General features: G+C 57.6%; 33 protein-coding genes, 1 tRNA gene and 1 rRNA gene. 12 read left to right on the forward strand and 23 right to left on the reverse strand.

Features of this window, described 5'->3' with window-relative positions:
* Positions 1-202: 202 nt before the first annotated feature.
* From QMG40_RS14500 to QMG40_RS14515, 4 genes are read right to left on the reverse strand one after another with little or no spacing between them, the layout of a single operon-like run.
* Positions 203-2,800, reverse strand: a complete 2,598-nt coding sequence (locus tag QMG40_RS14500; RefSeq protein WP_283531812.1) for a DEAD/DEAH box helicase — start codon at positions 2,798-2,800, stop codon at positions 203-205.
* On the reverse strand, positions 2,797-4,938 hold the full coding sequence (locus QMG40_RS14505; protein WP_283531813.1) for a site-specific DNA-methyltransferase: 2,142 nt from the start codon (positions 4,936-4,938) through the stop codon (positions 2,797-2,799). The genes QMG40_RS14500 and QMG40_RS14505 overlap by 4 nt, the downstream gene beginning before the upstream one ends.
* A 54-nt stretch (positions 4,939-4,992) precedes the next feature.
* The gene (locus QMG40_RS14510) at positions 4,993-6,513 is read right to left on the reverse strand and encodes an AAA family ATPase (protein WP_283531814.1); all 1,521 of its coding nucleotides are present in this window, start codon (positions 6,511-6,513) and stop codon (positions 4,993-4,995) included.
* A 2-nt stretch (positions 6,514-6,515) separates the two neighbouring features.
* Complete coding sequence (locus QMG40_RS14515; RefSeq protein WP_283531815.1) at positions 6,516-9,068, reverse strand: hypothetical protein; 2,553 nt, start codon at positions 9,066-9,068, stop codon at positions 6,516-6,518.
* Positions 9,069-9,877: 809 nt separating this feature from the next.
* On the opposite strand from QMG40_RS14515, the gene QMG40_RS14520 reads away from it, so the two are divergent.
* From QMG40_RS14520 to QMG40_RS14530, 3 genes are read left to right on the forward strand one after another with little or no spacing between them, the layout of a single operon-like run.
* On the forward strand, positions 9,878-10,435 hold the full coding sequence (locus QMG40_RS14520) for a hypothetical protein (protein WP_283531816.1): 558 nt from the start codon (positions 9,878-9,880) through the stop codon (positions 10,433-10,435).
* 8 nt (positions 10,436-10,443) lie between these two features.
* On the forward strand, positions 10,444-13,983 hold the full coding sequence (gene mobF / locus QMG40_RS14525) for a MobF family relaxase (protein ID WP_283531817.1): 3,540 nt from the start codon (positions 10,444-10,446) through the stop codon (positions 13,981-13,983).
* Positions 13,984-14,012: 29 nt separating this feature from the next.
* Entirely contained in the window at positions 14,013-14,528 is a 516-nt protein-coding gene (locus QMG40_RS14530) for a hypothetical protein (protein ID WP_283531818.1), read from the forward strand.
* 113 nt (positions 14,529-14,641) lie between these two features.
* On the opposite strand, the gene QMG40_RS14535 is transcribed toward QMG40_RS14530, so the two are convergent.
* The 10 genes from QMG40_RS14535 to QMG40_RS14580 form a co-directional block, all read right to left on the reverse strand.
* Complete coding sequence (locus QMG40_RS14535) at positions 14,642-15,490, reverse strand: hypothetical protein (protein WP_283531819.1); 849 nt, start codon at positions 15,488-15,490, stop codon at positions 14,642-14,644.
* A gap of 172 nt (positions 15,491-15,662) precedes the next feature.
* Positions 15,663-16,991, reverse strand: a complete 1,329-nt coding sequence (locus QMG40_RS14540; RefSeq protein WP_283531820.1) for a phospholipase D-like domain-containing protein — start codon at positions 16,989-16,991, stop codon at positions 15,663-15,665.
* Positions 16,984-20,382 (reverse strand): serine/threonine-protein kinase, encoded by a 3,399-nt coding sequence (locus QMG40_RS14545; protein ID WP_283531821.1) that lies wholly within the window; start codon positions 20,380-20,382, stop codon positions 16,984-16,986. Before QMG40_RS14545 ends, QMG40_RS14540 begins: the two co-directional genes overlap by 8 nt.
* Before the next feature lie 262 nt (positions 20,383-20,644).
* Positions 20,645-21,808, reverse strand: a complete 1,164-nt coding sequence (locus QMG40_RS14550) for an ArdC-like ssDNA-binding domain-containing protein (protein ID WP_283531822.1) — start codon at positions 21,806-21,808, stop codon at positions 20,645-20,647.
* A 91-nt stretch (positions 21,809-21,899) separates the two neighbouring features.
* A complete protein-coding gene (locus QMG40_RS14555; RefSeq protein ID WP_283531823.1) occupies positions 21,900-22,382 on the reverse strand; it encodes a hypothetical protein in 483 nt (160 codons plus the stop codon).
* Positions 22,383-22,394: 12 nt separating this feature from the next.
* The gene (locus QMG40_RS14560; RefSeq protein ID WP_283531824.1) at positions 22,395-24,206 is read right to left on the reverse strand and encodes a type IV secretory system conjugative DNA transfer family protein; all 1,812 of its coding nucleotides are present in this window, start codon (positions 24,204-24,206) and stop codon (positions 22,395-22,397) included.
* Positions 24,203-25,660, reverse strand: coding sequence for an ATP-binding protein (locus tag QMG40_RS14565; protein WP_283531825.1), 1,458 nt, complete (start codon positions 25,658-25,660; stop codon positions 24,203-24,205). The genes QMG40_RS14560 and QMG40_RS14565 overlap by 4 nt, the downstream gene beginning before the upstream one ends.
* Complete coding sequence (locus QMG40_RS14570) at positions 25,657-27,120, reverse strand: SCO6880 family protein (protein ID WP_283531826.1); 1,464 nt, start codon at positions 27,118-27,120, stop codon at positions 25,657-25,659. The genes QMG40_RS14565 and QMG40_RS14570 overlap by 4 nt, the downstream gene beginning before the upstream one ends.
* Positions 27,113-28,624, reverse strand: a complete 1,512-nt coding sequence (locus QMG40_RS14575; RefSeq protein ID WP_283531827.1) for a type IV secretion system protein — start codon at positions 28,622-28,624, stop codon at positions 27,113-27,115. Before QMG40_RS14575 ends, QMG40_RS14570 begins: the two co-directional genes overlap by 8 nt.
* Positions 28,625-28,633: 9 nt before the next feature.
* Positions 28,634-28,924, reverse strand: coding sequence for a hypothetical protein (locus QMG40_RS14580; protein WP_038466388.1), 291 nt, complete (start codon positions 28,922-28,924; stop codon positions 28,634-28,636).
* A 226-nt stretch (positions 28,925-29,150) separates the two neighbouring features.
* On the opposite strand from QMG40_RS14580, the gene QMG40_RS14585 reads away from it, so the two are divergent.
* Positions 29,151-30,170, forward strand: a complete 1,020-nt coding sequence (locus tag QMG40_RS14585) for a hypothetical protein (RefSeq protein ID WP_283531828.1) — start codon at positions 29,151-29,153, stop codon at positions 30,168-30,170.
* Positions 30,171-30,399: 229 nt separating this feature from the next.
* Here QMG40_RS14585 and QMG40_RS14590 read toward each other — a convergent pair whose 3' ends face one another.
* Genes QMG40_RS14590 through QMG40_RS14600 form a run of 3 tightly spaced genes read right to left on the reverse strand, consistent with a single transcriptional unit; the run spans position 30,400 to position 33,210 of the window.
* Positions 30,400-31,533 carry a C40 family peptidase gene (locus QMG40_RS14590; RefSeq protein ID WP_283531829.1) on the reverse strand — a complete coding sequence of 378 codons (1,134 nt, stop codon included), beginning with the start codon at positions 31,531-31,533 and terminating at the stop codon, positions 30,400-30,402.
* Positions 31,533-32,243 carry a hypothetical protein gene (locus QMG40_RS14595; RefSeq protein WP_283531830.1) on the reverse strand — a complete coding sequence of 237 codons (711 nt, stop codon included), beginning with the start codon at positions 32,241-32,243 and terminating at the stop codon, positions 31,533-31,535. The genes QMG40_RS14590 and QMG40_RS14595 overlap by 1 nt, the downstream gene beginning before the upstream one ends.
* A 40-nt stretch (positions 32,244-32,283) precedes the next feature.
* Positions 32,284-33,210, reverse strand: coding sequence for a sigma factor (locus QMG40_RS14600; protein WP_283531831.1), 927 nt, complete (start codon positions 33,208-33,210; stop codon positions 32,284-32,286).
* Positions 33,211-33,459: 249 nt separating this feature from the next.
* Here QMG40_RS14600 and QMG40_RS14605 point away from each other — a divergent pair, with 249 nt between their 5' ends.
* Positions 33,460-33,783, forward strand: a complete 324-nt coding sequence (locus tag QMG40_RS14605; RefSeq protein WP_283531832.1) for an ArsR/SmtB family transcription factor — start codon at positions 33,460-33,462, stop codon at positions 33,781-33,783.
* On the opposite strand, the gene QMG40_RS14610 is transcribed toward QMG40_RS14605, so the two are convergent.
* Positions 33,737-34,237, reverse strand: coding sequence for a hypothetical protein (locus QMG40_RS14610; RefSeq protein ID WP_283531834.1), 501 nt, complete (start codon positions 34,235-34,237; stop codon positions 33,737-33,739). The two genes, QMG40_RS14605 and QMG40_RS14610, sit on opposite strands and share 47 nt — an antisense overlap.
* 16 nt (positions 34,238-34,253) lie before the next feature.
* Positions 34,254-34,610: a hypothetical protein gene (locus QMG40_RS14615; protein ID WP_283531835.1), complete on the reverse strand. Its 357-nt coding sequence runs from the start codon at positions 34,608-34,610 to the stop codon at positions 34,254-34,256.
* A gap of 555 nt (positions 34,611-35,165) precedes the next feature.
* On the opposite strand from QMG40_RS14615, the gene QMG40_RS14620 reads away from it, so the two are divergent.
* From QMG40_RS14620 to QMG40_RS14630, 3 genes are all read left to right on the forward strand, one after another.
* Positions 35,166-35,414 (forward strand): helix-turn-helix domain-containing protein, encoded by a 249-nt coding sequence (locus tag QMG40_RS14620; RefSeq protein WP_283531836.1) that lies wholly within the window; start codon positions 35,166-35,168, stop codon positions 35,412-35,414.
* Between the two features lie 1,252 nt (positions 35,415-36,666).
* Positions 36,667-36,852, forward strand: a complete 186-nt coding sequence (locus QMG40_RS14625; protein WP_283531853.1) for a helix-turn-helix domain-containing protein — start codon at positions 36,667-36,669, stop codon at positions 36,850-36,852.
* Positions 36,853-37,108: 256 nt separating this feature from the next.
* On the forward strand, positions 37,109-38,176 hold the full coding sequence (locus QMG40_RS14630) for a site-specific integrase (protein WP_349361626.1): 1,068 nt from the start codon (positions 37,109-37,111) through the stop codon (positions 38,174-38,176).
* Between the two features lie 80 nt (positions 38,177-38,256).
* On the opposite strand, the gene QMG40_RS14635 is transcribed toward QMG40_RS14630, so the two are convergent.
* Both QMG40_RS14635 and QMG40_RS14640 read right to left on the reverse strand, forming a co-directional pair.
* A tRNA-Thr gene (locus QMG40_RS14635) sits at positions 38,257-38,330 on the reverse strand.
* A 209-nt stretch (positions 38,331-38,539) separates the two neighbouring features.
* Positions 38,540-39,445 carry a DsbA family protein gene (locus tag QMG40_RS14640; RefSeq protein ID WP_283531838.1) on the reverse strand — a complete coding sequence of 302 codons (906 nt, stop codon included), beginning with the start codon at positions 39,443-39,445 and terminating at the stop codon, positions 38,540-38,542.
* A gap of 234 nt (positions 39,446-39,679) precedes the next feature.
* Between QMG40_RS14640 and QMG40_RS14645 the strand changes: the two genes are divergently transcribed.
* The 4 genes from QMG40_RS14645 to QMG40_RS14660 all read left to right on the forward strand — a co-directional run bounded on the left by QMG40_RS14645 (position 39,680) and on the right by QMG40_RS14660 (position 44,708).
* Positions 39,680-41,131: an alpha,alpha-trehalose-phosphate synthase (UDP-forming) gene (locus QMG40_RS14645; RefSeq protein ID WP_283531839.1), complete on the forward strand. Its 1,452-nt coding sequence runs from the start codon at positions 39,680-39,682 to the stop codon at positions 41,129-41,131.
* Positions 41,128-41,970 carry a trehalose-phosphatase gene (gene otsB, locus QMG40_RS14650; RefSeq protein ID WP_283531840.1) on the forward strand — a complete coding sequence of 281 codons (843 nt, stop codon included), beginning with the start codon at positions 41,128-41,130 and terminating at the stop codon, positions 41,968-41,970. The genes QMG40_RS14645 and otsB overlap by 4 nt, the downstream gene beginning before the upstream one ends.
* A gap of 166 nt (positions 41,971-42,136) precedes the next feature.
* Positions 42,137-43,240, forward strand: a complete 1,104-nt coding sequence (locus tag QMG40_RS14655; RefSeq protein ID WP_283531841.1) for an ABC transporter ATP-binding protein — start codon at positions 42,137-42,139, stop codon at positions 43,238-43,240.
* A gap of 100 nt (positions 43,241-43,340) precedes the next feature.
* On the forward strand, positions 43,341-44,708 hold the full coding sequence (locus QMG40_RS14660; protein ID WP_283531842.1) for a DUF4032 domain-containing protein: 1,368 nt from the start codon (positions 43,341-43,343) through the stop codon (positions 44,706-44,708).
* Between the two features lie 148 nt (positions 44,709-44,856).
* Here the strand turns inward: QMG40_RS14660 and QMG40_RS14665 are convergent, their stop codons facing one another.
* Entirely contained in the window at positions 44,857-46,242 is a 1,386-nt protein-coding gene (locus QMG40_RS14665; RefSeq protein ID WP_283531844.1) for an FAD-binding oxidoreductase, read from the reverse strand.
* Positions 46,243-46,388: 146 nt separating this feature from the next.
* A 5S ribosomal RNA gene (rrf, locus tag QMG40_RS17430) occupies positions 46,389-46,464 on the reverse strand; the annotation flags it as partial.

Genomic DNA, 46,464 nt, shown 5'->3' on the forward strand with positions numbered 1-46,464 from the left:
GGGCACAAAGGCTTTGAGTTCGATTTCGTCTTAATTGCTATCCCACCGGCCGATAAACAAATCATCGCTACGATCCACAGCCTCCGCCGCGGCTTTTTCGATCCGATGCCGGGCCGCCGCATGGGCCGCGTGTGCGAGGTGGGGCTTATGTGCGGGGCACCACCAACGTCGTGCCGTGGGGGTGTGGCCGCCTCGCCACGACTTAATGGAACCCTTCGAATTCGACGGCAAAGTCCGATCTGTAAAATTCCATGGCAGGCTTGTCCTCGTAGAGCACTCCGTCACGGACAGCGGGAATCGTCATGTCTAGAACCCGCATCGAGCTCCCCGCCATGGCGACAGCCTCAATCCGGTGAAATGCATCGCCGAAATCCTTCGCGAACTCTGCGAGGGCCTTCAGTTTGATTACCGCATCGTCGAGATGCGTTCCGTGTGGGTCTACGATCGATGCCTTCACCTCTCCGCGGACCTCGTGGAAGAACACGAAGTCGGGGTGCATGCTACGCCAGTTACCTTGTGGGTCACGGTAGGCAATTCCGAGCGAATCTACCGCCGAACGCGGAGGGTTTCTGTACCAGGCAAGGGCCCCTGGCCGCTTGAGCTCGACGTCCACCACTTTCCGTTCCCACGCATTGAGGGACGACAATGGAAACAACCCCTCTTCGTCCGACATTAGGTGAAGGGTTGCAAGAGGCGCCAAAGCGATTTGGTCATCAGAATCGAGTGTCTGATAATCCTCCATTCGAGAACGAGGCCTCCCCAATTCGCCCTTCTGAGGCAGAATTGTCATGGCTCGGATCTCTTCATAGTCCTGCTGGCGTACGTCGGGCAGGGACTTGATCGATACACGATGCTGCGCAAACCATCGGTCGACCAGCTGGCTGGCCTCAATATCGACTTTCTCGCGGATCTCTTTGATCATGCTTAGCGCCGCGGTCTTGACGTATGCGTCCCGCAATCCGTCGTCGTCCGTCTCGTCAGTGCCCGCAAGGTGATTAACATATGACTGGGCGATATCGGCACCGAACGCCTTCTTAGCCTCCTCAAAGGCCGAGCGAATAGCTCGGTCGTCGGCGCGCATCGAGAAGTCACGATAACTAAGCTTGGTAGACCCTGAGGTGCCCGAGATCTGCTGCACGTTGACTCGCCACACGTCGTCGATCTGCTTGTCGAGTAGTTGTTGGTATCGAGCAGAATAGCCGTCGAGCACTGAGTGCATCTCCTCCTCCGCGTCAGCTAAGGCACGGTGTTGAACACCGTCCATCGCCAAGGCTTGCGCGAGAGCGACCATTCGCTTCACTGGGCGAGCACCGCGCTTCGGAAGCGTCTGCGTCGGCAGGGTGTCCCAGACCTCCCAGACAGCCTCCGGGATATCTTGGTTCGGTCGCAGCTCTCGCCCGTCGAGCAAGATCTTCTTGCCTCCGACACCGCCGGGCATCTCCTCGAGTTGTCCCGTCAGGTACCGAACAACTTGGCCGGCGGTCGTGCGGTCGAAGAACGGGAGGATGCATTCCACTGAGTTGAGTGCCTCGTCTCCAGGCACACGACGGGCCAGCGGGCTTCGCACCATTCTGCCTAGGAGCTGCGTGATGTGAGTACTGTCTTTCGCTGGACGGAACGACACCATCACCTCTGCACGGGGGCAGTCCCACCCAGTCGAAATCGCGTCTTTCGCGATAAGCACACGGATGGAAGACGTATCCTGTACGCGCTGCGGCTCGATCCATTCAACGTCCCAGCCTCCGAAGTGTTGACGGGTGTGCTCGCCAAACACGTGGGAGACGTTGCCGCTATATAGGTCGGGCATGACTTCAGCTATGGTATCGAGCGCCCGACCGATCGCTTCATGGTCAGGAGTATTCGGTGTCTGAAGTACGAGCAACGGAATGACTCTTTCGGTGAGGCCCTGAGCCTGCGCATAGTCGGCCCACCGATCGGCTGAAGCAACTAACTTCTGTGCCGCAAGCTTCACGAGCGTTGTGTCGAAATTTCCTGCTTCGTTGGGGATGTCAAGACTGACAACGTCTTTGACGAGCCCAGACTCCTGCACTCGGACTGGATCCACCATGACTGCGGGGAAAGCACGCCGATCCTTGGAAGCGTCAGCTTCCCCCATTGCCCTGTTGAAGCGCTCGATGGTCGCCGAAATTCCCCACACGATAGGGACAGATGGATAGCCTGAATGCCCCTGAACGAGGCGACGCACGAGGGTAGTCTTGTCACGACTGGTAGTGGTATTGAACCCACGATGCGCCTCATCGAGCACGAGATAGAGGGTGAGATCATCGTCCTGGATTGTGTTGGAGATCGTTTCCCAGAGCGTGTAACCCTGCAGATCTGGAACTCCGACCGCCGAGATATCAGTTTGATTCTCATCTGTAACAATGTGGCCGCGTGTGAGCTTCGAAGTCTTCGACAATTTTTGCGTGTTGAGGAAGTACACGCGGCCTGGATCCAACTTAGGCTTGGAGAACGGCGGCTCGATGGTAACGAGGTCGGAGGAGGTGAACTTCTCCGATGCGTCCATTAGCCGCATTCTGGTCTGGTCGTTCAGGTTCGGGTCGTCCGAAAACCAAATGACCACGGCTCCTTCGTCTTGCTCGATGTTGAACTTTTCAGATCCATAAAACAGGGCCTCAATCACCGCGGCCGCTATTACGGTCTTGCCCGCACCTGTTGGAGCAGTAAGCGCCAACGACGTTTCGATTCCGTCACGCTGCCAAGAGGTACGCGCTCGTTCGAGGGAGGTCAGCAAGTCATCAACGGCGTCTTCTTGATAATCTTTTAGGGTAAATTTCACAGCGCGCTCCTGCTGGTCTCGATCTCGAAGTTTTGCAGGTAAGCCTCATACATTCGCACCGGTTCGACGCCATCAGGCAGTTCGCGCACCACTGATTCAAACAAACGATCCTCGTCCGTCACGATAAAGGCAATCCGGATCCCCTCCAGTTTTGCGATGGCCTGGAGGAATGCTCCCGCCTGGTTTAAATCGACAATGACGCCATAGGTATCTGTGACTTCCCATCCGGAGGAGATGTCGTCGATGCGACGACCTTCGGCGCCCGCCCTCAACCAGAGCAGAGGTGCGATTTTCGCGAACTCGCGATTGGAGGAAACACGTAGCGGCGCCTCGTATGTAAGAGTGAAGAACTCGACGTTTTCTTCGAATCCGTCAGCCATCGGGAACTCGTCCGTGAATGTGTAGTCACCTTGGATCGGATTCCCAGACGGAGTCGTGCCCGTGACTGCGGCAGCGACTCGGGGTTTTGTTATGTAATCGCAGATACCCCACTGTTCCCACTCATCGTCACCGGGCCGAAATCCTTCACGCCGGAGCCGTAGCTCTTCACTCTCACTTGCCTCATTGTTTGTGATACTAATAGAACGCCTCCTGCCACTATCCTGCCGGTTAAGACGCGCGACCGCGTGCGCCGTCGTCCCGGAACCTGCGAAGAAGTCGACGACAATTGCGTCGGGCTTGTCTCCCACGTACAAACGCAAGGCATCTTCAACTGCGTACAATGACTTCGCAAAATCGAATGCGACTCCGGGGAGCAACTTGGCAAGAATCCCGGTGCCATGTTCACTCGCACTGTGAGCTGCACGGTGCCACAATGTGCGGGGGGCTGATTTCTTGTTGGTAGCGTCTGACCATTCAACAATCATTGCCCCCTGCGAATCCCGCCCAGTCTCAACAATTTCACCATTCTTGAGCTTTTCTAACATCGGTTCGGTGAGATACCAGAGAGGGAACTCTCCCCGTTCAATTCTTACCCGTCCAGTCTTGACGGCACCTTGTGAAAATAGTTCGTCAAACGATTCTTTGATAACTGACCAGCGGCCGGGCGTTCCGTTGGGGCGAGGAGTCGGCCAAACGGCGACAGTGCCGGCCGGAGCAACAATGTCAAGCCCGTCGTCACCGTCAGGAGGAACTTCACCCGAACTATGAATACTTCCGTCAGCTGTACTTATGAATATCGGATAGTACGCTCCGGGCGACTTTGAACGAACGCCGTTTGCCCCCGTTCGAGTCAAGCCTCTCCAACGCACACGAACGCTATCGGTCGCAGGAGGCTCACCAAGCATCGGATCAAATACACGCGCGGGCGCGGCATCACCAAATGCGACGAAGATGAGGTATTCATCAACTCTCGCGAACCCATTTTCCGGAGTTCCTTTTGGATTAATCGACACAGAAATCGTCGATATTCGACCTTCCGGGAAGAGCTGTTCTATTAATAACAAGAGCCTAGGGAACTCGTTCTCGTCGATCGCAACTATCAACACAGAATCGAGGGGGTTCAGAAGCCCTTTTGCCAGATGCAGCCGCCGCTCCATGAACGCCAACCATCGAGAATGGCGGTATAGATCCTCACTGTCAACGTAGTCGTTGTTATACTTCCAGTCCTTCGCTCCTGTGTTGTATGGCGGGTCGATATAGATTGCGTCAACCTTTGCACGATGAGTAAAGAGAAGTGTCTGGAGAGCATGGTAGTTCTCAGCATTAATGACAACCTGGTAGGGCTTGTTTCCGCCTCGCTCCACCTTGCCAGTCGAGACGAGGCCTGGATAGATGGGATCCCGAAATTCTGCGACCACTACCAGATCCTCAACTAGTTCTTCTTTGAGTTCCGCTGTGCCGTCAATCGATTGGAGAGACGCAGTGCGGAGGTCCCCGCCATCTTTCAAGATTGCAAGGACACGCCACAACGTACCGTCGCCCGAACTCGCCTTCGATCCGCGTGGAGGGAGGATGCGCACCTTGTCGCCGCGCCGTACGGGTCGTCCTGGGAGTTGAACAGCTTCTGGCACATGGCGCTCGAAATTCAGTCCAAACGCGCGTCGCCCGGCGAGGGCGTCTACCTCGCGCTTCAAATCTTTTGCGAGGGCGGGGTCGCTGTTTTCGAGCCGCCTCAGCAGATCATTTAGCCGGGACACGGCTCTCCTTCATCGGGAACGGATTTGGTTTTAATTCTTCCAGCTGGAGGCCTATCACTCGTCATCCGACACATCAATTGTGCTACGCGCAAATGTCGCGAGGATACGTGCGTGAGTCTGCCGCGGCAGTTGCCTAGTGCCCGGCTCGCCGAAAGGTGTACCCGGACGCGCGGGCGCCGCGGCCAGCAATTGATCGAGCCCCGGTCGTGTCACTATCAACAGCCCATGTGTGGCCCTCGTACACGTTACGGCGAGGCGCCCGAAGGCCGAGTTGAAAGCATCTAGGTCAGTCGCGCCGTTGAGGGGGTGAATTGCGACAGTGATGCCGTTCGTCTGGCCCTGCCAAGAGTCGACCGTCGATGCGACGATGTCCCGGTCGGTCAGATCGTATTTTTTCTGGAGACGCTCGACTGCCTCAATAGCATCGTCTACCGATTGGTTCCGCGTCGCCAGGATCGTGACCATCGGGTCCATGTGCTCCCCACGGGGGCGTGTGGTCTCCCATGTTCCAGTCGAACGCCCGGAGACATCGTTGTCGTAAACAGCCGATATAAGCGATGCTTCAGCCGCAAAGAACTCCTCCAGCAGAGCCTCCACGAGACCCATCAACGGAAGGTCGATGTCGGCGGCTTCTGGTTGGGGCAGTCCATCGACTTCGAGCAGGGTCGGCACGCCTGTGCCCACCTGCTGCCATATCGCGGCTGGGTCTTCGTCCATCGAGCCGATGTCAATCGATCGATCGCCCGGTCCCGCGACGCAGTCGAGCGACTCCCATTCCGGGTAGAAGGCCCTCCATAACGCGAGATGTCCGACCGCTGGGCGCCATACGGCCGGCAGTTCCTTGGACCAAGTACGCGGATCTTTGTTGTAGTCGGTGGGCCAGGCGCGATATGGGTTGTACCCGGGGTCGCCACGCCAGGGATTTTCGCCGATTTCGAGTGGAGGCAGCTGTCCGACGTCGCCCACACCCACCCAAAGCGGCGCAAGCTTCGTTACCTTGTCGAAGAGATGGTGTGCGATCTGCCAGGCCTCGTCAACGAACAACAAGCCAAAGGGATTGGCTCCGTACGTTGCCGCGCCAAAGTGGTCACGCAAGCGTTTGATCTCTCCCATCGCGCCAAAGCGCGCAACAGTAGCAATCACAACCTTCACAGTATTTGGCAAGTCCTTTGTGGAGGTCACTACTGTTGCGGATTCGAGCACCTCAGCCGGCATTTCATCGTATGCAGCTTTACTTGCCAAGAGAGCCACCGCGTTCTTGCCTAGCGACTCCCCCAGTGAGATAGCGAGCGGCCGCACTTGTTTGTTCGTGAACGCCGTGACCGCGATGCGTTCATCTCGCGGATGCTGTGCTGCCTCGACCACCAGTCGCTTGAGCGCATACGACTTGCCAGCGCCGGCCGCTGCCTTGAGCAGCATGCGTTCCATCGGCGATACGCCCGACAGCATGTCTGCCAATTCGACACTAGCTTCATCGGCAACACGGCTGTTGAGGACCGCGGCTTCTTCGTGGTGCACGCTGCTGTTAGCGACAACTAGCGGGTCAGCGAAGTGGCTCGCCTCTTTATGTTCCACAGTCACTCCAAGTCGTCAATCGTCAGGTCAATTGGCACAGGGAGCGGGCCCAGTTCGAATGGGTTTCCGGCCGCGTCGCCGTCCGACGAGACCTCGAACCCGTCGTCGTCTCGTACCGGTGGCCACGTCTCGGGATTAAGTTCACCCCGTGCCCGTCTGTCGGCGAGCAGATCTGCGAACTCGGCCTCACGGTCCTCATGCGGACGACAACACCACAGGTGCGCCTGAGGTTCGTCGCCGTAAGATTCCGGTAGACAATCGCCCTTCGGCGCCGCCGTCATGTCTGGCAGCGGTTTTTGCACAGAAAGCCACCTGTTTCCCTTCAACGCGGAAAACCACGCAAAGTCTGCAACCACCAATTCATCGCCCCTCGCCACCACGGGAACGACTTGCGGATCCCAGCACAGTCGCTTCGGGAAGTTATCGTCGATTAATTCAAGCGGCCCTATCGCAAGACCATCAATCTTGAAGGTTCCACGCCCTTTCGAATCGACTGAAATGCCGGGCATTTCAGCGCACGCCTCGCCATTGTGGGCAAGTAGCACCACACGTGATTCGGCAGTGATGCGACGTGAATCTACGTCGATCACCAGCGGGTTGACAGACACAACCTTTGCAAAGGAAACGAAGCGGTTGCCAGCGTCGGACGCGAGGTCGCGTGCCGCTTGTGGATTCGACAGCGCAAATAGCTGAGAGGCGCAGGTTCCGTCGCTCTCGATCATCGGCACGAGAGAGTTGCGCCAGGGTCGATATGTACGGCCAAAGCGCACTAGATCAGACGCATGCAGCGTAAGACGCCGCCGCCACACCACCTGCGCATCGGACTCAATCGCACGGTATACCGCGCGCAACGTGGACGATTGAAACCCCTCGAGAGAGTCCAGTGCCCGTTCAAGGATCTGTGCCTTGTACTCCAGTTCCTCGGTTACAAGGTCCTTGTACCGCACGGGATAAGCGGCGGGTGCGTCGTTCGACTTGCCAGAACGACCCACGAGCGCGTTGTGGATCGCATCGGACGCCGCGGTCGTCAACCTGCCTCCTGCAGTGTGCACAGACTCCTCGATCTCATCAGCGAAAGACCGATGTTCAATCGGCGCCTCTCCCCGAGCCTCGGCCCAACCGACGAGATAGTCGAGGCGACCCGAGTTCATACTCGGCCCGCCGGCGACGATTCGATGTGCGAGGACCTTTCGCAGATCGATGACAGTCGATCGCAGCTGGAACGCACGGGCACGGTCTTCTTCGAGCAGCAATGCGATGGCAGTACGCTCTACTTCGGAAATCGCACGCGGGACCGTTGCTGGATCGCCATCGTAGGTCAAGACCGGACGTCCCTGTTCCTTGTCGCGTTGCCATCGTAGGCGGCTCAGTTCAATGCCCGCGAGGTTGTCCGCTATGGATACAAGTACGTCCGCCGTGTCACTGTCAGGCACTAAGAGGTGCACAGAATCGGGTATTCCGTTCCCTGCAGCCTTACGCTGATCACGCATGGAGTGGTTCAGCGCGTTACCGACGCGCCTCACGATCAATCGGCGCGCTTCGAGCGACTGAGGGTTATCGAAGATCGTGTATTCCCACTCTCCTCGTCCATCGTCTGAGACGCGCTGCACGCCGATACCGTGAACATCGAGCGGTGCAGAATCTGATTTGACGATCACGACGTTGACTGTTCCCGGCATCCCGGCCTGGTCGACGCGTCGTTGTCCCGTCAAGTGCGCCACGCCTGTTAGGGTTGCTGCAATATTCGCTGCCGTGGATGCCGGAACGCGACCAACCTCGGTGACACCGTCGATGAGACCCAACGCCTGGCCACGCATGTCGCGGCCGACGCCAATCTCAATCAACAGGTCTGAGGGGTTTTGCGAGCTGCGCAATTCATTGCGACAGTAGGAGAATAGCGTGCAGCTCGTACACGAAGCTGGGTCGAATGTCGCCTCGAGATGTTCAACAAGCGACCGTACGTCCTGGCCAGGTTCGTGACCGGATTCATTAGCTTCGCGGCGACGTTCCTCGATGCGCAACCTTACTTCTTCTTGGTAGTCGTGCAGGTTTTCTACTACCGGTTCAGGCTGGAAGAACGCATTTTTAGGCACTACGAGAACACCGAAAGTGTGCACCCCCATGCCTTTGGGAAGGCGCGACCACACTCGGGCTGACTCCGCTCCAACTGCGACCTGTAGGAATCCTTTGAGCATGCGCTCGTCATTGATGCGTGACCGTATACGTTCATAGTCTTTTGCATCGCCCATCACTAGCCAAGATGAGGTCTTGTCACCTAGCGCTGGTGCAACGATTGCGAAGTCGGGCATCACATCAGTTGCTCGCGTCCCTTCGAACCCGACGAACGGCACCGCCAGCTGGAATACGAGAGTGGCTGCGCCAGTCTTGATGGCACGGTCGTGCGCTGCTTCGAGCACTCGTGCCGTCCGGTCAACTTGTGAGTTGGCGTCCACGGTGACGACCTCAGTCGGGCGGTCGAGAGACAGTGCGCCTACGGTACGTGTTGCAATCTGCCCGGCAAATTTTTCATTGCGAACCATCCGTTCGAACGTCATCGCACGCATCCATCGCGCCTGTGGAATCGTTCCCATAGTATCTGCGACGCCCACCGACTTCGCAAGCTTACGACGAGTCATCCCGGTAACTAGTGGATCGGTGCCACGAAACCGTCCACACGCCGCATGAGTTGATGACGCAACAGCGCCAGAGCCACCTCCCACAACTTCGAGCGCCATCCCCAACCTTTCGCTCACGGCGCCAAGCGGCCGCCACTGATTCTTTGGTGTTTCCTCAACATCAAGTGAAACAGTCCTCTGATTATGCGGGCGTGGCTTAGAGAAGCAAAATCCACGGCTGACCTTTCACGGCGACCAATTACGCCACAGTCGCCGGAGGGGCTTGGATCCCCCAATGAGAGGTAGCGGTCCACGGCATACCTGCCGTCTACCACTCCAACGCAACCGCACTCCGAAGACTGCACGGTTGGAGGCTCCTGTCAGCAGACAGTCACAGTATCCACCACGAATAGGGCCCGAATCCATTGACCACCATAATCGGTCAGGATTCAACTCCAACGAAACGAAGTGGATTCGGATCGTCATCCGATGAATCATCCCCAACAGGAGTTCCCGCACCGCATGAGAACTTCATGCAGCACTCCCCTACGCCACCACCATCTCCCTTTCCCAACACCGCTACAGCCATATGCCATCAATGCCAGTCCTCTCAGTAAATTCGCTCAAACTACCCTAATGCTGTCGAAACCAAAATATCCTTCACACGTCTGGCATCCAAGGTCCTGGCCGTCGGTTTTCGGCACGACGGTCAAGCACGTCGTTGATCCCCTTTTGCCCCATGAACTGGCATGGAAACTACAACTTGCAGGCTCTGCGGAATCGCCTTTGAGCCGCGTCGCACAACTCAGAAATACTGTTCACCCACTTGCTCACGCCGGCACCGAGATCGAGAGTGGCGAAACCGGCACCACGCCGACACTACCCAGACACTGCGAGCGCAGCTTGAATCTGCAGTCATCGAGAACCGCGTCATCCTGGAAGTAACGATGGCCAAGTTTCAGATGCAGCTGGATGCGGCAGAACGGAAGGCTCGGGACCGACTCACATTTCAGGCCAACCGGAATGAGCGTGAGACCGATGTTCTACGCACCCGATTGCGCGACCTTGCGTCAATCAATGTCGAAATCGCCTGTGAAGTCCCGGAACTGAAGGCCCAGATCACCGAGCTGCAGCTGGAGAATGCTCGCCTGATCCATGGCCAGCGCGCCGACTTTCAGGAGCTCACGCAGATTGCAGGTCGGCTGATGGAGCTGTGCTCGCGGCTGGGTCTCCCTCTGGACAAGGCTACGAAGGAGATCTTTCAGCGTCGTGGTTGGCAGACCAGCATTCTGGTACCCGAGCAATGACTGTCTCCATGTCGCGACTTACGGCAGCTGCTGGGCTGAAGTATCTGTTGAAGACGACTATGCAGGACGACCTGGTCAAGCCACTCAATGACGCCACCAGCTATTACGTCAAAGCTGGGACACCGCCAGGCAAATGGCTCGGGCAGGGTCTAGCTGGCATCGATCGCAGTCCGCATCAAGTTGTGACTGGAGCTGATGCCAAAGCGGTGTTCTCACTCGCGGAGCATCCCGACAGACAAGTGGTACTTGGCCGCGCCCATGGCCAAACCACGGTCGCCTACCGGAATGGCGAAGAACAACAGCGCCATGCCGTGGCTGGGTTTGACCTGACGTTCAGCGTCCCCAAATCTGTCTCTGTTTTATGGGCTCTCGCGGACAAGGATATCAAGCAGCAAGTCGTAGCTGCGCACCACCGTGCGGTGGAGTCCGTGCTTGCCTGGCTTGAGAATGAGGTCATCCACACAAGGACTGGGCGGAACGGGGTGGCTCACGTTGGTACAACAGGTGCCGTTGCTGCGGCATTCGATCATTGGGAGTCCCGGGCTGGCGATCCACAACTTCACACTCATCTTGTCATTGCCAATCGCGTTCAACGCAGTACTGACGGTGCATGGACTACCGTCGACTCCCGAACGCTCTATAAGGCGGTCGTCGCAGCAAGCGAACACTACAACGGACTGCTTCTGGACGAACTCCAGCGGGTTCTGGGCACAGTGACAGACTTTCGCTCCCCCACTAACGTAGAGCGCAATTCGGGTCTCGAATTGACCGGAATCGATCGTGAGCTCATCAAGGAGTTTTCCAACCGGAGCAGACTCATCGATGCTGAAACAGACAGGCTCACACTGCTCTGGACTGCCGATCACGGCAAACGACCCAGCTCCACCACCGTCGTCAGGCTCCGCCAAATTGCCACGTTGACGACACGACAACCTAAGGACGAATCCCCACGACCGTTGACAGAACTTCGCGCAAGCTGGCAACAGCGTGCCATCGCCACAGGAAAAACTCCCAGGGCCGTCGTCGAGAATACGATTCAACGCTCCAGACAACGGCCTGTCAGATATTCAGACGTCTCTTTGGAATGGAATGATGCGGTCGCGACCATGGTCAGGGCTGGAGTCGCCCAGCGTCGGGCCACGTGGAACCGCTGGAATCTCCTCGCAGAATCCGAGCGTGTCTGCGCCGGCATCCGTTGCCAGTCCCCCGCCGACCGCCGGCTCCTGATCGACTCAGTCACTACTGCTGCAGAATCCCAATCAGTACCACTCAACAACACCCGTTACGGCCTTCCTGTGACTGCTGCAGATGATCTGAAATACGCTGGTCACTCCGTCTTTGACTTCCCCGGAGCTCGTCTCTACACGGATGCCAGCACCCTAGCCAGTGAGCAATTTGTCGTGGAAGCCCGGAGCACACCAGATGGGCCTACTGTCCGTGTTGCTGCAGCATGCGATCAACTCCTCAACTACCGCCACACGGCCGGCTACGGGTTAGCCCCAGACCAACTCGCCGCTGCGGAAAACGTGCTGTGTAGCGGCAACAAGCTTGACGCCATTGTGGGCCCTGCCGGATCCGGGAAAACCACCACTATGGCTGCCATCAAGGTCGTGTGGGAAAACACCCATGGTGAGGGCAGCGTCGTCGGACTTGCCCCAGCCGCAGCCAGCGCCGAAGTTCTTGGCAAAGAGCTCGGCATTGCGGCAGAAAACGTCGCCAAGTGGCTCTATGAAAGCGCAGGACAAGGAGCAAACAACCGTGCCGACCGGTTCCACGCTCTGGAATCAATGCCACGAACCAGCCATACAGCTGTTGCAGCACAACTGGCAGCGTTGTCACTCCAACAGTCCATCTGGGGCTTCAGGAAGGACCAGCTCGTCATCATCGACGAAGCGTCCATGATCTCCACTATCCAACTCGCCGGTCTGGTCCACCAAGCCCAAGATGCAGGTGCCAAACTCCTACTAGTAGGCGATCCCGCTCAGCTCGACGCAATTGACGCCGGTGGAATGCTCGGGTGGTTGCACCGTGACGGCAAAGCCGTGGAACTCACCACCATTCACCGCTTCACCCACAGCTGGGAGGGCCCGGCGTCGCTTCAACTGCGCGAAGGTAACATCGACGCCGTCGACCTTTACTCTGCTCACGAGCGCATCCGGTACGGCGATTACACGGACATGGTTGAAAATGCCTACCGGAGCTGGTCTGCCGATCTGGGCTCGGGTAGTTCTTCCATCCTGATCGCCCCGGACAACGATACCGTTACCACCCTGAACGAGCGCGCTCACGCCGAGCTCGTTGAATCGGGTCGCGTCGATGCCGAGCACACCGTCGCCCTCGCCGATGGTCTAGCTGCAGGCCGCGGCGACACCATCATCGCCCGAAAAAACAACCGCACGTTGATTGACAGCCACGGCGAATATCTCCGCAATGGCACTCTCCTGCGGATCACCAAGCGTCCATGCAGGGACGGAACCGTCGCCGCCCGGCGTACGGACACCGGCGCCAAGATCATGCTCAGCTCCGTGTATCTCGGCACCTCCGCCGAGCTCGGCTACGCAACCACCGCCCACCGCTCCCAGGGCATCACCGTGGACACCAGCCACATCGTCCTGACACAAGGCTGCCTCACCCGCGAGCTGTTCTACGTCGGGATGACTCGCGGCCGCAACAGCAACACCGTCTACGTATGCGAGTCCGACCCCGCCCTCGACGAACCACAGCCGGGTGGCCCAACCGCCAGTTGGCGACAGATCCTCGGCGAAGTCCTAGCCGCTGAGGGAGCCGAGCGTTCTGCGCACGAAGTTCAAGCTACGGAAATTGCCAAGGGCGACACCCTCCAGCGACTTGCGGCCGAGTACGACTACCTTGCCCAGCTAGCCGCCGCCGAAAACCTGACCCTGGCTATCTCAAAGGTGATGCCCGGCGTCGTCACTCACATTCAGGAATCGCCGTCTTGGGGCGCTGGGGTAGCCGCCTGGCGACGAGCAATGTCTATCAATCCAGCTGCTGCTCAAAGAGTTCTGGAACGTGCCCTGAGGCATCCTAGCGATGCTCAGGATCAAATGGCAGTCCTTCATGCACGCCTTCGCCAGACAGCCAGCAATAGCCCCTCGGAAGCTTCTCCGGATGTCCTTGACGAGCCGCTATTCACCGAGCGCGCGGACCTTGCAGACTTGATCGGCCAGGTACGCGCCCGCACGATCAAACGCCGTGACCGAGTGGCTAGGGAAGCACTCAGCGTTGGATTTCCGTGGGTCCACGCGCTGGAAACAATTCTCGGAACTACGGTAAACCCGGAGCATCGGGCTGAGACTGTCAGTGAGGTTGCGGCATTCCGCGACCGCTGGGAGATTGCCACCTCCACAGATCCGCTTGGTGCAGTTCCCGCCAACTATGAGTGGGAACAGTCAGCCCAGCGAGAGTCCCTGCAGCGGCGGATTCAATCGCTGAACGAACACGCACCTCGTTCGTTGGGGCAACGTGCGGCCGGACTGCCAGCACCGATTGTGCACCAACCCTTTATCCCTGTCGGACCCACGCTCTAAACTGGAAGTCGAAAGGAAGTCGTGCGGTCATGAACCCAATGATCAGACCAACAGTTCCCTCGACGTCACTCGTCATGTGGAGCGTCGCCATTGGCCTGTGCACGCTCTACTTGGTGCCAGCAACACTCGCGAACTGGCCAGCACCACCATGGCTGATAACCATCACCACGTTGCTTGCAGGTTTCTCGGTGGCGCTGGCACTTCGCTGGGCGCTCAAAGTACGCCGTGCCCGGGCTTGGGATGTGAGTGCTCAGTTGCTTTGGCAGCAGTTTGAGGCTGCCCGTCTTGCCGGCGGAACGACAACCGAGGTCACAGTCCTCAGCGTCCAAGAAGTCCAGCCCACTGGTGCTTGGGTGACCATAAACTGGGACCAGTTCGGATATACACAGCCAGCATGGATTGAAGGGAGGGGCGGAACATACTGGCCCGGCTCAGTCGTTCTCATTACCCCCGACCCAATGCAGGTGCACGTCGGCCAGCCCTGGCCACCGACGTATAGAATCGCCGAAAACGACTGCCGCGCTATAGCCCCTTTGTTGAGATAACTGCCGAATTTCTCAGAGTCTCGGACGGCTCGATAAGAACCTATCGATCCAGTACGGCCACCGCTTCGAAGCACTCGCCTGCTTCGATAGAAGCGAACATGTGGAGTCGTGGATCATTCCTTCACAGTTGCGGCAGGAGGCTCGTCAAAACTAGCCTCCTCAAGTAACCAAAAGGGACTCTCGTCGAAGTCGCACTCGCATGAAAGCAGTTGACCGCTACAACGAGGGCACTCTTCCTTGTCGCAGCTCGGTCCATGAAACTCGCCGATGGCTGCGGCGCAATCAGGGCAGTAGTCAAGCGGGGAATCGTGCTCCATCCACGTAGACCAATGTATCTCCGCGCTCCAACAAAGCCGTGAGAAATCGGAATTCTGATACTCGAACTTCGTAGTTGACTGGGCGGCAATCAAACGCCCCGGCCATCTCCGATGCATTCGACGCCCGCGGAACTCAATGAATTCCTTCTTGAAGGATTCAACCAGCGCCATCGCAGTCTTCACGTGGGCATCACTGATTCGTTCGGAAAGCGATCCGTCGAAATGCTGATCGTGGAAGCTATCGAGAAACTCAAAAATGAGGAGGTAGTTCTGTCTTACCTCTTCGGCGATGAGATCTACTTCATAGTGGGTTATGTTATTCCGCCATCGAATCGCAGTCTTGATGGCGTCCATTTCCCACTGCTGAACACCCACCCGTATGTTGGACAAACGGGTGAGTGCCGTGTCCAGCGAAGCAGTCTTGCCCGGCCGATCAACGTTCTCCCAAATTAACAGGTCGTGCTCATCGCGCAGGCGCTGCTTGATCACCAACTCCACCGCGTGAACGAGATTGAGGACAGCAAACTTCCATCTTTTGGGGTCTGCCGATGCGGCCTCTACATAGGCTAAGGACTCATTAAGGGAATCATAAGCATTCTCAATCAGGGACAAACGGAGTTGTGCCCGCTCACGGCTGTCGTTCATGGCAACTTTCTAGTAGGACTGGTGCAGTGAAGAAGCCCCTATTAACGATTGGGACAACGGCCGATCCCTGTCGGAACAATTTTGGATCGAGAAAGAAATCTACTCTTTTAACACTCGTAGTGGAATTTCCCCAAAGTAGCACACCGTGATTCCGGGCTAAACTGTGCACATGTTAGGAGGAACGCTGAGCATCGATAAGTTCAAGATATCGCTTGTACTCTTTCTCGACACGATCGGGGATACCCACAAGTGTCCCCTCCTCCATGCGATATGTCCGTCCTGAATCTCCCCGGAAGGACAGCCAATTGAAACTAGTACTGACCCAGATATCATCGAATATGAGTATTTTGGCGTGGGTGTTTCTAACGCGCACAAATGTAAATTTTTCATATCTGCCTGCCAGATTGGTTAACCTCTTGAGGGCAAATTCGTCAGAGCCACTGTCATCGTCACCATATCCGTGTGCAATAGTCACCGTTACTCCAGCGCGGAGCCGTTGCTCTAGTTTCGCGACGAAATCGGTGTTGACCACAGCTTGACGTACCCATGGCGCAATTAATAGGATCCGCTGCTTGGCTGTCGATAGAGCATCGGCCAGCAGATCGGCGTGCTCGAAGACGCTAACACTCCTAACGAGGGCGGTGGGCGAGCTATCGATGCCTGTACGATCCATGCCAAGCAGTTCTTCTTGGGTGCCGTTGTTGCTAGGTTCAGTTCTCAGGGCCTCCAACTCTGGCTCCAACATTGGCCGTTCGGCCGGCTGTCCAAACGACAAACCCAGCCTTTCAACGGCACCGATACTGTCAAGGGCTAGTCCGTGGGCAGTCGCCAAGTCGTCTTCGATGCAAATCGCGAGTTCAAGTTCTTGACGGTTTTCATCCGCATAAACCAGCATCTTTACGGGGAGGTATCGATGCTTCTTTGCTGCCACCTTGTGAATCCTGAGTACTTGAAGTCGGTCGCCCTTGAAGAGTGCATTAAAACTTGAAGGACTCACATCGTCGATTCCAATGTGAGCGTTTCTAGCCGCTGGAAGGATTGTCATGCCCTTCTCCTGGGCGTCTTTTTTCTCGATCAAGTCGCGTTCTTGGTAATCAGCAAGAGTCCAAGACAAACGATCGAATGCAACTGGCAGCTGCTTCAAGACGGGCTGGGTTGCAGCCAGCTCACGGACAACGTCAGCTCCAATTGGCGTCAACGCCAGCCGCCCGTCTCTGTCTCGCCGCCGCAGATGGCCTTCACCTAGCTGCGCAGCAGCTGCTTCTAGGACGTGTATAGTTTCCAATCCCAGATATGCGGCTATGTCATCTGGGTTGTCGACACCCAATTTAACGAACCGCATAGTAAATGCTTCTGTTATGAGTAGCTCCTTCTTCTCCTGCGCAAGTACGTCGGATCGCAGAACAGTGACTGGAATGGCGGCATTCTCGACAGCAATGAGCTGCAAGCCTGGCCTCGCGTCACCAAATCGACGTTGAAGTATTTGAAATTGTCTAGTCACGGTCGGCCGCCCTTACTATGCAGTCAGCGGGGTGCTTCTCGATATACTCCAAAACAGTGCGCAAGGCACCGCTGGTTCCTCTGATGAACTCAGCATCACCGATGATTGTTAGACCGTATCGGGCGCGAGATAGTGCAACGTTTATGCGGCGCCAGTAGTCGGCACCAAGAAATCCAAGTTTCCCATTTTGATTACTACGGGTAAGCGACAGGAGCACTAGATCGGCTTCACGTCCTTGGACGGCATCGACTGACATGACTGCAGTCGTTAAGTATTTGAATGTCTTGGGAGCCAGCCTGCGCCTTAATTCTTCGACCTGCCGTTTATATGGAGCGATAACAAGCACCTCGAGTTGCCCTTGATCCGGCGGTTTAATAAGTCCGAAGTCCACGGCCTTGTCGATTGCTTCCAATTGTGAAACGAGGAGCTGCGCTTCTGCTCGGTTTGCAAAACTTTCTGTGCCACTCTCATGCCTATGCGTTCCGAGAGTGCCGGTGTCAATCCAAGTTACTGGTCGACCGACCACCTCTTCATATCCAGGCAGACCTTCCGTCTTCGGTGATCGGAGACGACCGTCATAGAAGCAGGTTGAAATGAGATCACCGATTGGTCGCACCATGCGGTATTGCTCTTCGAGCATGACTTGGGAATGTTTGGGTAGATAATCGACCAGTCGCTGGAATAGCGTTTCAGTAACGTCATCTTTTGAGAGTTCGTGTTCCGTGAGCAGTTTTGAGGACCGAAGAAGGTCCTCATCAGTTGGGGGAAGCTGGCGAGTATCGCCAACCAGAATCCACCTCTTTGCTCGCGACATCGGGACCAGCACCTCGGTTAGGGTCGCCTTTGAGGCCTCGTCGACGATACAAAGATCAAATTCGAGCTGGCCCACAGCTTTGTTACGCAGGAATCCCGTGCATGTCCCTGCAACGACTGACGTTCCTGAAAGGAAAATGGAGGTCAGGCTATCCTCGGCACCGATGGCTTCAAGCCAAGCTGCTTGGAGCTTCAATCGATCTAGCAATTCGAAGGCTCGCGGACTCTTTCCTAGGAGTGCATCAATGGCATTTTGTGCCTCTGCGCTCTTGATATTGTTCGGAATCGTTAAGTCGCCAGCCAGATCGGCTTGGGCGGTTGCAACAAGCTCTGTTCGCCTATCGTTAAGCTGATCGAGTCTTGCTTGAAGCCGGTCAGTTGGGTTTTCGTCCTCAATGGCCGTGGCAAGGTCTGAAGCGTTTCTTGATTGAGACGCTATGAGATCGGCGACGTGCTGCTCCACGGTTTCAAGTTCTCTCGAAACGGCTGCCAACTGCTCCAAGGTCAGTGCGGCGCGCAGGTGATTAGCATCAATGCCCAGCTCATGGGCGCGATTGGAAATATTCTTTTCGGCTCTTGAACGGACATCTTCGACCCACCGGCGCGTCTGGGTATCTAGAAGTAGTTCTCTGACGCCTGGTTCAACGACCGAATCATCGACTCCAGCCAGTCGGACCAGCCCTCGCACACCGGCATTATGAAGTCGTTCTACGGCATTGTCGACGGCCACGTGAGTCTGCGAGGCGATGAGAACTCGGGCGTCTGGCTGATGCCTCAGGAACTGAGTCACCGTTTCCGTGATGAAACGAGTTTTTCCCGTTCCTGGTGGGCCCTGGATTGCAAGAATTTCTTTCGTACCGAGTGCCAGCTGCACGGCGTGCTTCTTGATGGGGTCCAACTCGCTGGCCCATTCGGTGATGTCTGGGACTGATGGTTCAGCATTTGAAGTTGGGTCGATAAGTATGTTGCGCAAGTCGGGGCTCGGTGTTGTCCCACTCTTTACAGCGAGTACGGCATTTCGCTGGCGGTTTATTGAAATGGCGGATGGCCGGTCGTAAGGAACTAGAGTAGCAAACGAAGGAAGACCACTAAGTGTACGAAGCGATAATACGGTCAATTGATCCGCGTTTTGATCGATTATTTCACCGTGCCCGAATTTCCTGCCCGAGTGTTGGTCTACAATTTCCCAATCGGTACCGACTAGTTCCTTTTCATGAGGTTCAGCCAATGTAAAGTAAGTGCGGCGTCCATCGGAACGAAATTTCTTGTAGGTTAGTGGCTTATGCTCGCCTCGTGCTAAGTCTTCTCTCGCATCGAGAATACGTAGCCATAGATCAAAAAGCTCATCACCAGCTTGTTGAGATGGTTCGTTGTGTGACGCATCTTTACGGTCATAGAAGTCCTCTATCAGTTGGATGAGGGATTGGCTGGCGTGGTCGCTCAGAGAACGGTTTACAGGTTGGCGAACCGTCCAACTGAAGATTGGTGGCAGGCTGAGGCTGTGACGCCGACCGCCTTCGAGCACCTCAAGCTCCAATGCCGGAGCTGCTGTGACCTTATAGCAATTTCTAGAATAATCACGGCGAACCGTATATCGATGTTCCGAGCCAAATATAAAGATGATGTTTCGGTCGCGTTTCCCAGTTTCCCTGTCCAGCCCGAACGAAGCGAACACTTCACCAGAAAGATCCCTCTGGAGTTGTTCAGCAGCCCTTTCCCTGTCGACCGGTTCGCCAGCTAGTTGCTCTTGAGCCGAACGGGTCAAGTCGAGCCAGATTGGATTCCGGGGCTTTTCTTGCTGAGCAATACGCTGTCCGGCCAGTTTTCGAAATTCTGAGGCTAACTCGCTACCGTTCGCAGGCCGTTCGGTCGGGTCAGGACTAACACACAATTCAAGAAGTGCACGAATCTCCATTGGTACATCGATGGACTCAAGCGCCGTCTTGACATCCGGAAAGTCGCGAATCAGCGATTCACTCAAACACTGAATTAGAACTACGCCAAGACTGTAGACATCACGAACATAGGGGACAGTAGCTTCTAGCTCCGGTGGCGCATAGGGCCCAGACCGGAAGTGCTGGACGGTTAGTTCACTGTGGAGTTGGTCGCCACGAATTTTGGCTATGCCGAAGTCGGCGAGTAGCGGAGCGCCGCTGGCATCAATCAAGATATTTGCTGGCTTTATGTCGCGATGTTCGAATTGTTTCAGATGGGCGTATGCGAGCGCATCAATGAGCGGCCGCCCAATTGTTGCATATAGCTCATCCCAGCCTTGCCAAGGTCGCTCCTTTAGCAAGTCAGCAAGATTGCGGTCGACCCAATCCAACACGAGATAATAGGTACCCGTGTCGTCTATTCCGGCTTCGCGGAACTTGACGATATTGATGTGGCTGAGGTTTCGCAGGGCTCGAGTTTCACGCTCAAAAACCTTCTTTGAGAGTTCGTCATTCGGACCGCTGACAAACTTTACGGCGACGAGCGAAGCGTCTCTCGTATCGAAGCCACGGCGGACCGTTGATAGTCCTCCCACGCGCTGCTCGCCATTGACCAACACAAAATGTTTGCCTACTTGTTCCACTCGGTCCCCTGTCGCGATGGTGCCAGTTGTGATCGGACCCTACCCACAGTCATTCGTGAATTGAGTCACCAAAGAGCTTACGCTGGCGTCACCCCGCGCAGTACCAACGCGCATCAAGTCACTGTGTGCGAATCACCGCCCATGTCGAATGCCTCAGCGCGGCTAATCCGCCTCATTCGAGTGTAGCCATAGAGGCACCATTGGCTGCCTGAGCGACACGAAGAGAGCTGCAATTGGAGTGCCGAAGCCGCGTTTCAGCTGGTCAGCCCAAAGCAGGTCGATGTTGGAATGTCCATTCCAACGATCTCACCGGTGAAACGTACTTCTCTCCATTTCTGATTAGAAAATTCGTAGTGAGAGCCGGCAACCGTCCACCAACAGCGGAATCGTCCAAGTGGTCCAGAATATTCCTACAAGTGGTTGCTACGCGTGCCAGTACGGACTTGGCGATGTCGGTCCGGGACAACAGCTTGCAGCCAGCTGTTGGCGAAACTATGGAGTCGGCTTCAGCTGCGATGACGGCATCTGCCCACCCCGCAAGATAACTTGAGGACTGCGGCCCACGGTCAATGCCGTGGGCGTTCAGCACGGTGTACGCAACCGATTCGGCTTCGACTTCCGCCAGGCCTCGGTGTTCAGCGCTGCTGCCGTAGAGCTGACCGAGAGCGTCATCAGGACCGTGGAGCATGACATGGCCAAGTTCGTGAGCAAGCACGGCAAGTCTGTCGTCGGCATCGAGCCATTCCCCAATGCTGATCTGGTGCGAAGTGAAGTTCGTGTAACCGCTGGCCAGAGAATGTTGGCTGTCAGAAAGGTCCACGGCAAATCCGCGGCCGCTTGCGATATCAACCAATGATGCCCACAGCGCATCGTGGGCGATATTCGCCTCTGCCGTAGGTTCGGCATTGTCACGTGGAACCAGCAGTGGTTCACCCTCAGTTTGCGAAACGTCGAAGACGGACTGCCCCCTCCATCCAACAATGCGGGTCCGGCTGTGGCCCGCCAGGTCATCTGGCGCGTTGAAGGTTTGCTTCATTGCCACCTCACCTTCTTCGTTTGAGTCTGCACGGGCAGTCATTGGCGCAATCACCCAGAGCGCATGCTCACCCTTGAGCACGTATCGACCGTGCCGTTGCCATTCTTTGTAGCCGGCAACCAATGTGGGCGGCTCCTTGCCACGTTCCTGCATCTGCGCCATGAGCATGGCTGCGTTTCCGCCGGAGTATCGCCACAAGGTGGCTGAGTTGTCGAGAAGCTTTTGCCATCGCCATGGCTCATTGACGGCTTGGTCCAGCAGGTCAACGAGCCCCTGTGTCAGCGCTTCAACTCGTTCTGCCGGTGCCATATGACTTGGTGGTGGCGCTATATGGGGCTCCACAACTGCATTTCCAAGCTCAGGAATGGATTCCAACGATTCTGCACTCATTGCCACTACCTCCACAATCACACCCTTAAGGCGTTAACACCGGATACTTGTTCATGGTGATCTGAGCGCTTAACGGCATGTTGAATCCTCATCAGTCCGATTCAGGAGCCCAGCTGGGATTTCCAGGGCCATCCGGCGGCAATGTCCTGCGCGCAGGCACCCTGTGGGCTTGCAGACCCACGCACCCTGCAGTCCGGGTATGTTCACGCATTCGCTCAATACCGGACGTCAGCCGTTCGTGGAATGTGATGGGGCCGAAGCCACCGTCGTCCTCGGTGTAGGAGGCCTGCTCCGCGCGTTGAAGTCCGTAGAGTTCGGCAACCATGTCACTGTGCTTCCACCAGCAGTCTGGAACCACCGAGGTTGGCAGGTGATATGTGTCATTGAGCCATTGGACCCACTGGCCAAGATGCTTCCAAACGGCTTCGGCAGTGCGCGGATCCATGTCACGCCAGCGGTACGTCACGGGGATTCGGTTGGAGCGCCTGCCTTCGGTGGAACCGAACAGCATCGCAGCAAACTCATCCTCTGCTCCTCCACCCACCGTGTATTCAAAAGACTCTTCCTCGTCCATGGTTTTCTCCTCTCAACTTTCTTCTTCGGTGTTCACGCTTGCTGACTGCCTCAGCCGGTGACCGGCCGCGAGCTCACGTTCTGTTTCTTCCTTCGAGGCGCCCAACTGAGCAGCGTCCTTACGCTTATGCCATTCCGTTAGATCCAGCAGAATTGGGCGGGTGCGCCTCCCCAGCATGATCGCCGTTCCGGCAGGAAGCCTTCGGATCTCGTGTAGAGGGATGACCGGCGATTCTCTGATTTGTTCGCCGTCCTGCCGTCCTTGAGATGACCATGACCGGGTGTTGACAGTGGTGCTTCGTTCACCAATTAGGCCGGCCAAGGCACGCAGGTCTCGTTCGTCGGATCCGCCGCCGAAGATCACTTTGATGATGGCGGCATCCCATATGGTTGCGGCCTCATCGATCGACCACCCAGAACGTGCCTGGGACAGTGACTGGAGCACCACAATGGTGGAGATGCCAATCCCACCACCGTCAGAAAGCACCACAGGTAGTCCGGGCCACGGCGACAGGTTCGCAATCTCATCCAGAATCAGCGACAGCGGTGGATCCAGCCGGCCTCCTGCCGCGACGAAGGCCATCTCCCTTGCTGCATAGTCGATGTCATCAATCAATGCCGAAAGGTACGGTCCAGCCGCCGCGGCGCCTGATTTCGTGCCAATCAGGTATAGAGTTCCCCGTTGGCGGATGAACTCCTTGGGCTCAAACTGCTCTGCTTCACCGTGCGGGTCAAGTGCCGCCAAAACCTTCGGAGACGACAGCGGCGCGACGGCGGCGCTGACGCCGATCCACGAGTTGGAAGTATTGCGGGGGTCGTCGTCGATGATGCCCAAGAGGTCGGCTTGCCAGCCAAGCGCGGCCTCAGGCCGTTCCAGGAATGCAAGCGCTTCCTTCGCCAGAATCGGGCTAGACGACCACCGGCGAAAAGCCCTCACACCGTCACCCGACAGGGCGGCGGCATGCAGGAGGCATTGCAGGACAATCACAGCTCGTTTCTGCCACGCGGCGTTTTCACCCTTGAATTCCGTGTCGGCCGTGATCACCAGTGCCCGCCGGGTGGCAATATCGGGGTCTTCGCAGCCCCGAACTGGAGACCATCTGAGCGTTGTTGGGAGCCCCGACATTCCTTGTGGATCAAACACCGTCACTGGTCGGCCGCCAGAAGCTCGTGCCTTCATGGTCACCACCAAGTTGTCTGCCCTCGTCGACGTTGTGACGACCGCCCCTGGAGCGTCCAAAATGGCATTGATGATCACGTACAGGCCCTTGCCGGAACGTGGCGCCCCCTGAATGACCATGGATTCCTCAGCGGATACATGGACCGTCACACCCCGGGACCGACCAACTGTCCAGGAAACTTCGTCCACACGTGGTTTTGCCAGCCCAGGGCGAGTGTATTTCCCTCTTTTCACGACAGCCCGCGCACCAAAGTCTCGGACCACCTCCGCCCGCCGGGCAACACCGTCACGGCTGAGAATGTCCTTTCGCAGCCAAGCCCCGGACTGCCGCCAAACACGCCACAGGAAATACCCGGCTACCAAAAGAATCAGCAAGACTGCGAGCGCGGGACCAACTATCCACCACACAGCCCCGGTACCAATGGCGCATTGAGCGGGTGAGGCAACGATCCATCTCATCTGCCCTGCGAACAACCCCACGCCAGCGGAGGGACTGAATGTCCAGGATGCCGCCATGTGGCAGCCCCAACCGACAACTGCAGCTGCGGCTAGCTGAACGAAGAAGCAGAATCCCAAATACGCGGCAACGGCAATCAACGCGGCGTTCAGCAGAGGGTTTCCATCATCGAATCGGCGAGACATCATCGCATCCCCTCGTCAGTGCCGAAGACGGCCATCTCATCTGTGGTGATGCGGTTGGCGACAATGAACGAACGGTTGCCCACCTTCCACAGCCCCATGCCCTTGGGCAGGTTCTCGACGTGCTCGCACTCGGCCTCGGTGAGACCCAAGGCTTCCTTGGTCAGGCGCATGGCGTCGTGCTTTTGTCGGTAGATGATACGGGTGTCTGCCTCCGTCAGTAGGCCCAGCGCCTTTTGCCGCAGTCCACTGTTGCCATCACCAATCTCATTGAGGTCTGCAACCTTGTGCATGATCAGCAGGTTGGCGATCCCATAAGTGCGCGCCAGCCGCCATTGCTCGCTCATTTTGGCGAGCATGTACGGGTCCGAGAGCATCCGCCAACCCTCGTCATAGACGACGATCCGTTTGGCGCCGTCGGGGTTCGTCACGGCCGCTTCCAGCCATGTGGCTCCGCAGGCAGCGGCTAGGGATAGTGCCTGTTCGGAGGCGCCGATCAGGGCTGAGGTGTCCATGACCATGATGGGTGCATCCGCGTCAAAGGCAACGGTTGAGGGTGCATCGAACATCCCTTCAAGGTCGCCCGCCACGGTGCGCCGCAGTGAATGTCCGACGCCGGTCCCGCCGTCGCGTCCGACCAGCGCCACTGTTTCCGGGGTTGGGTCGAGCAAGTACTTCAGTACCATGGGCAACGTTGGTGTGCTGTTGGCGGCCACTGCATCGGTGAGCGCCATGTCCAGCGCGGTATGTTCCACCGGGCTCATCGGCTGGCCTTGACGCATTAGTGACACCAAAGCGACCAATAGGTGCCGGCGTCGCTGCCGGACAACCGCCAGCCACTGCTCATCCGAGAGCAGGAGTGACCTCGGACCGGCATCAAGCGGATTGACTCTGGCTGGCTTCCCCGGGCCCACTGAAATGACCTTGCCACCAAGCGCTTCAGCAAGCGGAACCCACTCCCCTTTGGGGTCGGAGGCCACGGCCGCTTTGCGGCCAAGTGTCACTGACCGGGCCACCAGAGACTTGCCGCACATGGACTTCCCCGTGCCAACAGTCCCAATCACCACGATGGAGGGCCCGCTGATCACACCCTTTTCGTAGAGAATCCAAGGATCGTAGGAAAACGCGCCGGAACCGAACACATCCGTGCCGATGTACGTACCCTCGTGTCCCAATCCGGACTCCGTCAGGAACGGATAGGCAGCAGCAAAGGTCATGGTCGACGCTCTGTGCGGTGCGAGCCGCAACCGATGCGGTCCACGCATCGACGCAGGATCGTGGCTCCCCCAGTCACCCTGCGAGCGCTTCTGTGAACCATCTCCTGCCGGATGTGCGAACCGGTCCCACAGTGAAGCGCGTGGCGAGTTGGACAGCGAACGTTCGTTCCGCCGTCGTGCTTCCCTCTCAAAACGGGATTCACCCGCCGGAACGAAGCTGACATGCTGATCGTGCTTGCTCATTTCAATCCCCTTCCCAGCGGCAGCGCCCCGGCGACGAACGCCGGCCACTGCTGCCCGGCCAGTAATCGCAGCTCAACAAATGCGCCGGCCGCCGCCGATTCAAGTTCTTGACGATAGCGAGCAAGGTCATCGAGAGTGTCCGCGGTGATGGTGATGTAGGCAGCGGGGCGCACATCGCCATGACCAGCAACGATCTCGTCCTCACGCTCGGCCACCTCTTCTTCCTCGGCGCGTTGCTCGCGCGTGAGTGGCCGGTCGAAGCGGGCGTTGATACGACGGCGAGTGTCGTGGGCTTCGTGCGCCGAACGGATGTCGCGCAATGCCTGGTCGCTGGGGATTGCTCGGATGACTTCCGTGACTGTGTGCCGGAAGTTGCCCACATAGACCACGGGGTGAAGAAACCCGGGAAAAACCTGCTGCCGCGGCCACTCGGCGATCCAGAATGTCTGGTGAAAACCGGAGTCTGTGCGCAGGTAAGACCAGTGTTCCTCCACGGCCATGGGGCCAGCAGTCAACGGCGCAGCCTCGGTGCCTTGCTCCAAAGCGGCAAGTCGGGTGACAGCTTCAGGGTCAAAGGCGCCCCGCATGACGGCTGTTAGCTTGGTGCCGGGCAACCATTCATCCACGGTGACGCCATGTGACTTCAGCCCTGTGGTGAGTGCTTCCACTTCCGAGGCAACCACATGCTCCATCCCCACCAACGATCCACCGGCATCCCGTATGCGCCGCCGTGCCTTGGCCGTGTCGATGACCAGACAGACGAAGAGCTCGTGGATCATGGTCGAACCAGCAGCCGCTATCAAGTCCAGATAGGACTTGTCACCCCACCGCACGTCTTCGATGCGCGTCGGAGCTTTCGCCCGGTCATAGAATTCACGAAGCGCGGTGGACGGATATGGGACCGTGTAGTCCTGGATCGCCAACCGTGCGACGGCGGGCCGCTGTGCCATTGCTGTTTGCACCCGGGACCATGCCTGTACTGCATAGGCCTTGTCGTCATCGTCGAGCAGGGCAAACGACGTTGTAGTGCACCGCAGGACAGCTATTGCTTCGTGGCCCTGGCGGTCGACGACGAATGCGGCACCTTCCTGGGTCTGCCGGAGTTCAAGACTGCCCAGTCCTCCGGGGAGGGCCAAGTGTCCGGCTGGCCGTGGCTGTTCTGGTTTAGCCAGGAATTTGGTTTGACCCAGTTGTTGGCGCAACAGAAAGATGGTTGCTGCGGAGGCCCAAACGGGATAGGGAATCCTTTGGTACTGCAGCACACCAAAGAGGATGAGCCCCAGCCATATGGGCATCGTCAATATCAGTGCGGGAGGTCCACCCGTTGCGGAGGCAATGGTTCCTGCCAGAACACCGATAGCTACGAGCCCCAGTTGGTACCACTGAAATCCCATGAACAATCCATGCCGTTCATACCGGGGGAACTTCACCGGCTGCAATGTGCGCGTATTCTCAGACATCTTTCTCCCTTTCCGGGTTGATTCTTGGTGGCCGCGGGGCCGGGGGCGCTTGTGGTGCGCTTAGTGGCGCTGCAGGCGGGTGTGGCTTGGGTGCCTCGGCTGCCGTAGATGCCGGTGCCACAGGTCTTGGGACTGGTGTACCTGCCCGTTGTCCGCCTGCGGCAACACCGTTCTGTTTCGACGGGGAAGGCTCCGAGACGGCGCTTACTGGCGTTGTCAGTGGCCCGGAATCAGACCTGGGCTGCCTGCTTGGAGTCGGTGTAGTGGGGTCCCGATGCGGTGTGCCAGCGCGTTTGATGTACGGCTGCCCGTAGGTCTTGGTTTCCGACCCCGGCGGTTGGCTACCTCCGCTGGGAACTGGCTGGCCGCCGTCGTTCTTCATATTCTGTTGGCCGCTCACCTTCCCCACTTTCTGGAGCTGTTTCAGGTTCGGTTCTGCACCGGACTTGACCGTGGGTTCGGCACTGGATGGGACAAGGGTCGGTTTCTGGGACCCCAGGCTAGACAGCGAGAGCTTGCCCCCGGCTTGCCTGCTGATTTGCCGGGCGGCGAAACTTCCGCTGCGCGATAAGACATGGCCACCGCCAGCAACTTGAGCGGCTCCTGCGAGCTCGCCTCCGGCAAAACTGACGAGCCGCAACGCCATCAGCGGCGCCGCCCAGGCCAGAAGCATGCCCACCGCGCCGGAAGCTAGACCCGCGAACGATGTCGAGTTGGCAAACAGTTTGACCGCCACCGCAAGCACTGTGGCAGCCAAGGGTTTGGCGATCAGCAGCGCCACGACGGTTTCGCACCAGCGCCGCGTCCACGACATCGTGTGTTCCCACGGCATGAGCATGAGGGCGACAGGTGCTGTAGCGGCTAGAACAAGAAGCGCGAAGGAGCGGAAGATCATTGAGCACATAAGAACGAACGCGAGCACCCAAACCAGGGCCACTGCTACCACCGTCACAATAATCGGTCCTGTGGGGCCGGACGTTCCCGGGCTGGTCATGGAAATGAGGTCCCATTCGTGTCCGCTGCCTGCCGGCGCCCGAGTGAACCCAAAGAGCCGCATGAACACGACGTATGGATCTGATCCCAGCGTCTGCAGGACTGCACTGGAAGCAGAATCAGTGAACTGGGTGAGCTTCTGCATGAGGCTCACAGCACCAATGACGACGGGGACGGCAATTCCGCCAGCAATAACGGCGCGTACGATCCGGCGAGGCTGCTGGCTGATCATTCCACTCAAGAGCTGCAAGATCATAACCACCACGAGCGGGGTCATCATCACCACGATCCACCAGTTGGTCACACCGCTCACGGCTGTCCAGTCAGATGGCCCGAGGTCGGAGACACCAAATGCACCTGAGATGAACGACCACATCCACGACGCCATGCTCTCCAGAATGCCAGCGAACATGTTCGTAATGGTTTGGGTTGCAGCGTCTTGGGTTTGGGAGATGAGTCCGCATCCGGGCGGCCACCACCCATTGGCCTGGCATTTGATCATGGGCAACATGGTGCATGCCTAAAAGCCGAGATGAAAGGCCGTCTGGGACCAAAGGATGTAACCGTTGATGCCGCCGAGGATGGCGGCCACGGGGCCTGTCCAGAGCAAGATCATGCCGCCGCCTGAGGCCAGCCTGGAGGACTGGCTCAACTTGCCGGCGAGCAACATTGCTGCACCAAGAATGGCAACGATAGCAATGATGATGAAGGCACCAACAAGGATGCCGCCGCCGATCTCCTTCAGCGATTCAAGGAACGGGAAGGTTGTGTTTGGTGTAATGCCGGGATCCACCGGCGCTGCTAGGAACATCGTGATCTCCTATCGAGACCTTCCATCGTTTGAAGGAAGGGTTCACGATGTTCATGGTGGATGGAGAGTTACACGACGTGGGGAGATACACCCTGCCAGTTGCGAGAGTTCGGGTAACAGTCACGATAGTGGTCGCAGAGCCTCGAACAGGCCGCCTGAGTACTCGTCGGCGAGTCAGCACCCACTCGAAGGTGGGACAGTGCAAACTAAAGTATGGAGCTTGGATATGAATGACGATTCCTCGGAAGATTCAGCATCGTCGACAACCGGTGGACTCGCGGCTTTCATTGTCCGTATTCTCGAACAACTTAGTCTCAGCGCGTGGCTTCCTGCGGGCCTGCTGTCAGCATCAGTGACTCTACTTGTCTGCTTTCGTCAGGAAAGGAGCATTAATTTAGTTGCCGCCATCGGCAGAATCACAGACAATCCTTGGGGAATAGTCTTGCTTGCCGTCCCACTTCTCTTGGTTGCAACGATGATCACTCAAGCGTTCTCCTACATTGCGATCCGAGTATTAGAAGGCTACTGGAGCCGGGGAGGTCTCGTTTCGGTTTGTCGTTCTCTACTCATTCGTTGTCAACTGAGAAGGCGATCAACGCTCATGAAACAACGAAAGAAGGCCGTCGAGAATGCATTTGGACTTGCTCGACCTAAAATGCTGGAAGCCGGTTGGACGAGACTCGTGGTAATGAGATTTGAACAAATTGCATTAGGAATCGATCCAGATGCAACCGGAGAGCGGAGCATCGAGGAAGATCAACTTTCAGACGAAGAACTGCGGATCCTGAAACATGCCAGTTGGCGAACTTTCTGCGAACCTTGGAGACTGGCGCGAATTGACTCTTTAGGAAACGAGTATCTTCGCTACCCGGAGCCGTTACGAATGATGCCCACTAGGCTTGGAAATGTGCTTCGCGCATCAGAAGACACCCTTGAAATGACTGAAGGCAACCTCCAAAGCTTCGTAATGAGGAATAAGCAGCTTCTACCTCTTAGGCTTCAGCATGACCACGATCACTACAGAACTCGACTAGACATGTATGCGATGTTCGTATTCATTGGCGCGTTCCTTGCCGTATTATCACCACTGATGCTCGCAGGGAAAGTCTGTGACTCGTGGGCCATTGCAACAATTTCAGGGTTCTTCATTGCACTTTGTATAGCGGGTTATCAGGCGGCCATTGCAAGCGCCGAGGCCTACTGTGGCATCTTGAAAGAACTTGACAGGATCGTCAAGTCTTCCTAGTTCAGACTACCTTCCAGGGACACTTACCATCTTGATATGATCTCTTGGGCAATTCGGCGCCCCGGTCTCGGAACCTAGTCGCCTGCCACAAATTGGACATTCAAATGCTCTCTGCTGGGGTTTATCGTTACCCGGAACTCTATCGTCGCCCATGTTCAACACTGTCCGCCTTTCACCATCGCGAGTCAAGAGGAGGTCGGCTGATTTCTGGCAGATGGTCCCTTGGCCGCTACACGCCCCTAGAAATCAACGTGAAGTACTCCGTCCTAACGTTCCAAGCAACTGGATGCAGCAACGTCCCAGCCGTCGGGTTCAGCGCACTGTACATCATGCCGTTTCCTGCGTAGATCCCGACATGTCCCCAGTGGTTGGGTCCGTCGGGGTTTTGCACAACCAAGTCGCCAGGCTGCGGCGTCGACGTCAGTTTGCCGGCAATCCACTGCTCTGTCCGCGGCAGGTTAATCCCAACCTGTGCGTAGATCCATTGCACGTAGCCGGAACAGTCCCACGCCTTGAACGCGGTTCCACCCCAAATGTAGGTGCCCCCGACGCCTTCCTGCGCATAGTGGATGATGTCGCGTCTCAGCTCGCTAAGATTGGCGGGCACGTCCGGTGCGCTAGTGACTCCGGGATCTGGAGAACATGCATCCACGGCTGAGCCTGATTTCAGCGCTGCAACGATCGACGTGGCTTCCTCTTCCCACTGGTCATAGAGCTCAGGGAAAGCAGATACTTGGACGGCCTGCGCTGCCTCACCCTTGCTCATAGACGCCCAGCCGGGTACATCCAGCAGTCCGCGTGGCGATCCGTGATTTGGCCCGGTTGTGCCACCAAAGAATGCCTGGGCATCGTACCCAGGATTCATCAGCTCTTCCACACTCCCCCATCCAGCTGATGCTCGTTGTTGGGCGGAGCCAACCGAATCGTGATCCGAGCCGACACCGTCGTGGGCAAAGGCCATCGATGATGGCACCGAGCTGTTGGCCAGCATGCGAAGCCCAGACTCCTGCAACCCAACCATGATCGCAATCTGCAGCCCGGCATCCGACACCGATAGCTGCTTGCCTACCCCAATGAGCGCCTGAGCAACTTTCACTTGCGCAGCAGACAGCACAATCGGTGTTCCACCAGCGGATGAAATCGACAGCCCCGCGCTCGTTGCCGGCTGGGCCCCGGTGTTCGCGACGGTCGATACATCGGTGAGGCACGACGTCGTACTTTCCTGGGTGGCCGAAGCCACCAGTGCCAATCCCCCACACATGGCCATGATCAGCACTGGCACCATGACACCGACGACTGTTGAAACAATCCGCAGCAACGCACGCCGTTTGACCACGGCGAGCAGCACTGCCGGGACAGGCATCAGTAAACGATTCGATCGGGCGAGGCGTAGAACCCCACCATGACACACCGGTCGGCCGGCGCATTGGCAGCTGGCGGGCAGTTGACCATGACACTCACGGGCGCACTATAAGAATTGCCGCCACCAATCTGATGTTCCGTCACCTTCAACGTGAACGTGCAGACGTGCAGCCCCACCCACGGGGCAGGTTGGGTCTTCACCTGTGCCAGCTGGCCATCACAAGCCGAACTGACGACGGTGGCCGTGCGGTAGGCATGCATGCCGGATAGCGAGGCGAACGACGCCGCAGTCACCCCGGTGGCCTGAAACTCCTGAGCCAGTACCGTCAATGGATTGGACCCATCCGGCAGCACATCCCACCACGACCGCACCCTCTCATAGACCGCTGAGAACGTAGAGTTCCTAGCATCCCATGTATAGATCATCTCCGCAGCAGCCTTAGCTAGGGTCTTGTAGTCCGCTGTTTTGGGCTCATCTTGGGCCAATACAGGTTCGGATTCCTGCGTTGGATGGGCGACGGCGGGACTCACGGTTGCATGCGTCGCCGCCATTGGCGTGGCGGGCGAAGGGGACGCCAATGACTCAGGAGCCGTCGGTCTGGTTGCAAAAGCAACCACGGTAGCGACGATCAGCGTGGCTATGACGGCGACAAGTAGAAGCAACTTGCGGCGTCGAGCCAACCATCGGGCAGTTCTGGCAAATCGGGACATGAGTAACCCCTCTCACCGTATTCATGGTTGAGGAACGGAACTACGACATGAGCTGAGGACCTACCGAAGCCAACGTGTTGGAATTTGCAGGTCCAGATGTGGGCTGTTTGGCCACGGCGCGCTCCAACACGTCCAAGGCGGCGGCATACAGCTTGCGGGCGTAGCTAATCCGGCCTTCGAGGTAATTTGCCCTGAGCCCAGTCTCCGCTGACAGCTCGGCGACCTTGGCAGCCCTGTCAGCTCCGCGAACTCCCGTCAGTACCAGCCGTTCTGCGACGACCTGCAGGAGAACTGTTGGCAAGCAACACACGGCGGTGGCAATCACTGTTGCTGCATCGCAGAGTGCCGCTGGCTCCACGTCCATGGCTGCGCGGACGGTCACTGCCGTGTGGCGGAGCGTTGTGACAGCCTGCCAACCCTTCCGCTCTTCCCACCCAGACTCGTGCCCCGGGTGGCGCTCTCGGGGCGCAGTCAGGCACTCCACCGCCAGTTCCCACGTTTCCGCCGTCACATGTTCACGAACCGTCGTGAGCACCTCGACCGCCCATTCGTGCTCAGCAACGCGTTCACCGCTCTCTGTCGCAGCGAAGTCGACGGGTGCCACGGGAGAAACTTCGGGATCTGCGTTCAGGGACATCCATGGGTGGGCAAGGGTGCGGCGAATGTGGTCAGCGCACAGGTGCACTGCGATCCCTTGGACCCACGCCCCGAAGGTAATGCCAGGCAATTGACGGTATCGCTGCTTGACTAGTCCTTCCCAGGCGGCGACACGGACATCTTGCATAACGTCATCGACGTCGTCAACGTGTCCGATACGCAAAAGTCGCGACCGCACAAAGGGCCGGACGTTTTCAACCGCAGTCATGAGCTGGTCAATGGGGATTTCTGGAACTGGAGGGTGTTCCAGTGAGACGTCAATGCTGGTGTTTCGGAATTCTGGCTGTGATTCTCTGGACTTGATGCCCATCATCTTCACCGTTCTCGTGCTTTTTGGTGATGGTCGACGAGCGGCGTCGAGGCTGGCGCCGTTGGTGGTGCTTTCAGCAGCTCGCACTGGGAGATGGGGAAAGCGAACTGGTATCCCAATTCAGAGGCAGCCCGATGAATATCTGGAGGCCGCCCCGGCATGTTGTTATCCCTCCATTGTTAGAGTGACCATAGTTATTGTCAAGATGCATATGTTCACTTGTGGATATCTTTGGGGCAGAATGGTGCCATGCCGCACATTACGCAACCAGCTGACGATGACTGGTCACCTGAGATCGAGGCTGCTGTTGCCACTTTCGGAAACCGGGCACGCAATGAGATCCTGCGCTATTTAGCGCACCATTCGCCTGCCACGAGGGGCGACATTGTTGCGGCAGTCAGTTCAGAGGCGCCCAGCGTTGCCAAACACCTCATTATTCTGGAAGAAGCAGGCGTCATTACTGCTGACCGCGAACCCGGGCAAAGGCACGGGCGGGCCCCTCGCTATTCAACGAACAAGGCCCGAATCAGGGAGCTAATGGCTGCCCATCGCCGCTATCTTCTGGATCAGTAGCATCTGTTTTAGCTTGGTGCAGCCTGATGTCGTTGTTCAGAAGCTCGGTGATGGCACGCAGAGTTTCGGGAGACACTTCCCCGAGCGCCCGTGCGGCGAACGACTTCACCTTTGCAGCTCTCAACGCTTTAAGAAATTCAAGCCGCGAGTCAATCTGCTCGGGAAGGCCTGATTCCCCATCCCCGCGCAGGTAGGAAGGGTCAACGCCGAAGATTTCACTGATGGCGGTCAGTAGTCTCGGGTCCGAAACCAGGCGGTCAGTTCCATCCTTCATGTACGACCAACGGGCCCGCGAAAGTTTCACACCTCGATCAGATAATTTTTGCTGCAGTTCCAGAAAGGTCATAGGTGATCCACGTTCGGCTATGACGACGTCAAGCAAGAGATTTAGCCGACGTGCTAGAACGAACTGGGCGGATTGCTCAACGTCCGAGTCGCCACGATCATCAGTCAAGGCTTGCTCCTGCCAGTCATATCTGGGGCGGAACCATCCTTCCGCCAGGCGCGGTAGGCCTGACACCAGTATTTCTCGCTGTGGTGCCTGTCGCAAGCAATCGTTCAATCGCGCGGTCCAGTGCCGCCATCAAAAGCAATTCAGCACTACCATGCCCGATGCCTCCTTCTATTCCTGCGGTACGTTCGTATGCTGCCAGACCAGGTGGCTCCAATGCCTGCATCGCATCCAAATGGTAGGAAACCTCCCTCAGCAAGGGCATAAACGTTCTCAGAAACTCCAATTCCTCAGCCTCATTGCGCGCCCAGTACCGCTCATCGTAGAGTATGCCCGCGGCCCGGTGGAAGGCTGCAATTTGTGGATGTTCGGACATGTCGCACGCTCCTGAGATTGGCCTCGATCCCGCGCCGTGACGGCGCAGGAATCCAATTGCCTTTTAATGGTTCCCAATCGCTCTTCCGACGTGCGGCCCAAGAGGCGTAAGCTTACGATTTGGACATGTACAACAGATCCCCCTTGCCGAGGGAGGTGGCAGAAGATGGTTCCTGTCATGTCGAAAACGCTGTTCACGCCAGCTAACACCAGGCTGTTGCACCTATTGAAAGTAAGCTGCCCGCTCGACGTGCGGAGTATCAGCTGGGCCTTGGCCGCGCGGCCAAGCCTTGTCCGCCACCAATTGTGGGAGTTGCGACGGCTTCGCCTCGTCAGCCGGTCGAGACCCAAATCTGAACTTCAGCCCGACCGTTTCACTGTGAATACTCGGCAGTTGCAGAACGCACTGGCCGTTGCAGCGCAGGAACTGGGAGTCGCAGAAGAGTAGCTGGTGACGACCACGTTGTGCGGAGGACGATTCCCCATGAACAGCTAAAGCTGGCATCAAGCCACGCCGCCGCGTCACCAGGCTAGCCATCATAAAGGAGAACCCGCAATGACCATCGACCGTGCTTCCGAATCCACCACGTCACTTGCAGCCCACCGCTGGCTCTCGCCGCAAGAGGTCTGCGACGAATTGCGTATCCCTAAGCAAACCTTCTACCAGTGGCGCGCCCGCCACGTTGCGCCGCCAGCATATCGGTTCGGCAAGCTGCTCAGGATTGACCGGAACGAATTCGACGAGTGGCTGTCGGACCACGGCGAAAGCTTCGGGTCAAGAGATGAAGCACACGGAGCTCGATGAATTCTTGCTTTTCCTCACATCAACGTCAATGTGAGGCGCCGGTCCTTGTCGAGGCAAATTCTCGGGGCACGTAACTGATGGCGATGAGGCAACTGCTAAAGCCCACGTCTCCAAGTAAATAATGACCCGCGCCGTTCGCGCATCACCCCAACGGAAGTTCGGTACCCAGCGGTCCACGGAGTTATTCCAGATCACCGACGTCCTCCGGAAAGTTGGGACGGATGAGGTCGAAATGCTCTACGATCCATATAGCTCCGAAAGCCTTGAAATGCTGACTAGGCTTCGGCTGGTAGCTCGTTGCACTCGGGACAGCGTGGCACCATGCCCTGCACGAGACCGCCATTTCCGTAGACGCGCCAAATGTGCGCACTCGGGCACGCCCAATCTCGGTAGTCACTGGTCTCGTCCCCGTTTGTGCCGCACGCCGGGCAAGGGGGGCGGCCATACCCGTCGAACAAGCCGTCTTCGTCGGCTTCCATAACCCACGTATGCCCGCAGTCCCGTCGCGGGCAAACAAAATTGGTCGTCATAATCACGATCATACTTCTTGGCCGGAGACTCTTTCCCCGATCGTGTGTCATCGATTGCATCAGTGTATCCGCCAGCAACGTCGCCGGCAGTTTGTGGTGGCAGGCACGGACGTCCAGCCGGGCTTGGTGACCAACTTTCCGTTGCCAAATGCGCAGGACTGCCGACTGTCGGACAGGCTTGCCAGCAACTGTCCGTCTCGATGTACTTTCCGTCGAACAAGCACCGCATCAAGAATGCCATGGCCGGCCGGTCAGGCCCGTGCCCCGCGCTCAGTCACAGCGATCAGATCGACACATGATCAATTTAGAAAGACAGACACCAATAAAGATGACATGCATCCAAATCAGCATGGACCAGCTAATGTCGCCACCAAGTACGGGCGCCTCAGGCGAAGGGAAGACATGCGGCCATACGAAACTAGGCACGGACTTGATCAAGTAAGACGTTGAGCTCTTCATGTCAGGAAACATGCGTAGAACTTCTCGAAGACCCCGCCAAACCTGATTCGACGCGAATTGAGCCTTGAATGTATCTACGCACACATGACGCGTTGCTTCTACCTACAGCACCACAAGCGGCCCCGCATCAGTTTGTAGGGGCAATCAGCCCATACGTCCGAACCCGGTCACGTAGTAAATCAAGGCAACCACCATGAAGTAGGTGTAAGTACCCACAACTCACGGAGGACATCATGGACAAGCAGGAACTTCCCGTCATTACTATGCCGGAGACAGCTTTAGACTGGCTCTCTCCGTCAGAGATCTGCCACGAATTGCAGATTCCTCTGCAGACCTTCTACCAGTGGAGGTCGCGGGGCGTTGGACCTCATGCTTACCGGATCGGCAAGCATTTGAGAGTCAGCCGTGCTGACCTCGAGTCCTGGCTTGAGCTCCGTTCCGATCCCTGAACGCCCACGTTAAGGAACCAGAAATGGCCAGGGAACCACTGCCACTTGGCACGTGGGGTCAGATCAAAGTCAGCCGAAGCACGTCTGGCGCGTGGAACGCACGCGCCAAATACCGCGACATGGACGGCAAAGTACGGATAGTCGAGGCACGGGGCACCTCGGCCGCATCGGCTCGCCGAAACCTGCTGCAAAAGTTTGCCGATCGTAAAACACCGCGATATGGACTGGTGAATCCGAGAAGTAAGATCACCAGCTCATCGAGGTTTTTCTCGTTGAAATGCAGTCGTCAGACAGGGCGGACCGCACCAAGGACAAGTACGAATACTGCATCAAGAAGTACATCGCACCCGCCATTGGAGAAGTACGTGTCAGTGAGGCCACTTCCGGCGTCATCGACAACTTCATCCGTAAGCTTGTTGAAGACGTCGGCCCCTCAACGGCCAGGAGCTGCGGTGCCGTCATGTCTTGGATGTTCAAAGTCGCCCTTCGCCACGATGCCATCACCGTCAATCCTGTCATCGGTGTTTCGATTCCGAGGAACAAGACCACCAAACCGCAGGCTCTGGATGCCGCGCAATACCAAGATCTACGGGACAAGCTCATTTCGTGGGAAACGGCCCCAGCCCTCGGACGGCCCCGCACCCAGGAATTGCATGAAATCGCCGATTGCCTCATCGCGACTGGGGCACGGCCAGGTGAGCTCTTTGCGCTCACTTGGGATGACATTGCCTTGGAGGCTGAACCGCCGACAGTTTTCATCAACGCCACGGTCATCCGAACCAGCGCCGGTGGAGTTCGGATCCAAGACCATCCCAAATCCCAGCACGGTATACGCCACGTCACCGTTCCAGACTTTCTGGTGGAACAGCTGCGGGAACGCAAGCAGCGTCAAATAGAATCTGGGGTGCCAAATCCACAGAACCTGGTATTTCCGTCGTCAACCGGCACGGTTTGCGACGCCAACAACATTGGCAAGCTGTGGCGCAAGGTTGCGGACTCACTGGGATACGAGTGGGTGACTTTGAAAACCTTTAGAAAGGCCAATGCCACCCTCATCGCCAGAGCCTTCGGTCCAGAGGCTGCGGCCTATCAAGCCGGCCACTCCAAGGTCTCCATGACCCAGGAGCATTATATTGAGGAGCTTCGCGAGGCGCTCGACACCAGGTCTGTCGTGGATGCGTTCAAACCGAAGGACAGGGCCGGACAAGCTCACCCAGAGGAGGATGAAGTGTCTCCTACACCGGAAACGCAGGAGCCTGAACAAGCTCTACCAGACGAGGAGGACAAGACAGAAAATGATGAAAAGGATGACCCAAAAGTATGAGTTAAGTATGAGTTAAGCCGAAAATGGCCCCTTTCGGGGCCACTCTCACATCCAAAATCCCTGTAAATCCGGGCTTTTTGGGCCCCCTGTCGGATTCGAACCGACGACCCCCGCTTTACAAGAGCGGTGCTCTGGCCAGCTGAGCTAAGGAGGCAAACGCAATCAAGCGCTAGACAAGGCTACCGTACGCCTTGCTGAAAATGAAAATCCGCACCCTCTGCACAGGATCAGCCTAGAACAGGAAGTTGCGCAGAGTCAGCTCAAACCGCCGCAAAAACAAGGTGCCGCGCCCGCACCCGGCGAGCGCAGCACCTAGCTAAACCCAAAACAGAAACCCAAAACAGAACTTAAGACAGAACCAACCTACTTCTTGGCGTCCAGCACCTTCGTTGTGAAAGCTGCAAAGTCCTTATCGGTCTCCGGCATCCACTGCTGGCCGTCAACAAAGACGGTCGGTGTGGCACTGACACCGGCGGCTCCGGCAACTGCTCCGGCGTAGGCAACGAACGGGCGGAACGTCTTCTCGCTAATGCAGCTGCTGATATCGGCCGCACCAGCTTCGGTAGCCAGCTTCTCCAGCTTGGCGTTATCCAGGCCCTTGCTGTTTTCAGCAGGCTGGTTGGTGAAGAGGGAATCGACAAACGCCTTGTACTTATCCGGGGACTGATCAACCACGCATGACGCAGCGGCCGCAGAGCGTGAGGAGTAGTTGGTGCCGGAAGAGAAACGGTCCAGGAACGGCAAGGCCCGGTATTCCACGTTCACCTTGTCTGTACTGCGCAGCTCATCAAGTCCGGGGCCGTAGTTCTGCTCAAAGCCGTTGCACGCGGGGCACATGAAGTCCAAGTACACCACTACCTGCGCAGGCTTACCGGATGCGGATGCCTTGATGCCAATCGCGGCAGGATCGGCCACGGTGGTAGGCCGCTCAGCAGGCTGCTCAGGAACTGAAGTGATATCAACAGTCTTTTCAGTGGTGGTCGGGGCAACAATGGCCCCGTCCTTGCTCACCGTGACACCACCGTAAACGTTGGCGTTGGCAGGCACCGCGCCGGCATCTGCCACAGGCTCATTGGCCTTGGTGGTGTTGATAACGATCAAGGCAATGATGATGATGACCGCAATGACGCCCAACAAAACGCCACCACGAATCAGCCAACTGTTGCGCTTTTGGTTTTTCAGCTGTGCATCACGAATAACTTTTGCCTTTTCACGGGCAGCTGCCGTGCGCTGAGCATTTGTCATCCGCGGTTCGTTTTTAGAGCTCATAGTTCCTCAAGTCTTTGGGCATGAAAAAGGCCGTTCAACGGCAAGTCCTCCATCATCCTAAATGAATAACCTTGGAAGTAGCCGTATAGAACCGTCACGCCCACCACAGGCACGAACAAACCACAAACAAGACACGAACAAAGCCAGCACAACCACAAGTCATTAGACACAGGACCGATTTCTTACCACACGCTAAACTGGACCAAAGTGTAGATCTACTTATGGGAGTTGCACGTGCCAGTCGATTCGATCAGTAATCCTGTCCACCATCCGGGCAGTTCCGACTTCATTGTCGTCTCAAACCGACTGCCCGTGGACAGGGTCCCGGCTGAAGAGTCAGAGGACGGCTGGCGGCGCTCCCCTGGAGGCCTTGTCACCGCCCTTGCCCCCGTCATGGCTACCCGCGATGGCGCATGGGTTGGTTGGCATGGCGCTCCGGATGAAACTCTTGAGCCCTTCCACCACGGCAATATGGACCTGGTTCCGGTGCCTTTGTCCGAAGAAGAAGTGGAGCTCTACTATGAGGGCTTCTCCAACTCCACGCTCTGGCCGCTCTACCACGACGTTATTGCCCCACCGGAATTTCACCGCACCTGGTGGGATGCCTACCGAACGGTCAATCACCGCTTCGCCCAGGCCGCTGCGGACACCGCCGCACCCAACGCCACCGTGTGGGTGCAGGATTACCAACTTCAGCTGGTTCCGCGCTATCTGCGCCAGCTGCGCCCCGATCTACGCATTGGCTTCTTCAACCACATCCCATTCCCTCCCCCGGAGATCTTTGCCCAGCTTCCTTGGCGCAAGGAAATCATCACTGGATTATTGGATGCTGACCTCATCGGTTTCCAGCGCGCCAGCGATTCAGCGAACTTCCTGCGCTCAGCCCGGCGTTTTGTTGGTGCCGGCGTCAAGGCTGCCCAGGTCCAGATCAAGGACAATGACGGCAAGGTGGTGCACATTTCCCGTGCCGCACCGTTCCCCATCTCCATTGACGTGGGTCAGATCAAGGCACTTGCGGCTAAACCTGAGGTCATTGCCCGTGCCAAGCAAATCCGCGAGGATATGGGCAATCCAAAGACTATTCTGCTCGGCGTGGACAGGCTCGATTACACCAAGGGCATCACCCACCGGCTCAAGGCTTATGGCGAACTCCTTGCCGAGGGGACCATCAAAGTCCAGGATGCCGCACTGATTCAGGTGGCCAGTCCCAGCCGCGAGAGGGTGGAATCCTACCGCCTGCTCCGTGAGGAAGTTGATGGCATGGTGGGCCGGATGAACGGCCAGTTCGACACCATCTTGAACACCGCCATCCGCTACCTGCACCACAGCTACCCTGTGGAGGAAATGGTTGCCCTGTACCTGGCTGCCGACGTCATGCTTGTCACCTCTCTGCGTGATGGCATGAACCTGGTGGCCAAGGAGTACGTTGCCGCCCGCAGCGACAACACCGGCGCCCTGGTGCTCAGTGAGTTCACCGGCGCCGCTGACCAGCTCAAGTCAGCCCTCTTAGTGAACCCGCATGACATTGACGGTCTCAAGGGCGCCATTGTGCGGGCCATGAACCTCTCCCCCGCCGATTCCAGCCGCCGCATGCGTGCCATGCGCCGGCAGATCCTCTCGCACGACGTCCAGCGCTGGAGCGAGGAATTCCTAGCCACCCTCCAAACGGATGCCGTTCAGGTATGAGTCTGCCCACCGATCTGCGCGAGGCCGTCCTCACCCTTGCCCAAACCCCGCACCTGCTCCTTGCCCTGGACTTTGACGGCACCATGGCCCCTCTCGTCAGCCGAGCCCAGGACGCCCGCCCACTCCCTGGCTCTGCCGCAGCCTTTGCCGCACTAGCCACTTTGGAAGGTACGACGACGGCACTCATCTCAGGCCGGGCACTGGCAAGTTTGCGTCTGGTTGCCTCCCCTCCGCCACCAACATTGTTGGTTGGCAGTCACGGCGCGGAAACCTGGTGGGGGCCCAACTCTCCTGCCCTGGAACTCGCCCCAGCCCAGGAAGAGGCGTTGGCGCATGCCCGCGCCGCGGTTGCCAGCGCCGTCAGTAGCTTTCCCGGCACCGTCGCGGAACAAAAGCCGGCCGGCGTCGTCCTGCATTACAGGCTGGCCAGCGACACCGATGGGCAGGCCGCCGTCCACCGCGTCAGGACAGCACTGGATGGTGACCCCGCGTTCCACATCACCACCGGGAAAATGGTGTTGGAAATTTCGGTACTCAACGCCAACAAGGGTGAGAGTCTTACCGCACTGCGCACCTTTAGCGGTGCAACGGCAACCTTCTTCGCCGGCGATGACGTCACGGATGAGCACGCCTTTGCCGCACTGCAACCCGGAGACCTGGGTGTGAAAGTGGGCCCCGGGGACACCTCAGCCGCCTTCCGCATCCCGGATGAGAGCGCACTGCCTGAGCTCTTGGAACTACTCCTGGAAACCCGCTCACGCACACATCCGGCACAGTACCCAAACACAAACGTCAGCACAAACGCCAGCGCAAACCCCAGCGGATTCCCGGGCGGCTAACCCTAATCACACCAACGTGACGCCCGCCATGGGGAACTGGGCGCAAATGTGTCATACTTCATATGTTGGCTTATGCGCTGCCTTGTCAGTGCGCGGCTAATGCTTTGAAAAACCATTCACTTGAGGATCGTTCGGCACGTACCTGCCGATGAAGGGATTTATTGCTGTGGCTACAGTAACTTTTGATAACGCAACCCGCATTTACCCGGGCACCACCAAGCCCGCTGTTGACAAGCTCAACATTGACATCGCCGATGGCGAATTCCTTGTACTCGTTGGACCTTCCGGTTGCGGAAAGTCCACATCACTGCGCATGCTCGCAGGCTTGGAAGATGTCAACGCCGGCCGCATCCTGATTGGCGACCGCGACGTCACAGACGTTCCGCCCAAGGACCGCGACATTGCCATGGTTTTCCAGAACTATGCGCTATACCCGCACATGTCCGTTGCCGATAATATGGGCTTTGCCCTGAAGATCGCCGGCATCCCCAAGGAAGAGCGCGCCACCCGCGTAAAGGAAGCCGCAAAGCTCCTTGACCTGGAGGCTTACCTTGACCGCAAGCCGAAGGCACTCTCCGGTGGTCAGCGTCAGCGTGTTGCCATGGGCCGCGCCATTGTGCGTAACCCGCAGGTCTTCCTCATGGATGAGCCGCTCTCCAACTTGGATGCCAAGCTGCGTGTGCAGACTCGCACCCAGATCGCCTCACTGACCCGCCGCCTGGGCGTCACCACCGTTTACGTGACCCACGATCAGGTCGAGGCCATGACCATGGGCGATCGCGTTGCAGTGCTCAAGGACGGTCTGCTGATGCAGGTTGACACCCCTCGCAACCTCTACGATGCCCCGCAGAACGTGTTCGTTGCCGGCTTTATCGGCTCCCCAGCCATGAACCTGCTGGAACTGCCTGTTGTTGACGGCGGAGTGAAGTTCGGTGGTTCAATTTACCCCGTGCCCAGCGCCGTGTTGGGCGAGGCTGCAGGGAATACTGTCACCGTTGGTATCCGCCCCGAGGACCTTGAAGTTGTTGGCGCTGGTGAGGGCTTGGCTGTAGAGTCCGACGTCGTTGAAGAGCTGGGTGCCGATGCTTACGTTTACGGTCACGCCATCATCGACGGCAACGAGCGCGACATGGTTGTTCGTGTTGACGGCCGCCGCCCACCGATGAAGGGCGACACCATCCACGTCCGCCCGCAGGCCGGCCACGTTCACCTCTTCGACGCCACCTCTGGTGCTCGTGTTGGAGATAAGTCAGTGACCCGCGACCTCTAATCGCTACCCGCTCCTTTGGGGCAAGAATTTGCGGCGCGGTTGCCTCCTGGATTTTTTCCAGCAGGCAGCCGCGTCGCTCCTTTTAAGAGAGACTTAAGTTATGACTGAGCATCCCGGCGCCAATTGGAACAACGAACCCACAGACTTTGAGCAGATTGGTAAGTTGCCGCGTAAGAGTGTGCCGCCGGCACAGGTGATGGGTTCACTGAACATCACCGCGGCCACCACGGATCCAGGTCTGCTTGATCTGCCCTGGCATATCAAATTAGAGGAATGGCCGGCCGCGAACTTGGCTGCCCTGCCCCGCGGCATTTCCCGGCACGTGGTCCGCTTTGCCCACCTTGACGGCTCCGTCATTGCCATTAAGGAAACCTCGGAGCACGTAGCCAAGCATGAATACCACATGCTGCGTAAACTGGCCCGGCTGGATGTGCCCTGCGTGGAGCCTGTCGCTGTGATCAGTGGGCGCACCACCCCCAACGGTTCACCGCTTGATCCGGTGCTAGTTACCCGGCACTTGAAGTTCTCCATGCCCTACCGCGCTTTGTTCTCACAGAAGCTGCGCCGGGATACCCTCACCCGTTTGATCGATGCCCAGGCCCTGCTGTTGGTGCGTCTGCACCTGGTGGGTTTCTACTGGGGAGACGTTTCCCTCTCCAACACCTTGTTCCGCCGCGACGCTGGCGCCTTCGCCGCTTACCTGGTGGATGCCGAGACGGGCGAGCTCTACCCCGATCTCTCCACTGGACAGCGTGAATACGATCTTGAAATTGCCCGCGTGAACATTGCCGGGGAGCTGATGGATCTACTCGAAGGGGGGCTCATTGAGGAGAAGGTGGATCCGGTGGCCACCAGCGAGCTGATCATGGACAGCTACCGCCGCCTGTGGGCAGAGTTGACGGAGAAGGAGTCCTTTGAGCTCGGGGACCGTTGGCGTGTGGGCGCCCGCATCCGTCGCCTGAATGATCTGGGCTTTGATGTTGAGGAGTACGCCATTAAAACAACTCCTGACGGCTCTACTATTCAGCTCCAGCCTAAAGTGGTCGACGCCGGGCACCACCAGCGCCGCTTGCTGCGCCTGACCGGTCTGGACGCCCAACAAAACCAGGCACGCCGTCTGCTCAATGACATGGACTCATTCCGCAATGATGTTTCCCCGGATAAGGATGAGGAGATCAGCGCCCACGAGTGGGTCAGCACCATCTTTGAGCCCATAGTCCGCTCTATTCCGCGTGAGCTGGGCGGGAAGCTGGAACCAGCCGAGGTGGTTCATGAGGTCCTGGAGCACCGCTGGTACAAGTCTCAGCAGGAGGAGCGCAACGTGCCCCTGGCCGAGGCTGTGCAGTCTTATGTGGATGACATCTTGCGTTTCCGCCGGGATGAGGATGCCATCATGCTCAGCGATGATACGGCCACCATCAAAATGCTAGAAGGCGGTGTCCTCCCCGACGCCGACTTCGAAGACTAACCCGACGCTCGCTCACTCCACGTCGCCTTTTTCTCGACGCTCGCTCACTCCACGTCCACAAATGACGAACGCTCCTGCAGTGACTGCTTTCACAAGCGCAGTTACTGCAGGACCGTTCGTATAAACACGACGTGGAGTGAGCGAGGGTCTAGGGGATGGCCTTGCCAGGATTCAAGATGCCTTGCGGGTCTAAGAGCGCCTTGATGCTGCGTTGCAGCTCCAGCACCTCCGCCGACTGTTCCAGGGGCAGCCACCGCAGTTTGTACTGGCCGATCCCGTGTTCACCTGTAATGGTGCCGCCTAATTCAAGCGCCTTATCGATCGATTCATCCAACGCATCGTTGAGGGCCTTGATACTCGCAGCATCCATCCCTGGCACCGAGAACGTGGGGTGCAGGTTGCCATCACCGGCGTGGGCAATCACGTGCAATTGAACACCGTGGCGGTCAGCCATCTCTTCAAGGGCAGTGATGTAGTGCACCAGCTGTGACCGCGGAACAGCAACGTCTTCTCCCACACGATTTTCCGCGTCCACATCTAGCCCGCGGTTATTCCGTCTCAAGTCAACGAGACGTTGCGCCTCCATGGGGTCCTCCCGGCTGACCATGCCACCGATTTCTTCAAGGACTTCTGCAGCTACGGATTCCTCTAGTTCAGCCGCTAGACCGTCGAATTGAATCAGTAATAATGCTGTGCCGCGGCTGGAGAGCTTTGTCCCGTTGCGGAAATCTAGTTCCTTGAGAGACGGCCCGTCCAGGAGTTCAAGAATGCACGGCTGCACGCGGGCTGTCCCCAGAGCCAAAACACCTGCAGCCGCCGACTGTACATCCGGGAAGAATACGGCCAGTGTCCGCACAATGCTTGGGAGGTACTTCAGCCGGAGGGTTGCACCAACAACAATGCCCAGCGTACCTTCAGAACCTACGAAGAGACTGGTCAGATCGTAACCCGCAACACCTTTGAACGTCCTGTGACCTGTATGGATCAGGGACCCGTCTGCCAGCACCACGTCAAGTGCCAGCACAGCGTCACGCGTAACCCCGTACTTGGCGCAGCGCAGACCACCTGCATTGGTGGCAATGTTCCCCCCGATGGTGGAGATCTTGTAGCTAGCCGGATCTGGTGCAAACATCAGCCCAAATTCGCTCACCGCCGCATTCAAGTCTCCGTTGATCACCCCGGGTTCAACACGAGCGATCTCATCGGCCGCATTGACCTCTAGAATCGTATTCATCCGCGTCAGGTTCAACACCACTGAGCCGGAGGTGGCGTGAGCTCCGCCAGAGACACCGGTGCCGGCGCCCCGTGTCACCAACGGGACATTATGGGCTGCAGCAGCCCGCACTACGACTTGGACATCGGCCACGTTTTCCGCCCAGATAACAGCAACTGGTTCTTGGTAGTCCGTTACGGGCCCCTGGTCGACGGCGTATGTCTGCAGGTCCGCTGTGGCCACGCTAAGTTGATTCTCGCGGAGGGACTCTCGCAGCGCAGCTGCAAACTCTTCATTTAAGTGATGTTCCTGTACAGCCATGTCCTGCAGAGCCTTCTTTCAACGCCGGTGTGTGCCATTTTAGTTGAGGCTGTTCATTCTCTGCACACTGTGCTCTTTTGTGGAGGGGTGTTAAATGAGGGAGGCCCCGCACCGTGTGGTGTGGGGCCTCGACCTTTTTATGTGTTGTCCGGCGGTGTCCTACTCTCCCACATCCTCACGAATGCAGTACCATCGGCGCTGTGGGTCTTAGCTTCCGGGTTC

This window comes from Arthrobacter antibioticus, assembly GCF_030063205.1.
In the GTDB taxonomy this organism is placed as follows: domain Bacteria; phylum Actinomycetota; class Actinomycetes; order Actinomycetales; family Micrococcaceae; genus Specibacter.

Bases quoted from the DNA above. Each gene is read 5' to 3' on its own strand.
- QMG40_RS14515 (WP_283531815.1), bottom strand. From the start codon at position 9,068: ATGACGTTCGAACGGATGGTTCGCAATGAAAAATTTGCCGGGCAGATT.
- QMG40_RS14520 (WP_283531816.1), top strand. From the start codon at position 9,878: ATGGAAACTACAACTTGCAGGCTCTGCGGAATCGCCTTTGAGCCGCGT.
- mobF (WP_283531817.1), top strand. From the start codon at position 10,444: ATGTCGCGACTTACGGCAGCTGCTGGGCTGAAGTATCTGTTGAAGACG.
- QMG40_RS14530 (WP_283531818.1), top strand. From the start codon at position 14,013: ATGAACCCAATGATCAGACCAACAGTTCCCTCGACGTCACTCGTCATG.
- QMG40_RS14535 (WP_283531819.1), bottom strand. From the start codon at position 15,490: ATGAACGACAGCCGTGAGCGGGCACAACTCCGTTTGTCCCTGATTGAG.
- QMG40_RS14550 (WP_283531822.1), bottom strand. From the start codon at position 21,808: ATGAGTGCAGAATCGTTGGAATCCATTCCTGAGCTTGGAAATGCAGTT.
- QMG40_RS14555 (WP_283531823.1), bottom strand. From the start codon at position 22,382: ATGGACGAGGAAGAGTCTTTTGAATACACGGTGGGTGGAGGAGCAGAG.
- QMG40_RS14560 (WP_283531824.1), bottom strand. From the start codon at position 24,206: ATGATGTCTCGCCGATTCGATGATGGAAACCCTCTGCTGAACGCCGCG.
- QMG40_RS14565 (WP_283531825.1), bottom strand. From the start codon at position 25,660: ATGAGCAAGCACGATCAGCATGTCAGCTTCGTTCCGGCGGGTGAATCC.
- QMG40_RS14570 (WP_283531826.1), bottom strand. From the start codon at position 27,120: ATGTCTGAGAATACGCGCACATTGCAGCCGGTGAAGTTCCCCCGGTAT.
- QMG40_RS14575 (WP_283531827.1), bottom strand. From the start codon at position 28,624: ATGTTGCCCATGATCAAATGCCAGGCCAATGGGTGGTGGCCGCCCGGA.
- QMG40_RS14580 (WP_038466388.1), bottom strand. From the start codon at position 28,924: ATGTTCCTAGCAGCGCCGGTGGATCCCGGCATTACACCAAACACAACC.
- QMG40_RS14585 (WP_283531828.1), top strand. From the start codon at position 29,151: ATGAATGACGATTCCTCGGAAGATTCAGCATCGTCGACAACCGGTGGA.
- QMG40_RS14590 (WP_283531829.1), bottom strand. From the start codon at position 31,533: ATGCCTGTCCCGGCAGTGCTGCTCGCCGTGGTCAAACGGCGTGCGTTG.
- QMG40_RS14595 (WP_283531830.1), bottom strand. From the start codon at position 32,243: ATGTCCCGATTTGCCAGAACTGCCCGATGGTTGGCTCGACGCCGCAAG.
- QMG40_RS14600 (WP_283531831.1), bottom strand. From the start codon at position 33,210: ATGGGCATCAAGTCCAGAGAATCACAGCCAGAATTCCGAAACACCAGC.
- QMG40_RS14605 (WP_283531832.1), top strand. From the start codon at position 33,460: ATGCCGCACATTACGCAACCAGCTGACGATGACTGGTCACCTGAGATC.
- QMG40_RS14615 (WP_283531835.1), bottom strand. From the start codon at position 34,610: ATGTCCGAACATCCACAAATTGCAGCCTTCCACCGGGCCGCGGGCATA.
- QMG40_RS14620 (WP_283531836.1), top strand. From the start codon at position 35,166: ATGACCATCGACCGTGCTTCCGAATCCACCACGTCACTTGCAGCCCAC.
- QMG40_RS14625 (WP_283531853.1), top strand. From the start codon at position 36,667: ATGCCGGAGACAGCTTTAGACTGGCTCTCTCCGTCAGAGATCTGCCAC.
- QMG40_RS14640 (WP_283531838.1), bottom strand. From the start codon at position 39,445: ATGAGCTCTAAAAACGAACCGCGGATGACAAATGCTCAGCGCACGGCA.
- otsB (WP_283531840.1), top strand. From the start codon at position 41,128: ATGAGTCTGCCCACCGATCTGCGCGAGGCCGTCCTCACCCTTGCCCAA.
- QMG40_RS14660 (WP_283531842.1), top strand. From the start codon at position 43,341: ATGACTGAGCATCCCGGCGCCAATTGGAACAACGAACCCACAGACTTT.
- QMG40_RS14665 (WP_283531844.1), bottom strand. From the start codon at position 46,242: ATGGCTGTACAGGAACATCACTTAAATGAAGAGTTTGCAGCTGCGCTG.